Here is a 57,671-nt window from a genome sequence, read left to right as displayed (position 1 = left end):
TCGGCACGGAGAGCGGGCCGGCGACGTAGAGCAGACTCACGAAATTGAGCCCTTTCACATACCGCCCCAGGCTGTGGTCGTAATGCGTACAGAGCAGGGCGTTGGCACCGGTGTGGGCCTTTTCCAGAATCGAATCATCGACCACCAGCACGGCGAAATCAGCCGCTTCCAGCGCCTGCTCGGCCCGTCGAACGAGCGGTTTGGCGTGGGCCCAGACCTGGCGCGAATCCAGGTACACGCTGCTCAACCAGCGCGTCACCTGGTCGTGACTAAGCTGTCCGTCGAAGAGGCGCGAGAGGCCCGTGGCCGACGTTTGGCCCGTCGAACTGATGAGATAATCCGTGTACAAATCCAGCATGATAACCAGCAGAAACGTAAATTTAACCCGTAAACCTACCGCATAACATCAGTGATTAAGTGGTGAGAACAAGAACCAAGCGCTCAATATCAGAAGCACTATAAAAAATACAGGCGCCACTTTAGTGTTAAGCAACAGTGTATCAAAAGATTGAACACTAAAAAAAGCGCCATACAACAGAATACTTGTATACCGACCGGTCCAGTTATGATAAAGCCGTACGCATCCATCTACAAACCCATTTTCTCTAAAAGAAAACGTGTTATGAAAATCGTCATCAGTTGGATGATTGAAGTATGACAATAAAATAAATGGTGTAAGTGCTAAGCCCTAATTAAACGAACAATGAGACCGGCGTAATCAATTGGTTATGAATATAAAAGCTGACAGCTATTAGCTAAAATATAGTGGCTTGGCACTTAGCGCGAGCTTTCTATCGATTTTCATCACTTCTAAGATTTTTTCTGTTGTTCTACACGATTTTCAAACGTGTAGTATTGAATGACTGTGACCTTACTGGGCAAAACTGGGCAAATGAAACCGAGTCTTGTTGATGCTACGTTTTTCTAACCTACTTCGTACACTTCTTTCACTACGTAGAGTGGGCGCTGGCGGGCGGCATCCAGCCCGCGCCACACGTACTCGCCAATGACACCAAGTGCCACCATCTGAAAAGCTGATACAAAGAGCACCACCACCATGAGCGTAGTCCAGCCCTGCGGCTCGCTGGGACTGACGAAGCGGAGAGCAATGATGTAGAAACCGTAAATGAGCGCCACCAAACCCAGGGCCAAGCCCACCACCGATATAGCCCGCACCGGCACGAAAGAGAAGGCAAGGAGCGAATCGATGAGCAGCTTTATTTTCTTGCTCAGCGTCCAGCGCGATTTCCCGATTTCGCGCTTGCGCCGCACGTAAGGAATGTTAACGTAGGGAAATCCCAGCCACACCATCAGGTAAAACACGTTGGAGTTACGCTCCTGCATGGCCACCACCTGCTGGCTCACCTGCCGGTCGAAGAACACGAAATCGAAACCGCCGTCGGGGATGTTTTTCAGCGCCAGGTGCTTCATCAGCCAATGAAAAAGCTGGGCGAACCACCGGCTGGGGCCGGTTTCCTCGCGGTCTTGCCGATTGCCGATGACGAGCTTAAAACCTTTTTGCCAGTACGCGTACATTTGCACCATCAGCTCGGGCGGGTCCTGCATATCGGCCGTAATCACGGCCTGGCAATCGCCGGTGGCGTGGGCCATGCCGGCCACGATGGCGTTGTAGGAGCCTACATTAGCGGCCAAATCGACGATACGGATTTTACCGGGATAGGCGGCCTGCGCCCGTTGCAGCGCCCCGATGGTGTCGTCGCCGGAGCCGTCGTTCACCAGCACGTACTCGAAGCTGACGTCGGCGGGGAAATTGGCTTCGTTAGCCACCAACTCCTGCACCGTGACGGGGATATTGTCCTCGTTGAAATAGCAAGGGACGATGACGGAGAGCTTACTCATTTATCAAGATATAATTTACCAATTGTCGCCGCTAAACGCCCGGCAACTGGCGGCTCGCCCGGTGCCGATAAACGCTACTGTTTAATTGGCAAATGAGCGCAATGCGGCGGCCACGGCGGCCACGTGGTCCTCGGTCATGCCCGGCCACATGGGCAGGCTCAGGCAGGTAGCCGCTAGCTCTTCGGCGATGGGGAACGTACCGGCAGGCAGGCCAAGGGCCGCGTAGGCTTGCTGCCGATGGGCAGGCACGGGATAATGAATGAGGGTGCCAATGCCCTGACTGGCCAGGTGCTGCTGCACGGCCTCGCGCTGGGCGTGATGGACCACGTAGAGGTGGTACACGTGGGTAGCACCGGGAGCGGTGTGCGGCAGGCGCAGCCCGGCAATGCCGGCCAGGTGGCGGTCGTAGAGGGCCGCTACTTCGCGGCGTTGGGCCGTCCAGCCGGCCAAGTGGGTCAACTTGGTACGCAACACGGCGGCTTGCAGCTCATCGAGGCGGGAGTTGTAGCCCACCACTTCGTTGTAGTACTTCTGCTGTGAGCCGTAGTTGCGCAGCACGCGCACACGCTGGTCCAGGGCAGAATCGTTGGTGGTAATGGCCCCGGCATCGCCCAGGGCCCCCAGGTTTTTACCGGGGTAGAAGCTGGTACCGTTAAGAATACCGAAACTACCGGTGACGCGGCCATCAAAAGTCGCGCCCTGGGCCTGAGCATTATCTTCAACTACGTGCAGGTTATGGGCAGCGGCCAGGGCCATGATTTCCGTCATGCGACACGCTTGCCCGTACAAATGCACCGGCATGATGGCGCGGGTCCGAGGCGTGAGGGCGGCGGCAATCAGCGCCGGGTCGAGATTGCTCGTGGCGGGGTCGGGCTCCACCCCCACCGGCGTGGCCCCAACCTGCGTAACGGCCAACCAGGTAGCAATGTAGGTATTAGAAGGCACAATTACCTCATCGCCCGGCCCGATTTCCAAGGCCCGCAGCGCCAGCACCAACGCGTCCAGCCCGTTGGCCACGCCAATGGTGTGCTTCGCACCGCTGAAGGCTGAATAGTCAGCTTCGAACTGCTTTACTTCTTCGCCCAGCACGTACCAGTACGAGTCGTACACGCGGGCGACGGCGGCCAACACTTCTTCGCGGATGGGAACGTGCTGCGGCTGAAAAGAGAGAAAAGGGACTTGCATAACAACTCATTAAATTTGAAAGCTGACAAATACTCTCAGACCGACCAAACGCCTGCTAACTACCGGTGTGCATAACCTTTTAATTATCCACTGCACGCCAGTACGTGCGTCGTGCTGCCGAGCCGGAAGCCTAGCTTTTCGCAGGTGCGAAACACGGCTTTGTTGGTTGCCTGGGTGGTCATCAAAACGTAGGGCAAAGATAGGGCAGCGGCGCGGCGCACGGTTTCGCTTACCAACTTAAAGTGCCAGCCCCGATTGGCCGGGCCAACGGCAGTGAGCAATACCCGCGAGTGGCCACTGCCCGGCACCCCAGCCTCGACGGGCGCGTCGCCGATGGCCAGGAAGGCATCCACGGGCAAGTCCGGCTCGTCGGGCAGCAGCACGGCATCGGCGTAGGTGCCGGCCACGGCGGCCTCGGCGTAGCGGGCCAGAAAGGCATCGGCACGGGCCGGGCCAAACCACGGGTCGGCGTGGAAACGGTCGTAGTCATTGCGGGCGGCGGCGGCGATGCGGCCGATGGCGGCAGCTTCGTCGGGCCGGGCCAGGCGCACCGGGGCGGGCGGTGGCAGCGCGGCGGAGGCCACCGGGCAATAAAAATTCAGGCGGGTTTCAATCAATTGCCAGCCACCGCTGGTCAGGGCTTGCAGCAGCCGGGTGTCTTCGGCCGGCACCACACCGAAGGCATAGTACGGGCCGCGACTGGCCAATTCCTGTCGCAGCTCAACCGCCGCCTTTGCTACATCTAGTCGTTCATTATCAGCAAACAAACCAGTAAAAAGGCGGTAAGTGGGCGTTTCGAAATAATCGGAATCCCAGGCCAGATGCTGGAGCAGCCACTGCCCGGCTGCGCCCGGCATCGGCAGCACTTCCTCGCCGGGCTGACGGCCAAAGGCCAACGCAGCTCCGGTGCCGTAGCGTTGCTGTTGCAGGGCCTGGGGTAGCTCACGCAGAAAATGCGTCGGCGAGTGCAGTGCCAACATCTCAGCCCGCGCCGCTACCAGCGCGGCATCGACGGCTACGATTTGCCCTGCCATATGCGCCGAAAATCGTCGTAGCTGCGGATGTAATCGGCCTCGTTGTAAGGAGCCGAGGCTAGCACCAGTTGCACCGCCGAGTGCGAGTATTGCATGGTGTGCCACACGTGCGGCGGCACGTACAGCCCTACGTTAGGGTCTTCGAGCCGAAAGGTTTGAATGGTGCCGTCGGCGTGCTCGGTGGTGACGATGATGCGCCCGGCAGCGGCAATCAGCACCTGCTCGGTAGCATGATGGGCATGGCGGCCCCGCACGATGCTCTCAGGAGTGTAATAGGTCCAGAAGATTCGCTTCACTTCGAAGGGAACCTGCTGCTGCTGCTCCGTGACGGAAATGTAGCCAATCTCCGGCGCGCCGAGCTTGGGAAAGTTGATGAGGAAAGGATTATCCATATTGAGCGGAGTGCAGAGAAAAGGTATCGATGGGTAAGGTGTCTCGATGGTAAAGCAGGAAGTTACTATTCTTACATTTTTCAAACATAGCTTCACTTCGCCCACCCCTGCTGTATCCTTACAGCGTACTATTTGGCTGCGCCGTAGCTGCACCGTAGCCGGACCGTACCTGAAGCCAGTCTCGCCCGTACACGTAGCCTGAGCATCTTCCCCGCCTGCGTCTGGGTTTCCTCCTAAAACAAGCGAAGCGGCAGACCGACAGAATCTAAGATTATACCGGCCTGTCGCTTGTTCAGTCCTGCTCAGCCCGCGAATATACCGGCATTGCTACGCCACAAAGGTAGTAATACCTCCCTTGTAAAGCACAGCGCTGGCTTGGCAATCCACACCCCGTAGCAAGACCCTACTAAGCCCCCCTCTCCTAGGGCTTCGCGCATCAAGCGAACCGGGGCCGGGGATGAGGTTTCGCCCCCTACTTGACGTGCTCCATAAAGTACTCCAGCGTGCGGCGCAGGCCCTCGGCGCGGTCCACCTTGGGCTCCCAGCCCAGAATTTCTCTGGCCTTTGTGATATCCGGCTTGCGCTTCATCGGGTCGTTTTCGGGCAGGGCTTGGTAGGTCGGCTTGAACTCGACGCCGGTGAGGCGGGCAATTTCTTCGCCGAACTGCTTGATGGTGATTTCATCGGGGTTGCCGATGTTCACGGGTAGCGCATAGTCACTGAGCAGCAGGCGGTAGATGCCTTCCACGAGGTCGTCCACGTAGCAGAACGAGCGGGTTTGTGAACCGTCGCCAAATACGGTCAGGTTCTCGCCGCGCAGGGCCTGTGAGAGGAAGGCCGGCAGCACGCGGCCATCATCGAGGCGCATGCGCGGGCCGTAGGTGTTGAAGATACGAATGATGCGCGTTTCCAGGCCGTGGTGGTTGTGGTAGGCCATGGTGATGGCTTCCTGGAAGCGCTTGGCCTCGTCGTAGCAGCCACGGGGGCCGACGGGGTTCACATTGCCAAAGTACTCCTCCACCTGGGGGTGAATTTCCGGGTCACCATACACTTCTGACGTGCTGGCGATGAGCATGCGGGCTCCTTTTACCCGGGCCAGACCCAGCAGGTTGTGCGTGCCGAGCGAACCTACTTTCAGGGTCTGAATTGGAATTTTGAGGTAGTCGATAGGCGAGGCCGGCGAAGCGAAGTGCAGAATGTAATCCAGCTTGCCGGGCACGAATACGAACTTGCTCACATCCGCTTGGTGGAATTCAAAATCAGGCCGGCCAAACAGGTGTTCGATGTTCTGGAGGGAACCCGTAATCAGGTTATCCATCGCCACCACATGGTAGCCCTCTTTCAGGAATCGGTCGCAGAGGTGTGAGCCCAGGAAACCGGCCCCGCCGGTGATGAGGACGCGCTTTTTTTCTTCGGAAGTATTGGTCATAGTATCGTTGTTAGGCTAAAAGAACGGTCATGCTGAGCGGAGTCGAAGCATCTCTACCGCAATAGTAAATGAATGCTTTCGCAGTAGAGATACTTCGACTCCGCTCAGCATGACGGGCTATCTAGGTCCATTATCAAAAAATTAAGCAGCTGGCTCCTTATGGTCGGTTTTGATGCCGATGCAGTGGTACACGAAGCCCAGCTCTTTCATTTCGGCGGGCTCGTAGATGTTGCGGCCGTCGAAAATGACCTGCTGCTTCATCAGGCGCGACACTACTTTGAAGTTGGGCACCCGGAATTCGGGCCATTCCGTCACGATGAGCAGGGCGTCGGCATCAATCAGCGCATCGAACTCGTCCTTGGCGTAGGTGATGCTGTCACCAAGCGAGTGCTTGGCTTCGGGCATGGCCACGGGGTCGTAGGCCGTGACAGTGCAGCCGGCGGCCAGCAGTTTCTCAATGATAACCAGTGAGGGTGCTTCGCGCATGTCGTCGGTCTTGGGCTTGAAGGATAGACCCCAGATGGCAATTTTCAGGCCGCGCAGGTCGCCGCCGAAGTGCTTGCTGACCTTGTTGAAAAGCACCGATTTCTGGTCTTCATTCACGCTTTCCACGGCGCGGAGCACCTGCATGTCGTAGCCATTTTCCTGGGCGGTTTTGATGAGCGCCTTCACGTCCTTGGGGAAGCAGGAGCCGCCGTAGCCTATGCCGGGGTAGATGAACTTGGTGCCGATGCGGGCATCGGAGCCGATGCCGCGGCGCACCATGTTCACGTCGGCCCCCATGATTTCGCACAGGTTGGCAACGTCGTTCATGAAGCTTATTTTGGTGGCCAGCATGGAGTTGGCCGCGTATTTTGTCATTTCGGCCGACGGAATATCCATGAAGATAATCGGGTGGCCGTTGAGCAGAAAAGGTTTGTAGAGGCGGCTCATCACTTCCTCGGCACGCTCCGAAGCGATGCCAACCACAATGCGGTCGGGTTTCAGAAAGTCGTCGATGGCGGCACCTTCCTTCAGGAATTCGGGGTTGGAAGCGACGTCAAACTCAATGTCTGCGTTGCGGGCAGCCAGAGCTTTCGCGAGTTCGGCACGCACTTTGGCGGCTGTGCCCACAGGCACCGTGCTTTTCGTGACGATGACGCAATAGTTATTCATGTGCTCGCCAATGCCTTTGGCTACGGCCAGCACGTATTTCAGGTCGGCCGAGCCGTCTTCGCCGGGAGGAGTGCCCACGGCAATAAAGGCCACGTCGCAGTCCTTGATGGCTTCAGCCAGGTTGGTGGAGAAGTGCAACCGCCCTTTTTCCACGTTGCGGGTCACCATTTCTTCCAGGCCCGGCTCGTAAATCGGGAGAATGCCCTGGTGGAGATTGTCAATCTTTTTCTGGTCGATATCAATGCACGTTACCTCGATGCCTACTTCGGCAAAGCACGTACCCGTTACCAAACCGACGTAGCCGGTGCCTACAACTGCTATTTTCATAAGATGCGGAATGCGCAGAGATTAATAATTGATTGAGCAAATTTAGGCCTTTACGGCCCACGCCACCGAAACTCCCTGCCACCGCTTAGCCTCATGCCAAAGAATAAGCAGGATAATATTATCCTTAAACCACTGATTATAAGTCAATTATTACTTGTTATAATCTGAAAATCAACTTCGTAATTTTGCAGAATAGTCCGCTGCCGGGCGCTGTGGCCTTCAAATTGGTATGCCGGGTACTTCATAAAGTAAGGCACATCGGCCACAACTTTTCCGGGGCGCAGATGCGCGGGACGGTAACAGGTGACGGGATAGAGGTAAGCGAAATTCAGTAGTTGAAAAGCGGGCGTAGAGTCCTTTTGCGTTAGCTGGCTGCGGAGGCGCGGACCGAATAGCCGGTAGGCCATCAGGTCCTCGTCGCACACACTCACCAGGCTGGCGGCAATCTGCTGGTAATCAAAGATGCCCGCCCGGTACGCGACATCGCAGGGATAATCGACGGCCAGGTAGCCGACCAGGAAAACCCCGAAATGCCCTAAAGCAATGCTACAACTACCCCAATAGAGCCAGGCGCGGGACTGCACCATGCGGCCAGCGGAGCGCAACGCCACCAGCGCGCCCATGATGATGAAGGGCACAAAAAAGTGCAGCGTGCGGCCATAAAACACCAACTTATGACCCACCTGCACCACCAAGGCATAGCCCAGCCAGACCAGAAAAACGGCCGTGAGCAGGCGCGCCAGCCCTCGTTCAGCACCGGAAACATTGGCTGATGAATATAACCGCACACTAAGCCCCAACCCCACCCCGAACAACACCAGTAGGCTTATACCGAGCCAGCCTTCCACCTGCCGGAAGTAGCTGCCAATGAAGACAAACCCCTCATCAAAGCTGCCCTGCGTAACCGTAGTAGCGATGTAGCGGCTGCTGGCCCAGTACGAAGTATGGCCCAGCCGCGCCAAGCCTTCAAAAGCCAATAGCACCACCAGAAGGCCGGCCAGCTGCATAACAGCAAGTTTTATAGAACGCGGCCAATCATTGCTCTTACCCCCAAAACCAGCCAGCAACACCAGCGCCATTAAGAGTATAGGGCCCATGAAGTAGCCGGGATAAATGGCATAGCTGAGGCCACCCAGCAGCCCTATCAGCGCCTGAAGCCTGTAGCTGACGGCCGCTTTAGGCCGAAGCAGCACCAAAAGCGCCAGTAAAAAGAAGAGCAGCGAATGGTCGTAGGGCAGCAGGTGGCGCAGGTAGAGGTTGGTATTTACCAGGCTCGAATACAGCGCGAGGCCCAGCAGCGCTAGGCCAACACTAAAAAAGCGGCGGTAGATGCGGTATAGCAGCAGCGCATTCAGGCTCACGATGAGCACGTTGAACGCCTGCGGTACTTGCAGCGAGGGCGGGGCATTGGGGTTCAGGTCAAAGACCAGCAGCAGGATGGCCTGGCCCAGGCCCGGAATGGCTCGCCAGATGCCGTCGCCGGGCCGGGCCCCCATGGAGTTGATGTAGCGCAGAAACTCCTGCCCGTGGCCTTCGCCGAGGGCGCGCAGGCCCAGCATGGCGTTGACGTAGCGCGACTCATCTACAAAAGCCATGGTGCCCTTTCCAATCAGGCTGAGGCGCGCCAGCGTGACCAGCACGCCAACCAAAAGGGCCAGCCGTTGCGGCCGGCCCACCTGGTGCCACCAATGGCGCACGCGCCAGAGCATATTCGCCATCAGCGGATTAGGCCATGTACTGCTTCCACCATGTCTGGAACACGATGAGGCCCCAGATGCGGGCGTGCACATCGCCGGGGCTGCGCGAAAACAGCTGCGTTTTGAGGGCGCGGATGGCCTGCACGTCAAAAATGCCCTGGGCTTCGATGAAATCGTCGCGCAGCAGGTCGTCCTCAATCAGGCTGCGCAGCTCGCCGCGCATCCACTTCAGCAGGGGCACTTCGAAGCCGTGCTTGGGACGGTCGTAGAGTTCGACGGGCAGCTCGGCGCGGAAGGCATCCTGCACGATGCGCTTCTTCATCGTGGCGTCCACCTTGCTGGTGACGGGGATGGAGAAGGCGAAATCGACCACTTTGTAGTCGAGGAAGGGCGTGCGCACTTCCAGGGAGTTGGCCATGCTCATCAGGTCCACTTTCGTGAGCATGTCGTAAGGCAGCACCAGGTTCATGTCGGTGAGCAGCACCTCGTTGAGGTCGCCATCGGCGTGCAGGTGCTCCAGAATGTCCTTGCGGCGCTTGGCGGCGGCTTTTTTGCCCACTTTGCGGCGGCTGGCGGCGCTGAGCAGGGTGTTGGCATCGGTGGCCGAGGCGAAGCTGGCCCAGTCCCAGTACCGGTCTTTCACGCCGGCCGTCATGCCGCGCGAGAAGCGCTGGAGCTGCCGCACGCGGTTGCCAAAGAAGCTATTGCGCGACTTGGGCAGGGCGTCCCACACGAAGCCCAGGGCCGTGACGGCCTCGGCCTTCACGCCGCCCTGGCGCACCTTGAACTCGCCCATGTGCTTGTTGTAGCCGCCGAACATCTCGTCGGCTCCGTCGCCACTCAGGGCCACGGTGACGTGCTGGCGGGTGCGTTGGCTGAGGATGTACACGGCCAGAGCCGAGGAGTCGGCAAATGGCTCATCGAGGTAGTCCAACATGCTGTGGATGTGCTCGTAGAGGTCGTCGTTGGTGAGCGAGAAAACCGTGTGGTTGGTCTTGTGGCGGGCGGCCACGAGGTTGGCGTACTTGGTTTCGTCGAAGAAGGGCTCGTCTTTGAAGCCGATGCTGAACGTGTTGAGGTGCGGCGTGTGGCGGGCGGCCAGCGCGGTAATCACGCTAGAGTCGATGCCGCCGCTGAGGAAGGCGCCGAGGGGCACGTCGGCCACGAGGCGGCGCTGCACGGCCCCGTCCATCAGGTCGACCAGCTTGTGCTGCTGCTGCTCGTAGGTGAGCTTGTTTTTGGCGACTTTTTTGGGGTCGTAGGGGATTTTATACCACGCCTTGCCCACCACCTTGTTATTCTTGATATACAGGTAGTGGCCGGGCAGCATCTTCTTCACGCCCTTGAAAATGCTGGCGGGACCGGGAATGTAGTTGAGCTGCAAATACTGGCTCAGGGCCACGAAATCGAGCTTGCGCGGCACACCCAGGGCCATCATGGACTTCATCTCCGAAGCCAGAAACAGCTTGTCCTCGTCGCGGTAGATGAGTAGGGGCTTCACGCCGTACCGGTCGCGGGCGATGAGCAGCGAATTTTCCTCCTTATCGTAGATGGAGAAGGCAAAAAAGCCGTTCAGCTTTTTGATAAAGCTGCGGCCCTCGATGATGTAGAGCTGGAGAATAACCTCCGTATCGGTCTGGGAATGAAAGGTACAGCCGCGCTTAATCAGCTTTTCGCGTAGCTCGCGGTAGTTGAAAATCTCGCCGTTGAAGACAATGGTATAGCGCCCCGACGCGTCGGTCATCGGCTGGTTGCCGTCGGCCGAAAGGTCGAGGATGGCCAGCCGGCGGAAGCCCAGACCGCATTGGTCGTAGACGAAGTGGCCCTCCGAGTCAGGGCCGCGGCGAATGATGGCGTCGGTAGACGCTTGCAGGTTGGCCAGCGACTGACGACCTGTTTCCGTAAAGGCAAATACTCCAGTTATTCCACACATAGTCGCCCGCAAAAGTACGACCCCGCAACCTAAAGGCCAGCCTCGTGGTATTGAAGCTGTTTAGAAAGTCCCCGAACGGTCATGCTTCGCTGCGCTCTGCATGACCGTTCGGGGACTTTCTGTGACTTTCTAAACAACTCCATTGTCTGAACGGCGGATTTATTGGATTCAATGAATTTCGCGGATTTTGTGGGCGAACCTGCCTTTGATTCGACCTTTCTAAAAAACATTATTCCCCACCGCCAGGCGGACTACTCCTCCCCTTGCACCGATTAATCAACCATTCTTTCAGCCCTCCCCATGGACATCAACGAGCAATTTCAGGCCGCTACCCAGCAAGTAAACAACCTCCCCGGCGACGTGGCCGCCCAGCACATGACCGAGCTTTACGGCTTGTATAAGCAGGCCACCGAAGGCGACGTCAACATGAAAAGTGACGAAGTAGACGCCACCGCCGCCGACCAGGCCAATGGTCCCGCCGGCCTCTCGCAGGCCCAGTGGGACTCCTGGAACCAGTTTAAAGGTGTTTCGGAAGAAGAAGCCAAGCAGCACTACATCGCCAAAACGGCCGAAATAACCGGTGCCGCCAAAACGGCCACGGAAGCCAGCGAAGTACCCACCGACAGCCAGACCGGTGCCCCCAAAACCACCGACCACGGCGGACTGCGCGGCGATATCAAGGCCGGCACGCCTTATGGCGGCGAGGACAAGCTGAAAGACCAGCAGGCGAAATAAGCTGCTCTATTCAAAGGCTATTGCCCTCATTATATTGGTATAGCGAAAGCCAGTTCCTCACGGGACTGGCTTTTGTTTTGACCCGAAAACGCCCGGCCAGAAACTTGTTGGTACAGCGATAGTTGTCGGGCTCCCGGCGGGCAGTATTATTGCCACCCGGCGGCAGCTGGCCGCTACTCCCCTACTCTGTTTTTGCGCTTTATGGACCGTCGACTTTTCCTCAACCAAAGTACCCGCGTGGCCCTTACGGCTGCCCTCCTGCCCGCCGTGGCCTGTCAGACTACTCCCGACAAGCCCACCGCTGATGCGCCCGCCGGCGCTCCGGCGGCGGAAACACTAGCTGGTACCGGTGTGGCCGACAATTTCGAGCTGCAGGAACTGACTGTGGCCGATTTGCAGGACCGCATGGTCAAAGGCACCGAAACCGCCCGCAGCCTGAGCGAAAAATACCTGGCCCGCATCAAGGCCCTGAACGAGGCCGGACCGATGCTGCGCGCCGTCATCGAAACCAACCCCGATGCCCTGACCATTGCCGACGGCCTCGATAAGGAGCGCAAGGCCGGCAAGCTGCGCGGCCCGCTGCACGGCATTCCGGTCCTTATTAAGGACAACATTGATAGCGGCGACCAGATGATGACCACGGCCGGGGCGGCGGCACTCATTGGGCACAAAGCGAAGCAGGATGCTTTCATCGTACAGAAGCTACGGGCCGCCGGGGCCGTGCTGCTGGGCAAAACCAACCTGAGCGAATGGGCCAATTTCCGGTCCTCGCACTCGGTGAGCGGCTGGAGCAGCCGGGGTCGCCAAACACGTAACCCCTACGCGCTGGACCGCAGCACCAGCGGCAGCAGCTCGGGCTCAGGAGCCGCAGCATCGGCCAATTTGTGTGCCGTGGCCATTGGGACCGAGACGGATGGCTCGGTGGTATCGCCGGCGGCGGTGAATGGCCTGGTGGGCCTCAAACCCACGGTGGGCCTGTTGAGCCGCAGCGGCATCATCCCGATTTCGAGCACGCAGGATACGGCCGGCCCCATGGCCCGCACCGTGCGCGACGCGGCTATCCTGCTGGGCGCGCTGGCCGGCCCCGACCCCGCCGACCCGGCCCGGCTGCCCATTCCCCAGGGCAATCTGACCGACTACACGGCTTTTCTCAAGCCGGATGCGCTGAAAGGCCAGCGCCTGGGCGTGGAAAAATCCCACCTCAACGGCCCGCCCGCCGTGGCTGCCCTGCTGAAAGAAGCCGTGGCCGCGCTAAAGGCCCAGGGCGCCACCATTGTAGAAGTAGAGCTGAACAAGCTGGTGAACCCGCTGGGCGAGGCCGAATTTGATGTGCTGCTCTATGAATTCAAGGACGGTGTGAATAAATACCTGGCCAACGCTGGGGCCAGCATGAAAAATCTGGCCGATGTCATCGCCTACAACAAGGCCCACGCCGCCGAGGCCATGCCGTTCTTCCAGCAGGAAACCCTCATTCGGGCCGAAGCTACCGACGGGCTGAATAACCCCAAATACAAGGCTGCCGTGCAAAAAACCGTGACCGGAGCCCGCCAAGCCATCGACGGCCTGCTGAAAACCCAGCAGCTCAACGCCATTATCGGCGTGACCACCGGCCCGGCCTGGTGCATCGACTGGGTGAACGGCGATTACTCGACGGGCGTCGATTTTTCGTCGCCGGCGGCCATGGCGGGCTACCCGCACCTCACCGTGCCCATGGGGCAGGTACTGGGCCTGCCGGTGGGCCTGTCGTTTGTGGGGTCGGCTTATCAGGAAGGGCTGCTGTTGGCGCTGGGCTATGCCTATGAGCAGGCCACGCACAAGCGGGCAGCTCCAAAGCTTTTACCGACGGTGCAGGCGTAAAGCTCTTGTAATGAGAAGTAAACGCCTGTCATCCTTCGCTACGCTCAGGATGACAGGCGTTTACTATCAAGATGTTAAAAAATCTTTCCCGGGTTCAGAATCCCATTCGGGTCGAACACGCCTTTGATGCCGCGCATCAGGTTCAAATTAGCTTCCTTCAGGGCGATGCCGATGTAGCCTTTCTGCACCAGCCCGATGCCGTGCTCGCCGGAAATGGTGCCGCCGAGCTTTACGCAGAGCTCGAAAATTTCGGAGATGGGTTGGCGCAGGCCCACGTTCCACATCTCGTCGTCCAGCTCGCCGCGGATGATGTTGACGTGCAGGTTGCCGTCGCCGGCGTGGCCGTAGCACACGGTTTTGAAACCGTAGCGGGCTCCTATTTCCTTCACGCCTTTGAGCAGGGTGGGCAGCTCGGCGCGGGGCACCACGGTGTCCTCTTCCTTATACACGGAATTATAGCGCACCGAATTGCCGATGTTGCGGCGAATCTTCCACAGGTCGTCCTTCTGGCCAGCGGTGTCGGCGAGGAGGATTTCGCCCACATCGTAGTGCTCCAGCACACCGTACACCTGCTCGGCTTCCTTGTAAAGCTGGTCCAAGTCCTGGCCGTCGAGCTCGATGAGCAGGTGGGCCTGAATATCCTCGGGCAGAGTGAGCGGAATTTTCAAATAATCCGAAGACCAGGCAATGGCTTCGCGCTCCATAAACTCCATGCCCGAGGGGATGATGCCGGCCCGGAACACGGCCGAAACTGCCTCCGCCGCCTGCGCTACCTGCCGGAAGGGCACCAACATCAGAATATTCTGCTGCGGGAACGGCAGGAGCCGGAACACCACTTTGGTGATAATGCCCAGCGTACCCTCCGAACCCACCATAAGTTGAGTAAGGTTGTAGCCGGTGGAATTTTTGAGGGTATTGGCGGCCGTCCAGATGATTTCGCCGGTGGGCAGCACCACTTGCAAATTCAGCACGTAGTCGCGGGTGGTGCCGTATTTCACGGCTTTGGGGCCGCCGCTGCTGTGGGCCAGGTTGCCGCCCAGAAAGCAGCTGCCCTTGCTGGCCGGGTCGGGCGGATAAAACAGGCCCACTTCCTTCACGGCGTTCTGAAACGCCTCGTTCACCACGCCGGGCTCCACGGTGGCCTGCAGGTTGCGCTCGTCAATCTGAACTATTTTGTTGAGCCGCTCGGTGCTCAGCACCACGCCGTGGTGCAGCGGCAGCGCGCCGCCGCTCAGGCCCGTACCTGCCCCACGCGGCGTGACGGGGATGCGGTGCTCGTGGCACAGGCGCATAATCCGGCTTATTTCGTCGGCATCGGCCGGGCGCAGCACCACATCGGGCGCAAAATGAAGGTCTTCGGTGTGGTCGCGGCCGTAGTCGGCGTAGGCATCGGCGGTGGCGGTGGCATCGGCGCGCTGGGCGGTGAGAACGTGCGCCGGGCCGACGATAGCCTCGAAAGCAACAATTAATTCGGAGGTAAGAGCGTTAAAATTCATGAGCGGTAAAGCTAGAAAGGCCGTGTAAACTATCTTTGCGGCCAATGGGGAGGGTGACAACGAAGATACTACCGCTGCTGCTGATGACTTTGACCTTGTTAGCCAGCTGCCACCGCAAGCTTAACTATCGCGACGGCCAATACCGCTCGGCCCGCGAAATGGTGCGCCTGAAAAAGGGCGGCCGGGTAAGCCCGACCGGCAAATCTAAGGTCGTAAGGGCCACCCCCAACGGTGCCAAAACCAAAGTGGTAACCAAGCGCCCCGCCCGCGCGGGCAGCGCCACCGGCACCCTGGCCTCCGTGATTGAGGCCGCCCGCTCCTATCAGGGCACTCCTTATCTATACGGCGGCACCACGCGCCTGGGCCTCGACTGCTCGGGCCTGCTGCAATTATCTTTTGGCGAGGCCGGTGTCACTATTCCGCGCTCGTCTAATGAGCAGGCCGTGTGGGGCGACCCCGTGAAATCCACCGATTTACAGCCCGGCGATTTAGTATTTTTTGGGGGCTCGCCCGGCAGCCGCACTATTACCCACGTGGGAATGGTGACGGTAGCCGACGAAGAAGGTGTCGATTTTATTCACGCGTCGACTTCGCTGGGCGTTGTCGAAAACAGTCTGGAGTCTGATTATTACCTCAGCCGGTTCATTCGGGCCGTGCGGCCCCGGCTATGATGCATGCAGCCATTATCTTTGCCGGACAAACACCTGATTCCGGGGCTATTAATCAATGGTAAAATTTACGTAATATTGGCCTTTTCGGCACTGTCGTACCTTTGTCCCGCTTTTACAAAGCTCACTGTTTCCACCAACTTTTTTCAACATGAATAATTTACGTTTACGCCACTTGCTACTGCTGGCGCTGATGCTCCTGACGGCCCGACTGGGCTGGAGCCAAGGCGCGACCACAGCAGCTATGAGCGGAGTTATCTCCGATAAGACCGGCGCGGGCCTGCCCGGTGCCACCGTAATTGCCATTCATACGCCCACCAACACGAAGTACGTGGCGCCCACCAACTCCGATGGCCGCTTCAACATCCAGAACATGCGCGTGGGTGGCCCTTACACAGTTCGCGTAACGTTCGTAGGCTACAAGGACGTTACCCGTGAGGGCATTTCCCTGAGCCTGGGCCAGAACCAGCGTCTCGACGTGAAGCTGGACGACGCAACCACCGAGCTGACCGAAGTAACGGTGAGCGGCCGCCGCGACCCGGTGATGAACGCCGACCATACTGGGGCCAGCACCACGGTACAGCGCGAAACCATTGAGCGTCTGCCCACCCTGAACCGTTCGCTGAACGACTTTACCCGCCTCACGCCCCAGGCCAACGGCCAGAGCTTCGGCGGCCGTAGCAGCGGCTACAACAACATCACCATCGACGGTGCCATCTTCAACAATGCTTTCGGCTTGCAGTCGACGGTAGGTGGTCAGGCTGGTGCCCAGCCCATTTCGCTGGACGCTATCGACCAGATTCAGGTGAGCATTGCTCCTTTTGACGTGCGTCAGGGTTCGTTCACGGGTGCTGGTATCAACGTGGTGACCCGCTCGGGCTCGAACAAGGTTCAGGCTTCCGTTTACGACTTCTACCGCAACCAGAACCTGGTAGGTAGTAAGGTGGGCGATGTAACGTCGGACTACTCCAAATTCAACCTAAACAACATCGGCTTCCGCGTAGGTGGCCCGATTATCAAGGATAAGCTGTTCTTCTTCGTGAACGGCGAAAGCGAGCGTCGCAATGACCCGCCTTCCGGCAACTACGCCGCCAACAACAACCCTGGTGTTACCCCCCCGCTGGGCGGCACCGTATCAACGGCCAAAAGTGCTGACCTGGACTTCCTCAGCAACTTCCTGCAGTCGCAGTACGGCTACAACCCCGGCCCGTACCAAGGCTACCAGCTGAAGTCGAACAGCGACAAGGCTACGGTTAAGCTCGACTGGAACATCAACAACAACAACCGCTTCAACATTAAGTACAACTACCTGAAGTCGTACGCCGATATTCCGCCAAGCACTTCCGGTGCCATTGCCGGTCAGCGCTCGCAGTCGTACTACGGCCTGCCCTACCTGTCGTCATACTACCGCATCAACAACAACCTGAACTCGATTATTGCCGAGCTGAACAGCACGCTGGGCGGCGGTAAATACTCGAACAACCTGACGGCCGGCTACTCGGCATTCCGCGACTCCCGCGAAAGCTCGGGAGGTATCTTCCCGCTGGTTGACATTGGTACCTCCGAGGGCCGCAGCGGTACGGGTGGCATCTCGGCTACCAATTCGCTGACTTCTTTCGGCTACGAGCCTTTCTCGGCTTTCAACGTGCTGAACTCGGATGTATACCAGATTGGTGACAACTTCACGGCTTACCTCGGCAAGCATAACGTGACGGTAGGTACCTACAACGAATACTACAAGTTCCGTAACGGCTTTGCCCCGAACTACTACGGCAACTACTCCTTCAACTCGCTGGAGGACTTCTACGCCTCGGCAGGCTTCAACTACACCCGCGGCGACGCCACGAACGGCTACGCACCTTCTACCTCGCCCCTCACCGGCACGCGTCCCGGCCCGCAGCGCTACAACCTGCAGTATTCGGCCCTTTCGGACCGCTCGTTCCCCTTCGCCGACATCACGGCCGCTCAGCTCGGCTTGTATGTACAGGATGAATGGTCGCCCCGCAGCAACCTGAAAGTGACCTATGGTATCCGGGCCGACCTACCCTACCTGACCTCGGAACTGACGCAGAACACTGTAGCTGCCAACCTCACTTTCCGCGACGGTGTAAAGATTAACACGGGCTCTGTGCCCAAGAAAAACGTTCTGTTCTCGCCCCGCGCCGGCTTCAACTGGGATGTGAACGACGACCGCAAAACGCAGCTGCGTGGTGGTACGGGTATCTTCACCGGTCGTGTACCGTTTGTGTGGCTCTCGAACCAGGCCAGCAACAACGGCGTCCAGTTCGGCTCTTATAGCTACACTGGCTCCGGTACTTTGAACGCCGCTTCCGGCCAGGGTACGCCTTCATACTTCAACCCCAACGTAGAAACTTACCGTCCGCAGAGTGCGGCCGCTAACTCCTCGTACAACCTGGCGGTAACAGATGCAGACTTCAAATTCCCCCAGGTTTGGCGTACCAACCTGGCCGTTGACCAGGAATTGTTCGGTGGCGTAATTGGTACGTTGGAAGCCTTCTACACGAAGGACATCAACTCCGTTTACCACCAGAACGTGAACCTGCCCGGCACGGAGGCAAATCCTTTCAACCGTGCTAATGGCGCTGATAACCGTCCGATTTTCTATTCGTTCGGCGCAGTCACTAACGGTTTGGCAGCGCAAACTGCCAATTACCGCCTCTACAGCGGTGCGGGTGGCTTGTCAGCCACTAACCCCAACATCACGGATGCTATCCTGATGAAGAACACCAGCAAAGGCTACTCCTACGCCGTGACGGCCCAGGTGCAGAAGTCGTTCAGCAGTGGTTTCTACCTGAGCGCGGCTTACACGTACTCGGATTCGCGTTCGGTGAACGACGGGGGCTCGATTGCCACCTCCATCTTCCGCGACCGTTCGATTTCGGGTGACCCGAATGCCAACGTGCTGAGCTACTCCAACTTCCTGCAGCAGCACCGCGTTATTGCCTCGGCTTCGTACCGCAAAGAGTATGTAGGCCACCTGGCCACTACGCTCTCGCTGTTTTACCAGGCTGCTCCCGCCGGCCGTTACTCCTACGTGTACTCGGGCGACATGAACGGTGACAATCAGAACTCAAACGACCTGATGTACATCCCACGCAACGCCGGCGAAATCAACCTGCGTGATATTACCCTGTCGACGGCGCAGGGTGGCGGCATTTATACCGCATCTCAGCAGTTTGCCGACCTGGATGCCTTCATCAACCAAGACAGCTACCTGAGCAAGCACCGCGGCGAGTACGCCGAGCGTAACGGCGCTGTGCTGCCATGGTGGAACACGATGGACTTCCGTCTGCTGCAGGACATCTTCACCAACATCGGTGAAAACCGCAACACCCTGCAGATTAGCCTCGACGTCTTCAACGTGGGCAACCTGTTGAACAAGAACTGGGGCACCCTGAGGTCGCCCAATCGTACCAACCCGCTTAAGTTTGATGGCTACAATGCTGCCGGCCAGCCGGTATTTGAGCTACCTTATCTGACCAATCCGGTTAAAAACGCTGATAACACCGTAACGCCCGGTGTGAAACTGACCGATACTTTCCGTGACAACGTGACTGGCATCAGCTCGCGCTGGCAGGGCCAGGTGGGCGTTCGCTACATCTTTAACTAAGCTTTCCGGCTTAGCGTAGCCTCGAAGAGGGCAGGAAGAAATTCCTGCCCTCTTTTTTTGTGGCTGATTATTTGATGCTTGCGTCTTTTTAGCAAAAAAGATGCGCCCATGACTTGCCAAACCGATATTCGCCCGTACTTTTGTCGAACCAAAGCGCAAATGGCACGGCGGTAAAAGACCAATCAGGGGGATTAGCTCAGTTGGCTAGAGCGCTTGCATGGCATGCAAGAGGTCATCGGTTCGACTCCGATATTCTCCACTGAAGAAGTGAATAAAGAAAAAGCCCATTCAGTTTCCTGAATGGGCTTTTTCTTTATCTCAGGTTTGAGTCTATAAAAACGCCCCCGGATATCATTTCCGGGGGCGTTTTTTATGATGGCTACGTGGGGGCTACACAAACAGGCCTTCGACCGACAGGTACCGCTCGCCAGTGTCGTAGCAGAAGGTGAGCACGCGGCTGCCCTGGGGCATATCGGGCAGTTTTTTGGCGATGGCGGCCAGCGACGCGCCCGACGACACGCCCACAAAGATGCCTTCCTCGCGGGCGGCGCGGCGCGTCATCTCGTAGGCCTCGGCCTGCGACACCTGGATGGTACCGTCGAGGAGGTCGACGTGCAGGTTTTCGGGAATGAAGCCCGCGCCGATGCCCTGAATAGGATGCGGCCCCGGGGCGCCGCCGCTGATGACGGGCGAGGTCTCAGGCTCGACGGCGAAAGTTTTCATATTGGGGAAATGCGGCTTGAGCACTTCTGTAACGCCCGTGATGTGGCCGCCGGTGCCCACGCCGGTGATGTGAAAGTCGAAGCCGTCGGGCGCGTCGCGCAGGATTTCCTGGGCCGTAGTTTCGGCATGGATACGAGGGTTGGCGGGATTGGAGAATTGCATGGGCATCCAAGCTCCGGGCGTGTTGGCCACAATTTCCTGGGCTTTTTCGATGGCACCCTTCATACCTTTTTCGCGGGGCGTGAGCTCCAGGCTGGCCCCGTAGGCAACCATGAGGCGGCGGCGCTCGATGCTCATGCTTTCGGGCATTACGAGGGTGAGCTTGTAGCCTTTCACGGCGGCCACCAGAGCCAGGCCGACGCCGGTATTGCCGGAAGTGGGCTCCACAATCAGGCTGTCTTTGGTAATGATGCCGTCTTTCTCGGCCTGCTCAACCATGCTCAGGGCAATGCGGTCTTTGATGGACCCACCGGGGTTGGCGCGTTCCAGTTTCATCCACACCTCCACATCGGGGCGGGTGGCGGCAAAAAGGTGGTTGATGCGCACCAGTGGCGTATTGCCGATGGTATCGAGGATGGAATTGGCTTTCATGTGGTGAATTAGTGAGTTGTGAGATAATGAAATAATGAAATGCAAGAAGGTAAGGATGAATATAATGAAGCTGTTTAGAAAGGCACTCGAACGGTCATGCAGAGCTGCGCTCTGCATGACCGTTCGAGTGCCTTTTGTGACTTTCTAAACAACTCCAATAGCATGGATTGAAGGCCATCATTCACCTACTCACTTTCTCACAACTCACTGCTAGATGGAAAATACCAGCTCGGCGGCTGGGTCAACGTTGCGCGAAATCTGGATGTGGGCGCGGTGATACACCCGCGAATGCGAGGGTACGCTTTCGGTCAGCCATACGTTGCCGCCGATGATGCTATGCGCTCCTACCACGGTGCTACCGCCGAGAATGGTAGCGCCCGCGTAGATAACCACATGGTCTTCGATGGTGGGGTGGCGCTTGGTGCCCTGCAGGCCCTTGGTGACGCTGAGTGCGCCCAGCGTGACGCCCTGGTATATCTGCACGTTGGCCCCGATGATGGCCGTTTCGCCGATGACGAGACCCGTGCCATGGTCGATGCAAAAAGCCGGCCCGATGTGCGCGCCGGGGTGAATATCAATGCCGGTGCGCTGGTGGGCGTACTCGCTTAGCAGACGCGGCAGGCGCGGCAGGCCCCGCTGGTGCAGGGCGTGAGCCAGCCGATAGAGGGCCGTGGCATAGAAACCGGGATAAGAGCTGATGATTTCGGGCAGGCCCTGGGCGGCGGGGTCGCTGGCAAGGATGGCGCTGGCATCGCGCAGCAGGGCGGCCCGCAGGGCCGGCAGCTGGGCGGTGAACTCATCGGCCAGGGCGGCGGGTGAGGCGGGCAGGGCCGGTACGCCGGCCAGCAGGGCGGCCAGCTCGGCCCGGAAGTACTGCAATTCGGCCTCGACGGCATCGGCAGTGGGCAGGGGGCGTTCGGCACGCTGCGGGAAAAGTAGGGCGAGCAGACCGTCGGCGAGGGCGCAGAAGGCGGCTCCGGGCAGGGCGTCGGGGGCCACGGAGTGGGCGCGAGCCAACTCTTCGGCAAAGGAATGGGGAAGCACGGGAGCGGAAAACATAAGCGAAATGACCAGAAAAATTAACCAGCGCGGCAGGGGAAGGTTTTGGGCGGCGGCGCAACGGTGCGGCGGCCTTCGCCGTTTAGCCAGTACCCCGCCGGCTGCTACGGCCGCCGGGCCAAAAGATACTCTTGTTTTTTTCGTCCCTCATTTTCCATCATCATCATGGCAGCCGATACCTCCATCACCAAAGTCGATTCGCAGCACTCCCCTACCGGCCCCGACGGCGAAAAATACCTCGCCTCGGGCACGCACATCGCCATGCGCATGTGGGAAAACGAGCAGCCGGGTGAACCCAAAGCACCGGCCACGCGGCCATACGAAACCGTGGGCTACGTGCTCAGCGGCCGGGCCGAGCTGCACCTGGCCGGCCAGATGGTGGTGCTGGAGCCCGGCAACTCCTGGGTAGTGCCCAAGAATACGGAGCACACCTATAAAATTCTGGAAAGCTTTTCGGCCGTAGAGGCTACGTCGCCGCCCGCCCAGGTACACGGCCGCGAGGATAAATAAACAGCTGATAACCCTTATGAAAACCCGCGAACTGGGCCGCACCGGCCAACACGTTTCAGCCCTGGGCCTGGGCTGCATGTCGATGGCCTCGGACTATGCCTATGGCCCCAGCGACGAGCGCGAGGCCGTGGCTACGCTGCACCGGGCGCTGGAGCTGGACGTAACACTCTGGGACACGGCCGACATCTACGGCTTGGGGGCCAACGAGACGCTGCTGCGACAGGTGCTGGTGCCCAACCGGAACCGCGTTTTCCTGGCCACCAAGTTTGGCTTTGTAGCCGACGGGGCGGGCGGCTCGGCCGTGGATGTGCGTCCCGAACGCATAGCGGCCGCCTGCGACGCCAGCCTCCAACGCCTCGGCATCGACACCATCGACCTGTACTATGCCCACCGCATCGACCCGGCCGTACCGGTAGAGGAAATGGTGGGCGCGATGGCCGCCCTGGTACAAGCCGGAAAAGTGCGGTTTCTGGGCCTGTCGGAGGCTTCGGCGGCTTCGTTGCGGCGGGCGGCAGCTACGCACCCCATCGCGGCGCTGCAGTCAGAGTATTCGATGTTTACCCGCGATGTGGAGGCGGATATTCTGCCGGCGTGCCAGGAACTGGGCATTAGCCTGGTCCCGTTTTCGCCGCTCGGACGCGGGCTGCTCACCGCCGTGGGCCCCCAGCTGGCCGACCAGGACCTGCGCCGCAGCATGCCCCGCTTCGGGGCCGAGGTGGGCGATGCCAACGCGCCGCTGGTGGGCGGGCTGCGGCAGCTGGCCGAGGCGCGCGGCATCAGCACGGCACAGCTGGCGCTGGCGTGGCTGCTGGCGCAGGATGGCCACATCATCCCCATCCCGGGCACCAAGCGGCCGAAATATCTCGAAGAGAACGCCGCAGCGGCCGATGTGGCGCTTACCGCTGATGATTTGGACCAGCTGCGTGCTCTGCTGGCGGCCCACCCGGTGGTGGGCGCCCGCTACGGCGAGGGAGCCCTAAAACTGGTGAACCGCTAAGGGGGCATCACAGCCACAGCTATTAGCGCTGGGCCTGAACAATGAAACGACATGCTGCACTACGCGCAGCATGTCGTTGTTTTTTACCGGGCTCTATTAATCAAGCCCATTGGAACTCCGCTGAGCCGCCACGACCCAGTCGTACACCATTTTCAGGAGGGAGAATTCCTGAAAGGGCTTGGTCAGGTAGTCGTTCATACCAGCGGCCAGGCACTTGGCCCGCTCGCCGGTAATGGCGTTGGCAGTGAGGGCGATGATGGGCACGGCGAGGCCCAGCTCCTGCCGCAGGATACGGGTGGCCTCGTAGCCATTTTTGATGGGCATCTGCACGTCCATCAAAACCAGGTCGAAGGCCTGGATGCGGGCTAGTTCTACGGCGGCCTGGCCGTTGGGGGCCTCCGTCACGGTCATTCCGGCATTGGTGAGGAAACTGGTGGCCAGCATGCGGTTGAACAGGTTGTCCTCAACCAGCAGAATTTGCTTGCCCTGTAGCGCCTGTTGCATGCAGTCGAGGTCGCCGTGGTCTTTCGGCGAGAGGTGCCAGGCATTGCCCGCGGGCAGGCGCAGGGTGAACCGGCTGGTGGTGCCGTGGTTTTTCAGGCTTTCGATGTGCAGCTCGCCGCCCAGTAGGTGCACCAGCTTCTTGCTGATGCCCAGGCCCAGGCCGGTGCCGCCAAACCGCCGCGTCACGGTAGAATCTTCCTGGCTGAAATCATCAAAAATATGGTTCAGGTACTCGGCATCAATGCCAATGCCGCTATCCTGCACGGTGAATTCGACCAGCAATTCTTTCGTATCAGCGCCCTCCAGCAACCTACAGCCCAGGCATACCGTGCCCTGCTCGGTAAATTTCACGGAGTTGCCGGCCAGGTTCAGCAGCACCTGGGTGAGGCGGTAGGGGTCACCGAGGACTACTTCGGGCAGGGCTGGGTCGAGGGTGGTGATGAAGGTGAGGCCCTTTTCCTCCGCTTTGTATAGCAGGGTCTTTTCGACCTGGGCGCAGATGAGCCCGGGGCTGAACCCGATGTGCTCGATGGCCAGCTGGCCAGCCTCAATCTTCGACAGGTCGAGGATGTCGTTGATGATGACGAGCAGGTTTTCGGCCGAGGCCGTGATGGCGTGCAGGTAGCTGGCCTGCGGGGCAGCCAGCGGGGTCTTGGCCAGCAGCTGGCTCATGCCCAGAATGGCATTCATGGGCGTGCGGATTTCGTGGCTCATGTTGGCCAGGAAATCCTGCTTGGCCTGGGTACTGCTTTCAGCCTGCACCTTGGCTTCGCGCAGGCTGGCTTCGAGATTTTTCTGGGGCGTCACATCGAGGTAGATGCCAATGGAGCCGATAAGCCGCTGGTATTCGTCGTAGAGCGGGGCACCGCTCATCAGCAGCCACTTGCGCTCGCCGGTTTTGGTGGTTACCACCACTTCGTAAGAATCGGAGATGCCGTGCTCCCGGGTGAGCAGCTTGCTCTCCGCCAGCTCCAGGTCGGGGCCGCTGAGCAGCAGCGGCGACAGGGGCAGGCCGGTCAGCTCTTCGGTACAGTAACCAGTCATGTCGCAAAAGCTCTGGTTGGCGTAGAGCAGGTGGTCGTTCAAATCGACCTCTACCAGCCCGAGCGACATGTTTTCGATGATGCCCCGGTATTTTTCCTCGCGGCGCTTCAGGTCCTCTTCGGCTTTGATGCGGGCCGTGACGTCCTCGTACTTCCAGAGGTGGCCAATGTAGCGGTCACCGTCGAAGATGGGCGTGAAGGCCCGGGACAAGATACGGCCGTCGTGCAGCGGAATAATGTCGCCGGTAGTGGGCTGGCGGCGGCGCAGCAGCGCCGCAATGCGCGCCACGTACTGATGCGGCTTTTTGACATATTTGCGCGAGCTTTCGGTGAGCCAGCCCCCGTTGCGGCCGTGGAGCCGGGCAGGAACCAAGGGTATTTCCAGCAGCTGGCAAAATGCCTCGTTGGTGAACACAATGCGCCGGGTTTCATCTTCCAGCACCAAGCCGTCCTGGAAGTGCGCAATCACCGTGGCCAGCTGCTGGTTGGAGGTATCGAGCGCCTCCTCGGCATCCTTTCGGGCCGATATGTCACTCTGCAAACCACTTAAAATCAGTGCTTTGCCAGTATTATCCCAGGCTGTGATGGCGGCGCGGCTCAACACCCACTTATAGCTGCCGTCCTGGCAGCGCATCCGGTATTCGGTGATGGCCCTTTTGCCGCCGGTTTGCACGTAGGCCCCCGCTGTTTCCAGCACCTGCGCCAGGTCGCCGGGGTGTACGTGCCCGAGCCAGGTTTCGTATTCGTCGGAAAAGCCGTCCTCGGTATACCCCAGCATGGCTCTGTATTCCGAGGAAAAGGTAATTTGACGGGTATGCAGATTCATCTCCCAGGCCCCATCGCCGAAGCCCTGCATGGCCAGCTCCAGGCGCAGGCTGCTTTCGCGCAAGGCGCTTTCGGCTAGTTTCAGGGGCGTCACATCGAGCAAAATTCCGCTGTACGTTACCCAGTCGGGGCCGGAGCTGGTCAGAATCGAATTACCCCGCATCCAGCGGACAGGCTGGCCGGACACGACGATGCGGCCTTCGTATTCCCACGGAACCCGGTTGCGGGTGGCATGGTCGAGCGTCTGCAGAAACCCTTCCAGCTCGTCCGGATGGATATAATCGGTCATACGGCCGAGCTCGGACGGTACCACTCCGAACAGCTCCTGCACCTTGGGGCTCACATAATTAAAAAAGAATGAGCCATCGTCCTTTTTTTGCCACTCGTAGAGCACACCGGGTACGTTTTCGGCCAGGTTGCGGAAGCGCCGCTCGCTGTCTACCAGCCGCAGCTGGGCCAGTTTCCACTCCGTGATGTCTTCGAGAAGGCCCACGAAATGAACCACCCCATCGGCTGCCTCCGCCACCGACCGCACGCTCACGCGCAACCAACCATCAGCGCCCGGCCGCGGGTTAATTACCTCGTACTGAAACGGCTCGCGACGCATCTGGCTGTCCCAGATGTACGCCACCGTGGCCTCATCGCGCAGGCTGGGGCGCAGGAACGCGTCTGGCTTTTGGCCGGCCACCGCGCTCAGCTCCAGGCCGCACAGCTTCGTAAAGCCTTTGTTTACCCACTGCACATAGCCGGCGCTATTGGTCAGCACCAAAGCCGTGTGCTGCTCGTCGTAAGCCAGCAGGCTGGGCGGCACATAGGCCGCCTTAGAGGGCATGGTGGCTACCGCCAGCTGGGCGCGCAAGGCCGCATTCACAGTTTTCTGCTGGGCTAACGCCACTTCGAGCTCGGCACGGGTCATAAGAATGTGTCAGCTAAAAGCTCTTCGGTAATTGAATAAAAACGGCGTAAGCGACAATGCCGTTGCCTGGGCAAGTGGGGGCGCGGTACTGGCCGAGAAGGGGTTCAGCCGGGCAGTAGTCGGCCCGTTAGCCCCAGGCTAATAGATACGAGAATAACCACACTTGCGGACTTTAGCGTCCGATTTTTTCCTGGCACAGAAGCTTCTTCAATGACTGGAGGCCCGTAGCATTGCGACACCCGTTGTACCGGGCAGCCCACCCACTACCGAACCAGCGCCTGCTGCAGCTGCTCGATGAGGCGCGCCTGGGCCGGGCCACTGAAGCCGGCCGCCGTGTAGGCCCGGAAGGCTACCGATAGGCCGCCCGGCTTGAGGGCAGTGACGACGACCTGCGGGGCGGGCGTGGGCAGCACGTCAGCATCGGCCGCCATCAGCGGAATGGCCCAAGCGCGTAGCGCGGCCAGGTCGGTGGGGTTTTCGAGGTCGGCCACGATTTCGACCAGGGCCTTATTCTGGGCCGTTTTATTGATGATGACGTTGTTGGAAGTGGCCCCGTTGGGCAGGATGATGGTATCGCCGTGACCGGTGACGAGGATGGTATTGAAAATCTGGATTTCGCGCACCTCGCCCGATTTACCCTGCGACTCAATGGTATCGCCCACCACGTAGGGCTTGAAAATGAGGATGAGTACGCCGCCCGCGAAATTGGCCAGCGTGCCCTGCAACGCCAGCCCCACCGCCAGCCCCGCCGCCCCCAAAATTGCTACAAACGACGTGGTTTCGAAACCCACCATACCGGCCACAGATATCAGCAGCAGCACTTTGAGCACGATGTTAATCAGACTGGTCAGGAACGAGGCCAACGACACATCCAGGTGCCGGGAGGCTTTGGCCACAACGCGGCTGGCCCAGCCAATGAGCCACCAGCCCACCATCAGCGCCACCCCGGCCATGAACAGGCGGGGCAGGTAGAGCACAACGATATCCTGGAACTGCCGGGCGTAGCTAGTCAGTTGATTCATAATTAATTGAAAGAAAATAAAGAATGCTGATAATGAAGCTGTTTAGAAAGTCCCCGAACGGTCATGCTTCGCTGCGCGCTGCATGACCGTTCGGGGACCTTTTGTGACTTGCTAAACAACTCCAATGACAGCCGTTATCGAAATTGCTTATGGCATCGCCACCAGCTCCACGCCCAGAATCTGGTCGCCGATGTCGAGCTTGTGCACTACGTCCATGCCGCCCACTACCTGGGCAAAAATGGGGTAGCGGCCATCCAGGTGCGGCGTGGGCGTGTGGGTAATGAAGAACTGGCAGCTCTCGGTGTCTTTGCCGGCCGAGGCCAGGCCCACGCTGCCCTCCTCGTAGCGCAGGTCGCCAAACTCGGAGCGCAGATTGTAAGGCGCGCTGCCGTTGCCATCGCCGCGCGGGTCGCCACCCTGGGCCACAAAATTGGGCACCACACGGTGGAAATACAGGTTGTCGTAGAAATGCTGGCCGATGAGCGTGACGAAGCTGGCCACCGCGCCGGGCGCTTCCTCGGGCTTCAATTCCAATAAAATAATGCCCTTGCTGGTACGCAGCCGCACCTGCTGGCCCAGCGGCACGCCCTGCACCACGGCCCAGTCGATGGGGTGCTGCGCGGCCGTGACCAGCGGCGAGGACGTGGGTTTGGGCGATTTTTCCAGCTTATCGAGGGCCTGTTGGAGGCCCTGCCAGGCTTCGATTTCGCGGGGCAACTGTAGCTTAGCCTGGGCCTGGCGCAGGGCCGCGAGGTCGGCGGGCCGGGGCTGGGGGTAGAGTTTAGTGTCGGCCAGGGCCTCGGCGGCGGTGCCGAGCTGGGCCACGTCGCCGCTGGCCAGGGCCTGGCGCATGGCGGCGGCAAAATCGGCCTGGCGGCCGGCCGGAAAATCGGCACTGCGGCGCATGGTGAGCAGTGCGCCCAGCGCGTAGCCCGCTACCACCGGCGACTGCCCCGCCGCAAACGCCTCGGTCCGCACGAAGTCAAATGCGGCCGGGTCTTCACTCAGCGCTTCCAGCAAAAAGCCTTTTTCGTACACCGTGGGCGCGGCCGGGTAGCGCTTCGAAATGGTTTCGACCAAGCTAGGCCGGGCCGCCGGACTGGCGTGGCGCACGGCCGCCCGCAGCAAGGCCGCCCGCACCCGCACGGAGGCCTGCCGGTTGCCATCGGCCAGGGCCGCCAGCAACGCGCCCGATTCGCCCTTGGCATGGGCCAGCAGCCATTCGGCCGCCGTGAGGGCCACGGCGGGCTGGTCGCGGTTGAGGGCCGTGAACACGGCTTTGCGGCTGGCCGGGTAGTTTTCCGCATCAAAGGGCAAGACCCGAATGGCGCTGAGCCGCACCCGGTAGTCGGGGTCCTTGGTGGCGAGGCGGGTGAGCACGGCGGCTGCCTGGCGGGCCGCTGGGGGTGCCTTTACTGCTGGCGAAGGAGCCTGCGGGGCCATGTTAACTGGAGTGGACGGCACGGGCATCGAAGCCATGTCTGGCAGGTTGGCAATTTTGCCCAGCGTGCTGGCCGCTGCCGCTCGCACGGCATACGAACGGTCTTTCTGAACCACGCGCAACAGCGTGTTCTCGGCCAGTCTTTTCAACTCAGCATCGAGCCCCCGGGTGCGCGACAGGGCCACTACCGCCGCCAGCCGGCCGCGCCCAGGCAGCTTGGGCGAATTCAGGACCAGCACGGTGCGCCGGATGCTCTCGGGCGAAACCAGGCCGCGCAGGGAGGCGCGGCTCAGGCCCCAGGCAAGGGCGGCGGCGCGGGAAGTATCGTTCAGGATTTCGACGCGCCAGAGCTCGGGTAGGCTGTGGCGGGTGACGGTGCGGCCCAGGGCTTCGTGCACGTAGCGGCGCACCGTGCCGTCTTTTTCCAGCAGGACGCGCACGCGCAGGCTGTCCACGGCGGTGCTGTCGCCGGTCTGGCCCAGGGCGTAGGCGGCGGCGCGGCGCACGCCGGGGTCGGCATCGCGCAGCAGTGGGAGGAGGCCGGGCACGGCCGCCGGCGCCTGCACCGAGGCCAGCGCCAGGGCCGCTTCGCGCCGGTACGTAGGGTTGCCGTCGGTGAGGAAGGGCAGAATGGCGGCGGTGTTGCGCTCGTCCTGCGCCGTGCCGATTTGGCGAATGGTGGCGTCGTGGTACTTGTTGGCGAGGCCGGCGCTGGGGCGCGGCGTGCGGGCGCAGGCAGCCGCCAGCAATAGCAGCGGCCAGAAACGTAGGAGGCGAATGGGCATAGGGGAGTTGTAGCGTATGCTTTAGCTTGCGCTTACGGGGCAAAAGGAAATAATGGCTGGACCGGGGCGCAAGCTAACGCACGCGCTACTCGCCGCCCCAGGAATCTTCCTGCGGGGCAGCTTCAGTCGGCAAATAGTCCGTTCCGATGTCTTTCAGCAGCGCATCAAGCCCGGCAAACAGCCCGGCGTTGCCGTGCTGCTGGTAGCCGGCCAGGGCCGTTTCGAAATTGCGCAGGCCGTAGAGAAACGCCCGCAGGTTATCAGCCGTGATGGCCTCGAAATGCCGGCCGTAGCCCATCTGCTGCACTTCGGCGGCGTTCAGCCACTGCTCGAACTGGGCCGGAATGGGAATGGCGCAGATGGGCTTGTGCAGGAACACGGCCTCCGAAATCAGCGAAAAGCCGCCGTTGGTGACCACGGCGCGGGCGCTGGCCAGGTCGGCAATAAAGCCGGCTTCGGAAAAGGCACAGAGCTGCACGTTGCCGTGGATTTCCTGCTTGTTGAAGCCGTAAACGCGGAATTCCTGGTCGGGCAGCTGTTGCAGCAGCGGCACCAGGTTCTGCTGCGTAGTGGCCGATTGGTACACCAGTACGTGCCGGCCGTTGGTGGGCGCGGCGGCCAGAATTTCGGGCCGGATAATGGGCGGCACCAGCGTGGTGCGCTGCTTGGCCAGTTCCAGATTGAAGAACGTGGTGACGAAATAGTGGCGGCTGTGCGGCAGCTTGGCCCGCACAATGGCTTTGGCCAGCTGGTGGTTTTCGCGCTCGGCCTTCGGCACGGCCACATTCAGCTTGGCACGGCTGATAATCTGCATATTATCAATGCTGACAATGGGCAGCCGGCGCAGCTTCGCGAATAAATAGCTGAATGATTCAAAGTCCGAAACCACCACTTCCGGCTCGAAACCGCCCAGCAGCTCGCGGTAGCGGGCGAAGTTGACGCGCAAATCCTCGGGGGCGGTGCGCAGCGTGCGCACGGCCGTGCGCAGCTTGCTCACCGCCAACCCATTATACGCCAGATGGAAACCCCGGATTTCGTGCACCCGGCCCGGGAATGCGGCGGCCAGCATGGTGTAGGCGCGGCTACTGCTCACCACGCGCACTTCGTGGCCCTGCGCCAGCAGGTGGCCGATAACGACTTTGCTGCGGGTGGCGTGGCCCAGGCCCTCGCCGGGCACTCCGTATAATATCTTCATCGCTGATTGACGCTGATTGACCGTGATTTCGTTGATTGTGGACGGTGCGGCTAAGTGGATTAATCGGCAAATAACCGAAAAACCAGCGGGTGGCGGGGCAACCCATGAAAAAGCCCTGACTCGGCTGAGTCAAGGCTTTAACAATCACGAAATAACGGTTAATCAGCGTCAATCAGTGATTTATTCGGCCACCACCAGCTTCTCACTGCGGGTGCCTTCGCTCGACTCCAGCCGCACGATGTAGATGCCGGGCGCTACGCCAGCCAGCGGCAGGGGCAGCTGCTGCGGCCCGGCCGGATAGGCTTTCTGGCGCACCACGGCGCGCACCAGGCGGCCGGTGGCATCGAGCAGCGAAACCGTGACAGGGCCGGCCCGCTCCTGCTGGAAACTGATGCTGCCGCTGCCGTGCACGGGGTTGGGGTACAGGGCCATTTGCACAGTGCCGGGGGTGGTGGCCACGCCGGGCGCGGTGCTGAGCACGACGTTTTCGTCGCCGGCGCGGTAGGGCAGCAGGTCGAAATAGGTGAGCAGCATTTCGGCCGTCGTGCTCTCGCCCCATTGGGTGGTGACGGGTGGGCTGTTGGGATTGCGCGGGTTCTGAGCGGTGTTGTCGTAGGTGGCATCGGCCATGAGGCGCGAGCCGGCCGGGATTTTCAGCGGGGCGGTGAAGCGGAAGACACCCTGCCAGCGGAAGTCCCAATCATTGATTTTTATCAGCTTAATGGTATCGCCGTTGGGCTTTACCGCCCACACCTTCCAGCTTTTGCTGAGCAGGTGGGCGTGGGGCGCGGTGCTGAGAATGGTGACATCGACCGGCACGTTGAGCTGGGCGTGGAAGGTGCTCACCTGATTGGCCGGAATGATAAACGGGCCGTTGCTGAGCGTGACCGGCGAGATGGCCGGCACCGTCTGGATGTAGCGCGTGACGGGCTGGCGGGCAAAAAACACGTTCACCACCGATGAGTCTTTCTGCGTCACGTAGTTGGGGCCGTAGTGCACCTGCACCAGCAGCGCGGCTCGGCGGTAGAGCTTCTTGCCCATGCCCGAAGGATAAAAGCGCGACTGCATGCCCGGCACCCAGGCCGCGAAGTTGGTTTCGAGAGGGTTGAAGCCGAAACCGCCGAACTGCGTGTAGCCGTAGCCGGGCGCGGCCGCATCCAGGGCCTGGGCCTGCTGCGTGGTATCCATGCCGATGATGACGTGGTGCACGATGCCCTTATTGCCGGGCCGGAACTCGATGGCCGCGATGTCGCGGTCGGCGGGCATGTTCACGGGCAGCACGAAAATGCGGTACATATCCTGGCCATTGCCCAGGTGCGTGAAGGCCTGGGCCATCGGAATCACCAGGTCGGGCGTGCCCAGCTGCGAGCGGCTGGGGTACGTGGGCACGGCCGGCGTAAGGGCAGGGTTGCCCTGCGGCGTGCCGGCATCCACCCAATCCCGGATTTTGGCGATTTCTGCGTTGGTCAGCGTGTTTTCGTCGAGGTAGTGGCGGTAGTTGGGGTCGGGCTTCCACGGCGGCATGTAGCGCGTACCGGTCACGTACTTAATGGTCTGGGCGTGGCTCACCACTTCGGCGTAGGTGGTGAGCGGAAACGGCGCTACTTCGCCCGTGCGGTGGCAGCTGGTGCAGTGCTGGTACACCAGCGGCGCAATGTCCTGACTGAACGTGTACTGCGGGGCGGTCTGGGCCTGCGCCGGGGGCGCGGTCATCAGCAAAGCCAGCAGCAGGAGTAATGAGAAGAAGCGGTGTTTCATGAGGTTTGAAAAGAAAGAATCGTAGAACGTCATGCAGAGCGCAGCGAAGCATCTTGCCCGCCACCACTAATCCAGTCGATTGAATTGCGTTGAGCGGTAAAGATGCTTCGCTGCGCTCTGCATGACGTTCTATTTGTTAAAGTTAAGCCCCGAGACTCTTCTCAAATTTACTCAATAAAACAGCCCACCGGCTCAGTACGCGGCACGGCTACAGGCCGTCCTTCAGCCACGTCGGCCAGCGCATCGGCCAGCTCGTGGTGGCGCGTCACGGCGCGGTGCTGGCCCAGGCCGGCGTAGGCATCATCGAGGCGGCCCTGGTAGAGGATGGTGCGGCCGTCGGCGGCCACTACCACGGCTTCGGGCGTAACGCGGGCGTGCAGCTTGTTGGTGAGCTGGTGGCCGGCATCGGCTTGCAGCGGGAAAGCCACCTGATAGGTTTTAGCGAAGGCCGTCAGCCCGGCCAGCGTGGTTTCCCGGGCCGGAAACACTCCTACGAAGCGCACGCCCTGCGCCCCGTAGCGGCCGTGCAGCTCCCGCAACGGCAGCGTGGCCGCCTGGCTGATGGGGCAGGTTTCGGCCAGAAAAATATAAACCGTGATGCGTAACGCGGGTGCCGTACTCATTCCAAGAAAATGTAGCAGCAGGAGTAGCAAGAGCGGCATAAGCAGATTTTGAAAGGCTTTTTAAATAGAAAAGCTGTTTAGGAAGTCCCCGAACGGTCATGCTTCGCTGCGCTCTGCATGACCGTTCGGGGACTTTTTGTGACTTTCTAAACAACTCCAGAAATTTGTCATTCCGAAACAGGGAGAGCCGGAAAAAAGCTGTTCACTTACTTTTATCCGAATTCCTTTCTCCACTTGATGCGTGGAATGTCGGAATGACAAGCACTGCAACTACGCATTTACCAGACACCGGCCTGCCGGGCCGGGTTCCGACTTTTCGGCCCGGTTTTCGTTTATGCCGCCACAACCTCTTCTTAGCTTACCCATGAATATCGCTGTTTTACGCTCCAGATTCCGGTCCTGGGGCACTGCTTTGGCCGCTGGCTCCCTCCTGCTGGCCACCGCCTGCTCGGCTCCGCGTGCCATCATCGCCACCGGCAAAGTCACGCCCCAGGGCGAGTTTCGGGTGGGGTACAACCAAGGCTTCAACGTAGCCACGGCCCCCCTGGCCAAAGCCGGCAACGCGGTGAAGGAAGCCGCCAGTCAGGCCGCCAGTCAGCAAAAAGTAGACTACACCGACGCCACTACCCAGCTGCAGGCCGCCGCCCTGGCCTACATCCTCGACCCGGTGCAGCCCACCGCCGACCTCAGCATCCGCTATGGCATCGTGCCGCGCCTCGATGCTGGCTTTAAGTACGCCTTTGGCTCTTATGTATTTGATACGCAGTACCAGCTGTTGGGCCCCACCGGCACCCCCGAAAACCCCGGCCGGGGGGCGGTGAGTGGCACCACTTATGCCAGCATCGGCCTGCAGTTTGCCACCCAGCGGGCCAAGCTGCCCAGCCTGCCCTTCCTGTCCGACATCAACTCGGTGCTGAATTTCCGGGCCAACCGCAACGACCTGCTTATTCCGCTCACTTTCAGCCAGTCGTTTGGGCCGGAGGAGGAAATCGGGGCCATCAGCTACGGCCTGGTGTATGCCCACAGCTGGGTGAGCTACGGCTTCGCGCCCACCAAAATCTATAATGGCTCGGTGCAGGTACCCGAGCTGCCGCTGCAAAGCCGCAACTTCTCCTCGTTCGGCGGCTTTGTCAATCTGAAGCTGGGCTATCGGTATTTCTACGTCATCCCGGCCGTGTCGCTTTTCTACCAGAACTACGGCGATTACGCCCTCCTCAATGGCCAAAGCACCTCGCTGAGCGGCATTACAGTGGTGCCCTCGCTGGGCTTCCAGCTGCGCATTCCTAATTTCACGAAGTAGCCCGCGCAGGCTCCGGCTGCCCCGAAGCGGTGCCGCATCTTCCGGATGCGGCACCGCTTTTCTTTTGCCCACTGCCGTCTGGTAGCGGCACGGCGGGCTTCATCGGGGCCCCCACCGCAGAATGTGGCTTTCTATGGCTTTCTTTGTTGCCCGTTTTTCAAAACTTTACGTAGCAGCTGCCGCTCAACTTTTCCACCCCACCCATGGAAGCTCCCAACCCCGAATTCATGCGCGAAGCCATTCGCCTGTCTATCGACCAGATGAAGGCCGGCCACGGCGGCCCCTTCGGTGCAGTAGTGGTGAAGGACGGCCAAATCATTGCCCGCGGCTTCAACCAGGTCACCACCACCCACGACCCCACCTGCCACGCCGAGGTTGATGCTATCCGCAAAGCCTGCAAGGCGCTGGGCACCTTCCAGCTCGACGGCTGCGACCTATACACCAGCTGCGAACCCTGCCCCATGTGCCTGGGCGCCATCTATTGGGCCCGGCCGCGCCGGGTGTTCTACGGCAACACCAAGGCTGACGCCGCCGCCATCGGCTTCGACGACCAGTTCATCTACGAAGAGCTGGACCGCCCCATGGAAGGCCGTAAATTGCCCATGACGCAGCTGCTGCGCGATGAGGCTTTGGCTGGATTTAAGGCCTGGACGGAACTGGAAGGACGGACCGAGTATTAATAATTAGCTACCGTTCCGGAACGTCATGCCGAGCGTAGCCGAGGCATCTCGCCCGCTTCGTTGCAAAGACATTGATTACTACTGCACGCGAGATGTCTCGGCTACGCTCGACCTGACGTGCTTTCTGAATCGCATCAAGCTACTATGATTGAATTCTATCTCAACGACCAGCCCATCCGCACTGCCGAGGCGCCGGCCAGCGCCCTGCTCGATTTCGTGCGCTACCACGAGCAGCTGAAGGGCACCAAAATCGGCTGCCGCGAGGGCGACTGCGGCGCCTGCACCGTGCTGGTGGGCGAGCTGAGCGCCGACGGCCAGACCGTGAGCTACCAAAGCATGACCAGCTGCCTCGCGCCGCTGGGCAACGCCGCCGGCAAGCACATCGTCACCGTAGAGGGCATCAACGCGGCCGGCAGCCAGCTCACGCCCGTGCAGCAGGCCATCGTGGACGAGGGCGGCTCGCAGTGCGGCTTCTGCACGGTGGGCTTCGTGATGTCGCTCACCGGCCACAGCCTGAGCGGGCAGCCAGCTACGGAGAAGAACACCATCGCGGCCATCGACGGCAACATTTGCCGCTGCACCGGCTACAAGAGCCTGGAGCGCGCCGCCGCTACCCTAACCGCCGAGTTGGCCGGCCGCCCCGCCGAAAACGCCCTGGCCTGGCTCAGCGAGAAGCAGTTCGTGCCCCGCTATTTTGCCGAAATCCCGGCCAAGCTGGCTGGCCTGCGCCCCGCTGCCCCGCAGGCTGCTCAAGCCACTGCTGCTTCAGTAGCAGCGGCCACCACGCCCCACGCCAACGGCGGCAGCACGGTTTCAAGCTCGCCCAACGGCCACACCCAAAGCCAGAACGACCACTCACCATCTCACCACCTCACCACCTCACCACTCATTGGAGGAGGCACCGATTTGCTGGTGCAGCGCCTCGAAGAATTGCGCGAGCAGCCGGGCGTGCGGCTGATTTTCGACCAGCCCGGCCGGCGCGGCATTCGGCGCGAAACCACCGGCCGCGTGGTGCTGGGCGCCGCCACCACGGCCAGCCAACTGCTCGAATCGGAGCTGCTGCGCGGGCTGCTGCCCAACCTGCCGCAATACCTGAAGCTGGTGAGCAGCACGCCCATCCGCAACATGGGCACGGTGGCCGGCAACTTCATCAACGGCTCGCCCATCGGCGACCTCACCATCATGTTCCTGGCCCTGGGCGCGTCCGTCACGCTGCTCGACGCAGCTGGCAACACCCGTGAGCTGGCCCTGCCCGACCTCTACCTGGGCTACAAAAAGCTGGCGAAAGTGGCCGACGAGCAGGTCACCGAAATCAGCTTCCCCACCCCGCTGGCGGGCGACTTCTTCCACTTCGAAAAAGTATCCAAGCGCACCCACCTCGATATTGCCAGCGTGAATTCCGCCGCCTGGCTGCGGGTCGAAAATGGCATCATCCAGGCGGCCCGCGTATCGGCGGGCGGCGTGGGGCCAGTGCCGCTGCTACTGGCCCGCACCAGCGAGTTTCTGGTTGGCCGCGAGCTCACGGCCGAAACCCTGACCGCCGCCAACGCTGTGATGCAGGCGGAAATCAGCCCGATTTCCGACGTGCGCGGCACCGCCGACTACAAGCGCCTGCTGCTGCGCCAGCTGCTGTGGGCGCATTTCCTGGAGGCAGCGCCGGAATTGGCGGTGGATGAATTGATTTAAATTTAAGTAGCGCCTAACGTTCGCCTCACCCCCGGCCCCTCTCCGAAAAGGAGCGGGGAGCCTGACGATTTCCGTCCGTGCATAGCCGGTGCCCCCTCTCCTTTTCGGAGAGGGGGTCAGGGAGTGAGGCGCCCCGCCCGAACGAAACTCCAACCATGAACCACCTCGACCCCAACCGCCACGTGCGCGGCGAATCGCAGTACCTCGACGACGTGCCCGTGCAGCAGGGCACCCTGTACGCGGCCGTGTTTGAAAGCCCGCTGGCCCACGGCGTGCTCCGCCGCCTCGATTTCAGCGCCGCGCTGACCGCGCCCGGCGTGGCCCGCGTGCTCACGGCGGCCGACATTCCCGGCATCAACCAGATTGGCGGCATCGTGGCCGACGAGCCGCTGCTGGCCGAGGGGCACGTGCATTTCCGGGGGCAGCCGGTGGCGCTGGTGCTGGCCCGCACCGAGGCGCAGGCCCACGCCGCCCTCAAGCTGATTAAGGTCGAAATCGACCCGCTGCCCATCATCACCGACCCGCGGGTGGCGGCCGCTCAGGGCGAGCTGATTGTGCCGCCTCGCACCTTCAAAATCGGCGACTCGGCAGCGGCTTGGGCGGAGTGCGCGCACGTGTTTGAGGGCGTGGCCGAGAGCGGCGGGCAGGAGCATCTGTACATCGAAACGCAGGGCGCCTATGCCTTTCCCACCGAGATGGGCGGGGTACGGATGATTTCCTCGACGCAGGGGCCCACGGCCGTGCAGCGCCATACGGCCCACGTACTGGGCCTGGGTATGCACCAGGTAGAAGTGGATGTGACACGCCTCGGCGGCGGTTTCGGGGGCAAGGAAGACCAGGCCACGCCCTGGGCCGCCCTGGCCGCCCTGGGTGCGTTCCTCACCAAAAAGCCGGTGAAGCTGGTGCTCGACCGCATGGCCGACATGCGCATGACCGGCAAGCGCCACCCCTACTCGTCCGATTTCAAAATCGGCTTCGATGCCGACCTCAAAATCGCGGCCTACGAAGTCACTTTCTTCCAGAATGCCGGGGCTGCCGCCGACCTCTCGCCGGCCGTGCTGGAGCGCACGCTCTTCCACGCCACCAACGCCTATTTCGTACCCAACGTGACGGCCACGGCCTTTTCGTGCCGAACAAACTTACCGCCTAACACGGCCTTCCGGGGCTTCGGCGGGCCGCAGGGCATGTTTGTGATGGAGTCGGCCCTGGCCAAAGCGGCGGAAGAATTGGGCCTGCCCACCTTCGAGCTGCAGCGCAAAAACCTGCTGCGCGAGGGCGACCTCTTCTCGTACCGCCAGCCGGCCGAGATGTGCCACGCCGAGCAGGCCTGGGACACGGCCGCGCAGGAGTTCGATTTGGCGGGTATCCGAGCCGATGTTGAGCAGTTCAACCAGTCGAATAAGCTGAAAAAGAAGGGCTTTGCGGTGATGCCGATTTGCTTCGGCATCTCGTTCACCAAAACGCCCATGAACCAGACGCGGGCGCTGGTACACATCTACTCCGACGGCTCGGTGGGCATCAGCACGGGCGCGGTGGAAATGGGCCAGGGCGTGAACACGAAAATCGCGCAGGTGGCGGCCCGCACGCTGGGCATTTCGATTTCGCGCATCAAAATCGAAACCACCAACACCACCCGCGTGGCCAACACCTCGCCCAGCGCCGCCAGCGCCACCGCCGACCTCAACGGCAAGGCCACCGAAATGGCCTGCGCCGCCCTGCGCGAGCGGCTGCTGCGCCACGCCTGCCTCGAATACACGCTCAACTACGAGGGCCTCGAAATCCACGACGAGCAGGTGCTGGCCGCCGGCGTGCCCGCCGAAACCAACTGGGAGAAGCTGGTGTCGTCGGCCTTCTGGAAGCGCGTGGCCCTCACCGAAAACGCCCACTACGCCACTCCCGACCTGCATTTCGACGCTACCACCAACACCGGCCACCCCTTCGCCTACCACGTCTACGGCACGGCCCTGACCAGCGTGACGGTGGACTGCCTGCGCGGCACCTACACCGTGGATGCCCTGCAAATTGCCCACGATTTCGGCCAGAGCTTCAACCCCGTCATCGACCGGGGCCAGATTGAGGGCGGCGCGGTGCAGGGCATCGGCTGGATGACCATGGAAGAAGTGGCCTACAACGCCGAGGGCCGCCTGCTCAGCAACTCGCTCAACAGCTACAAAATCCCCGACATCTACGCCGCCCCCCGGGTGCTCGACGTGCATTTCCTCGACACGCCGGGCCACCCCAAGGCCATCCTGCGCTCCAAGGCCGTGGGCGAGCCCCCGCTCATGTACGGCATCGGCACCTACTTCGCCCTGCGCGACGCGGTGCGGGCCTTCCAGGGGCATACGGCGCTGCCATTTTCCTCCCCACTCACGCCGGAAAAGGTGCTGGTGAGCTTGTACCCGGAGTTTGCTAACGGACAAACCTCACCCCCAGCCCCTCTACAAAAAAGAGGGGAGCCTGTTCCGCAATAGTGGTTCTAATTACTAAAAGAGTGTTGATATCATGGCAGCAACTGTATCTTTTTTTGGACCAATAACTACTACCTTCGGTTTCTGGAGCGGATTTCAATATTCTATAGATGAGCAAGAATGATTAAAGTAGTCAACAGCTTTAGCTTTGAAAAGGAGAAAATATGCAATAGCAGCGCTCCTATGCTATTCACATGTGAAACCGATGTAGGATACGAACCATATTTCGTAAAATACATAATGCAACCCAATGAGTTCGATTGCCTTGTATATGAGATAATATGCACCAATTTGGCAAATCATTTTGGCGTCACAACACCCGAAATAGCACTTGTCAATATAATTGAGGACAGTTTTGATGCATCTCTATTAAAGAAAAATACTCAGTATTTTAAAGCCGGAGTCACTGCTTTCGGCTCTCTAAATGTTTCTCAGGAACATATAATGCTTAATAAACAGGAAACGATTGTTGATAAAACTGCGTTCAACCTTTACAAAAACCCTATCGACTTCGTCAAAATTGCTTTCTTTGACCTACATGTAGATAATAGAGACAGAAATGAAGAGAATTTTAATATAATTATAACAAAAACTAGGCCCACCGAATTATTTGCAATAGACCATTTTGATTGCTTTTCGTCAAGAGGAAAAGTCGGAACATTTAGTTCAAGCATTCCTTTCAATATAAATGAGACAATTATCAGAAGTCCTATTTGCGTAAAAGCAATAGAATTTCTGGAGTTCGACCTGATAAAGCAGACTCTGGACGAATATCTTTATCTTTGCAACCCTGAATTGCTTTGTGGCATTGTTGACGAGGTTTTTGCCTGCCTGCCACAAGATTGGAATCTGACAAAAAATTTAAATAATAGAATAAAATCTTTCATTTGCGACTCAAATCGTTTGGATGACATATATCAGCAGTTGCTTCAAACTGTGCAGCGTTTTAAATCTAAGACAAAATGAAAAGCTTCATTTCGCTAATTTACATAAAAACCAACCCCGTTTCGGACGAAAAAATCTGTATTGGTATTTTTGTGGGCGGGGAAGAAAGAAACATATTTGCTTGGTCTGACAGCAAACTCAAAATATGCACCAAACTGGTATCTGGAGACATATATCCGTCTTTAAGCAAAACTTTTATCAACATCAGCAAAGATGCCAAGGAGTCAGACTCTGCAGAAAACGGATTAAAAAAGCTCTTTATTGATAATTACAAATATTCGCACAGCTATTTTGAATATTTGAACAGATACAATGACGGCATTATTGAGTTTAAGGAGCCTAAAATACTACCTAAACAGATATCCGATGATGACTTCAAGAAGTTATTCAAACTTTATGTTGGCGAGAGCATAATTACTCCGAAAGATAAACACGAAACTTTTTACAAGAAAGTAAAAAGTCATCTACTAAACCCAGTTTTTGCTCAAAAAACGAACTTAAACTACAAAATTCCTGAAGAAGTAATTGGGACAATTTACCGACCACAATTAGTCGACTTTATCAGTTGTAACGGAAATATTTTAGCAGGAAATGCTATAGACTTTTCTGCAACACCTTCTAATATCGAAAGCAAGCTCTATGAATTTCGTGCTCTAGTGCAAGGTCTAAAGCAATTTGCTCGAAATAAAAATTTCAGAGGGCGTGGCAAGTACACTGTCTATTTTGATAGTCCAACAGGAGTTGAGCAGAGCAAAATACTGAACAACGCATACAAGGATGATACAAAGGACTTCGACATGAAACCTATCGAAGATATTGATGATGTCGTCACAACTTTAGAATCTCACGACTACAAGAAATTCTCTGAAATAATTACCCTTTAAATTAATTACGAGTTTTTTTCACTTATAGTCAACCGCAAAAAGGGATTCTTTCTACTTACCAAATTTAGTAAGTAGAAAGAATCCCTTTCTGTTTTATCGAATGAATACTAAATTCTATTAAATATTTCCCTCCCCACTATGATGTAGAAGAACGAGCAGGTTCTATGCTGAAGCTCTTGTAGCTTCAGCCTCTTTTCGTTTCTGCCGCAGCTCAGGGCTTTGGGAAAGGAGTTGGGCGGGCGCGGGCCGGTGGCGGCAGCGCCGAAGGAAGGGGTAACCGGTGCGGGCTTTGCAACGCCACCCGCCGGTTTCTTTCGTCGCCCCTATGACGCCGGAAATGGTTTTCATACTTTTGCACCCCGATTTTACGCCCCCCCCCCCTACTTGCAACTTACCCGCTCTATCCCACTTGGTACCCACGTCCAGGGCTTCCTGATTTATGCCGCCGGCGATACTGCCGCCGCGCTGCTGCTGCATCAGTTTAGCTTGCTGCGACTGCTGGGCATGGCCCTGGTGGGCGGCTTGCTCTACTCCATGGAGGTACCGGCTTTTTTCCGCTGGCTCGACGCGCGGGTACCGGCTCGACCCGACGGCAGCCAGCTACGCAAAACCAGCCGCGCCGCCCTCACCCTGCTCTACTTCAACCCGCTCTGGATTGCCCGGCACTACGTGTTTCTGGCCATATTTGGGGGCGCCACCGAAACGATTTCGCTGGCCCTGCTGCCCGTCGCCGGCCGCTCCTTCCTGCTGAACGCCCCGGTTTCGCTGGCGGCCAACTACTACATTCAGAACTGCGTAGCCACCGAGCGGCGCTTCATGGCCAGCGCCATCTTCTCGGGGTTCATGGCCGTGTCTTACGCCCTGAGCGCCGCCTGGCTGTAGGGCTGGCGGGGGGCGTTCTGGCGTGCGCCTCATCCCCTAGCCCCTTCTCCGAAAAGGAGAAGGGGAACTAGATTTTAGTTTTATAACCTGGGTCTTTAGAGCTAGAATTACGGCTAGCCCCCTTCTCCTTTTCGGAGAAGGGGCTGGAGGATGAGGCGCACGCCAGAACGCCCCGCCTCAACCTACGCCTTCGCCCGCCGCCCCTCCAGAATGCGGTAGAACGAGCGGGTCTGCACCTCTTCCAGCGTCAAGCCCGTTGCCAGAATCTCCTCTTCCGAAATCGCGCCGCAGTTCAGGGCTTTAAGGAAGAAGTTGAGCAGGCCCTGGCCGGTGGCGGCATCGTCGAAGATGTCGCCGGTGAGGGTGGAGATGGCGGCGCGCTCGACGAAGGTGCGCAGGCGGAACACCGCGTCGTCGTAGCTGCTCAGGAAGAAGTTGTAGGTGGCAGCGTAGCGCATGGGCAGCTGCGCGGGGTTCAGGTCCCAGCCCTGGTAGAAGCCGTTGATGAGCGAGTGCGTGCTGTGGTGGTAGGCCTGGCGCCAGGCATTATGCACCGACTCGCGGTTTTCGCGCAGCTGGGCGAAGCTCAGGTTCTCGCCGCGGTGCGGGCCGATGGGCATCACGTTGGTCGCGCCATCCGAGAGGAAGATGCCGGTGCCGCCGAGGGCCACTTTGGTCATGTGGTGGGCGAAGTCGTTCACGGGGTGGCCCATGGTCTGATACTTGGCCGTGATGCCGCAGCTGGCGGTGTAGTCGTAGGTGCCGAAGTGGGCCGCGATGCAGCGCCCATCGCTGGCCCGGATGATGCGCATGAGCGGGTTGCGTCCCTCCTCGTCCATGATAATCTGGGTGGCCTCCACCATCGTCTCCATTTTGAGGGTGCCGGGGGCCAGGCCGTTGGCCTTTTCCAACAGCTCGAACAAGCGCACCATCGTAGTCATCTGCTCGGGGATGGTGACCTTGGGCAGCATCACCACGAAATTGGCGGGCAGCTTGCCACCGGTTTCGGCCAGCAGGGTGGTCAGGAAGATATCGAGCGTGCGCACGCCGCGCTGCTTGAGGTCTTCGGTGAAGGGCTTGATGCGAATGCCGATAAACGGCGAGAGCGTGCCTTGCTCCATGCCCTTAGCTACTTCCTTAGCGGCGCGCACGGCGGTTTCGTCCTCCTCGGCATCGGGCCGGTTGCCGAAGCCATCTTCGAAGTCGATGCGGAAGTCTTCCACGGCTTCGCGCTTCAGCTTCGCCACAATCTTGTTGTACACCGAGTAGGCCAGCCAGGCGGGCTCCTGCTTGCGGTCCTCGGGGCTCATCGCATCGATTTTGGCGGTTAGGGTGGCCACGTCGGCTTCGAGGTGCGGCAGGTGCTCGTGGTTTTTCAGCTCGAGCACGCGGGCCAGCTCCACGAAGTTGGGCGCGTAGGTGAGCAGATTATTGAGGGCGATATCGCCGATTTTCATGCAGGTATCGGCCTTGAAGAGGTTGGCGCCGCCGTACACGGTGTGCACGGGCTGGCGGTCGGGCCGGTCGCCGGGGTAAATGCGCTGGAAGGCCAGGTTGGCCGTGCCCAGCTCGTCGAGCAGGGCGGCTTTGTCGGATTCGGGTAAGCTGAGTTTCATGGTGGGAATTTGGTTGTCAGTTGTCAGTTTTCGGTTGTCAGGCGCGCCTAACCTGAACGTCATACCGAGCGCAGCCGAGGCATCTCGCGTGCAGCAGTAAATCAATGGCATTGCAACGAAGCGAGCGAGATGCCTCGGCTGCGCTCGGCATGACGGGCTCACGACCCGCGGTAAGTGGAATACCCAAACGGGTTCAGCAGCAGCGGCACGTGGTAGTGCTCATTGCCGGTCACGTTAAAAACGATTTCTACGAAGGGATAAAAATTCGCGGTACCGTCCTGCGCGAAATATTCCTGCGTATCGAATTTCATTTTATAAACGCCGGGCTCCAACTGCTTTTCCTTCGGCAATAAATCGGGAATCCGACCATCGGAGTTGGTCATCCCGCCCGCAATTTCCTGCCAATAATCGCCGACCTGCTGCCACAGGGCAATTGCCACGCCCACAGCGGGTTTTCCTTTCGTCGTATCGAGAATATGGGTTGTTATCTGACTCATGCGGCAAGGATTTTTTCGAGGCGAATACGGGTAATTTTATCCTGTTCGCCGGCGGCAATTAAAATTTCATCTTCCGGCTTATTGGCCAGTCGGGCTTGCAGCAACGCCAGCATTTCTTCGGCCGATTTGCCGGTGGCGCACACAATAAATATGTAGCCGAATTTATTTTCGTATTCGGTATTGCCCGCCGCCAATGCTTCCAGCGTTTCCTGCGAAGCCTGTTTCACCGAGGCCTGCTCGCCCTCGGCCCAGGTGCTGGTGCTGGCGAACTTGGCGCGCAGGACCTCCACATCTCCGCCGATTTTGGGGTGGTGGGTGAAGGCTTCGCGCCAGTCGGCTTCGGCCAGGCTGTTCCACTGGGTTTTAGCTTCGTCCATCAGCGTTTCCACATCGGAAACGGGGAAGCGGACGACCATGTTTTCGACCCACGCGGTGGAGCCACAGCAGGTTTGCAGGGCGGCGGCGAGGGCAGTTTTGGAGAGCTTATTTAATTCGGCTAGGGTCATTCGTTAATTCTTTTTCGCACAATTCTGGGTGAGCTATGGTACGTGACATAAATTCAATAGTGCCTTTGTTACGCCGTGTTTTTTCAGCGAAAGCACCTCCAGCAACTAAACCCGTTATTGCAACAGCTGCACGCAACGCCCAAGACGCCTCGCCAGGAAAGCCAGATAAGCGTGCCAGTAATTGCACCAATAATAGCCGGCGAAACAAGGATTTGCAGCCACGCCAGCGCAGAAAGCAACCGTTCAATAAATTTCATTCGGCAGAAATTACTTGTGCGGCAGAGATGCTTCGGCTACGCTCAGCATGACGTTCCTGAAATTACCGCACCGTCGGAAACCGGTTCACGTTCTTGTAATAGATGTACACCGACGGCTCCTGCCCCATCGCCGTGGCCCATTGCTGGCAATACGGGGCCATCCAGATGGAATCGCCCTTTTTCACCGGGTACCAGCAGTGGTCAAGCATGTAGATGGCCTGGCCCTCCAGATACATCAGACCGTGCTCCATGATGTGGGTTTCCACCATGGGCAAGTTGCCGCCGATGCCGTAGGTGAAGATGTTCACGGCCATGTCGAAGCCCAGCTCATTGGGCAGCAGCTCCTGGATGCGCAGAGCCTCGTCGTTCATGTACACGGGCGCTTTGCTCAAATCCCGCTCGCCCCAATGAATAGCGGGCGTGGCCTGGTCTGCCAGCGGCTCATATACCTTGTGGAACGTCAGAATCTTCGTATCGGGCGCGGCATTGGCGAATCCATACGCCTGGCCTACTGGCACATACACGTAATGGCCCGCCGTCAGAATCCGGGTTTCGCTGCCCACGGCTGCCTGGCATTCACCCTCCACCACGTAGAAAAATATCTGCGAAGCCTCGGTTTTGCCCAGCAGCTGGCCGGCGGCGGTGAGGGTAACGAGCGTCTGGCACAGGCAGGCGCCCATCTGCTCGTTGATGATGACGTTGACGGTGCAGCCGGTCCAGCCGGGCACGTTGCTGTTGATGTAACCGTCGGGGGCAATGATGGCGTGGTTGCGCTTTGTGACCGAGCGCGTCAGGGCAGACATTTCCATGAATGGAATTAAAAATTAAAAATGAAGAATTAGAAATTGCTTTAGAAGGATTCTGAGCATTGGAGTTGTTTAGAAAGTCACAAAAGGTACTCAAACGGTCATGCTTCGCTGCGCGCTGCATGACCGTTCGGGGACTTTCTAAACAGCTTCTTTATCAGCTCATTTTCAATTCTTCATTTTTAATTTTTAATTCAGAAACAAAGCGGTCGGCCACGGCGATGGCGGCAGCCAAATCGAGCAGCTCCACATCTTCCAGCGGGTTGTGGCTGATGCCTTTGTAGCAGCGAATAAACAGCATCGTGGCCGGGGCCACGAACGAGACGGGCACGGCATCATGGCCGGCACCGCTTACTAAGGCAATGGTTTCGTAGCCGGTTTCGGCAATGGCCCGGGCCAGCAGGCTATTCAGCGCGGAGTCGCAGGCCACGGGCGCAGTGTGCTGAATGAGCTGCCAGCTCAGCTTCACGTTGCGCTGCAGGGCCAAGGCCTCAGCGTGGCTGCGCAGGAAGTCGTAGGCCTGGGTGAGGGCCTGCTCGTCGGGGCTGCGTAGGTCGAGGCTACAGGTTACCGCGCCGGGAATTACGTTGCTGGCCGCGTGGCTGATGGCCAGCTTGCCCACCGTGGCCACCAGACCCCGGCCGTGCACCTGCGCAAACTGCTCGGCGATGAGCACAAACTCGGCGGCGGCGCAGAGGGCATCCTGGCGCATGGCCATGGGCACGGTGCCGGCGTGGCCGGCCATGCCGGTAAACGTCAGCTCGACGCGCTGCTGGCCGGCAATGGCCGTCACCAGCGCTACCGGCACGTTGCGTTCCCACAGTACCGGGCCCTGCTCGATGTGCAGCTCGAAATAGCCCAGCCACTCGGCGGCCGGAATGGCATCCAGCGAGAGCTGCGAGGTATTGCCGCCCATGGCTTCCAGCGCCTGGCTGAGGGAGATGCCCGCCTCGTCGCACCGGGCCAGCAGGGCGTGGTCGAAGGCCCCGGCCACCACCTGGCTGCCCAGGTAGGTGGTGTGGAAGCGCACGCCTTCCTCGTCGCTGAAGGCAATGAGCTCGATATGAAACGGCAGCTCGGCTTTCTGCGCAATCAGGTTTTCCAGCAAATCGAGGCCCATGAGCACGCCCAGCGGGCCATCGAATTTACCGGCGTTCACCACCGTATCAATGTGCGAGGCCAGCACGAAGGTTTTGGCGTCGCGGTTCGGGCTTTCCAGTCGGGCGCGCAGGTTGCCGATGCCGTCGACGCGGGTGGGCAGGCCGGCGGCTTCAAACCAGCTTTGCACCAGGGCGCGGCCCTCCAGAAAGGCGGGCGTGCCAAAGGTGCGCGTCACGCTATCGGCGTCTTCGCTGATGGCCGCCAGCTCCTGGATGCGCCGCATAATCTGCTCGGCGCGGGCTGTGTATTCGTGCTGCATTCCGCTACCGGGTTAAAAACTGGCCGTGGTTGAGATGAGTGAAATCGGGACGCTGAAAAACCTGCTCGCCCATGAGAAAAGTTAATTCCACCACGCCCGCCAATTCCTGGCAAATGTAAGGCGACACTTTGTGTTTGTGCTGAAGCAGCTCCTCGCTCACCACAAAGGTCATTTCGGGGTCAAAAACGATTAAATCGGCGTCGAAGCCGGGCGCAATCCGACCCTTTTTCTCGCTTTGGCCCGCCAGCTTCGCCGGGTTTGCGCTCAGCCAACGGGCCATATCGCTCAGGGTGGCTCCGCGCGGGCGGGCGGCCGTCCAGAGCACCGGCAGGGCCAGCTGCAGCGAGGCAATGCCGCCCCAGGCCGTGGTGAAGTCGCCGCTTTCGAGCTGCTTCAAGTCGGGCGGCGCGGGCGAGTGGTCGGTGGCTACGAAGTCGATGATGCCGGCCTGCAAGGCGGCCCAGAGTTGCTCGTTGTTGGCCCGCTCGCGGATGGGCGGGGCGCACTTAAACTGCGTTTGGCCGTCGGCAATATCTTCGGCGTTGAAATAGAGGTAGTGCTGGCCGGTTTCCACCGTTAGCGGCAAGCCCCGGACCTTGGCGGCGGCAATGGGCGCAATGGAGTTGGCCGACGACAAATGCACGATGTGCACCGGGCAGTTGAATTCTTCGCACAGGCGAATCATCATATTCACGGCATCATCCTCCCACTTTTTGGGGCGCGAGGCCAGGTAGTTGGGGTACGAGCGGTGGTCGTTTTTCTTCCAGTCGTCGTTGTCTTCGGATAGTTCGCAGTGCACCAGCAGCGGCAGCCGGTGCCGGGCCAGAATCGGCATCACGCGCCGCAAACCCTCCTCCGTGGCATTGGGAAAATCGTCAATCCCAGAGTGCGTGAGAAAGGCCTTAAAGCCGAGCACGCCGGCCGCAATCAGCGGTTCAATCTCGGCCGCATTGCCCGGCACCACGCCCCCCCAGAAGCCCACGTTGCAGTGTAGCTGGCCCTGGGTAGCGGCTTTTTTCAATTCAAGATTCGCCACCGAAGTTGTGACCGGGGCCGAGTTCAGGGGCATATCGACCAGCGAGGTGAGGCCGCCGGCCAGCGCGGCCCGAGTGGCCGTATCGAAGCCCTCCCAGTCGGTGCGGCCCGGCTCGTTGATGTGAACGTGCGGGTCAATTATGCCGGGCAGCACGGCGCGGCGGCCCACGTCGAGCACCGAATCGGCCGCGATTTCGGCCTCGTAGGGCAGCAGGGCGGTGATGCGGCCGTTTTCGATGAGGATGGTAGCGGCGCGCTCGCCCTCGGGTGTGACCACGCGCTGGCTGCGCAAAGCAAGAGTTGACATAGTAGCGGAATTTGGCGCTAAATTGGGAGCTTTTTCCCGGTTTAATTAATTAGCGGGATTATGATTAACAAAGTAGAAAGAACGTCATACTGAATGATTTACCGCCTACCTCCCCTTCTACCCCAAAACTCCTCATTACCCACCTACATACATGATTCAATACGTTACCCTGTTTGCCCTGCTGCTCACGTTTTTGCTACTGCTGGGCGTCATTTTCGCCTTACAGCGTGCGGCCAAAACCCGGCCCGATGGCGGCGTGGTGGGCGAGAATGGCTCGACGCTGGCGGGCTACTCCTACCTGCTGATGCTGCTGGCGGTGCTGGCCGCCGTGGGCACGGCCTGGGTGCTGGCCCGCGACACGCCCTGGGCCGGCCACATTCTGGAGTGGCTCAATATCGTGGTGCGCCTCATGCACATCACCTTCGGCATTGCCTGGATTGGCGCCTCGTTCTACTTCGTGTTCCTCGAAAACGCCCTCAACCGCACCGAGAACGTGCGCGACGAGCTGGCCGGCAACCTCTGGGCCGTGCACGGCGGCGGCTTCTATTACCTCGAAAAGTATAAGTCGGCCCCCAAAGTCATTCCCAAAAGCCTGCACTGGTTTAAGTACGAGGCCTATTTCACCTGGCTCTCGGGCTTCAGCCTGCTGTTTGTGGTGTACTACTTCAACGCCAGCTCAATGCTGATTGACCCGCGCGTGCTGGATATTTCGCCGCTGGCGGGCGTGGGCCTCGGGGTGGGTTCGTTTGTGGTGGCCTGGCTGATTTATGATGGACTGAGCCGCACGGCGCTTGTGCGCAGCAAGTGGTTCATGGTCGTTGGGTTTATTGTTGCCACGGCGTTTGCGTTTTTCTATGCGCAGGTGTTCAGCGCCCGAGCGGCCTACCTGCACTTTGGGGCCATGCTGGGCACGCTGATGGTGGGCAACGTGTACTTCACCATTATTCCGGCCCAAAAAGCCATGGTGAAAGCTGCCACCGAAGGCACGCCCCTCGACCCGCAGCTGGGCAAAAATGCCTTGGCCCGCTCGCTGCACAACAATTACTTCACGCTGCCCGTGCTGTTTGTGATGGTGAGCAACCACTTTCCCAGCACCTTCGGGCACGCGTATCCGTGGGCCATTCTGGCGGCCATCACGCTGGGTACGGCCGGCGTGAAGCACTGGCTGAACCTGCGCGAAAAGCACCAGACCGACTCGGCCGTATGGGTACTGCCCGCCGCCGTGGCCCTGCTGCTGGCGGTGGTGTTCGTGACGGCCCCGCCCGTGCAATCGGGCAGCGCGGCCGGCGGCAGCGCCTGCACCCAGCAGGTAACCATGAGCCAGGTGAACATGATTGTGCAGAAGCGCTGCATCCAGTGCCACTCGGCGCACCCGACGGATGACGTGTTCAAGTCGCCGCCCAACGGCGTGGTATATGACACGCCGGAGGATATTATTCGACTGAAAGACAAAATCATGCAGCGCGTAGTAGTGACGAAAACGATGCCCCAGAACAACAAAACCCAGATTACCCAGGAGGAGCGCGACCTCATTGCGTGCTGGATTAATCAGGGGGCGCAGAACAAGTAGCAGCAATGGACGCCAGATGAGCATGACGATTCTTTTTACCTACCCAATGCCCTCCCCCCCCCGCGACCTGCCCGTCTGGACTCTTGCTGCTGCCTGCCTGCGGGCCGGCACGCCCGTGGCCCTGCTGGCCGTGCTGCGTAGCGAGGGCAGCAGCCCCGGCCGCCAGGGCTTCAAGATGGCCGTGACGGCCGACACCGTGGCCGGCTCCATTGGCGGGGGCATCATGGAGCACAAATGGGTGGAGCTGGCCCGCCAGCGCCTGCAATCCGGCGATGCGATGCCCCTGCTGCGGCCCCAGGTGCACCGCCGGGAGGCGCCCGCCGACCGCTCCGGGATGATGTGCTCGGGCGAGCAGGACGTACTGCTCTGGCCACTGCGGCCCACTGATTTAGCCGCCGTAACGGCCATCGAAAGCGCTTTGCAGACGCTCAGCGGCGGCTTTCTGGAATGGAGCGCGGCAAACGGGCTCCGATTTCTGCCGCCCGCAACAGCCGCGACTGATGGAGCAACTGCTGCGGCGGCAACCGACTTGGCCGGCTTCTGTGACTACCAGGCGGGGGCGGCGTGGGGCTACCGCGAGCGGCTAGGCTTTCGCGACCAGCTTACCATTGTGGGCGGCGGCCACGTCAGCCTGGCGCTTTCCAACGTGGCGGCCGCGCTGGATTTTGAGCTGACCGTGCTCGACGACCGCCCCAACCTGCCCACGCTCGACAGCAACCAGGCGGCGCACCATCGGCGCGTTATCGACTACGAAAACATAGCGGCCGAAATCCCCGCCGGCCCGCACCGCTACGTGGTGGTGATGACCGTGGGCTATCGCACCGATGCCGTGGTGCTGCGCCACCTGCTGCACCGCGCCCGGCAGGGTCGTACCCGGCAGGGCCACCCCTACCGCTACCTAGGCGTGATGGGCAGCACCGTGAAGGTAGCCGAGCTGCGCTGGGGCCTGCGGGAAGCCGGGTTTTCAGAAACTGAGATTGCGCGGCTGCGCGGCCCCATCGGCCTGCCCATCCAGAGCCAGACCCCCGAGGAAATTGCCATTAGCATCGCCGCCGAGCTGATTCAGGCACGGCGTAGCGCGGACTTTTAGTCCGCGGGTCACATCATGCGTGGCGTTTTGCTTACTCGCGGACTAAAAGTCCGCGCTACTACGGGCTACTGCTCCGTGTCGCTGGCGCCGTTACCGCCCAGGTTGCCGTTGGCAAACCCCTCGGTGAAAATGCGGTAGCGGTCCAGGATGGAGCGCACGGAGCGCCGGAGCACGACTTCGCCCATGGGGCCTTCGGGCACGGTCACGCCTGAGGCGTAGCCGTTCCAGACGGCGCGGTTGGTTTTCACGTCGATGAGGGTAACCAGGAGGGTGCCTTCGGCCAGCAGCAGGCGAATGGGCTCGTAGCCCTGGCGGTCTTCCCGGGGGGTGTCGTCGGTTTCCTCGATGTTGCGCTTAATCCACTGGCTGAGGTCTTCCTGCTGGAAGCCGTGGAATTTCATATCGCCCTGGTACAGCCGGAAGTTCACCAGCATATCGGGGCGGCGCTTGACCCGGCGGTAGCCCTGGGCCAGGAAGCGCTGCTGAATGGCTTCGCGCACAGATTCGCCCAGACTGCTGGTGTCGGAGGTGAGGCCGGTGCCGGTCATGAAATCGTAGGTGCGGTAGTGGCGAAAATTGCCCCTGTAGCTATAATCCGAATCTACCCGGGCTTCGCGGGTGGTCATGCAGCCCGTCAGGGCCAGCAAAACGAGCATCAATAAGGTAATAGTAGGTTTCATACGTAAGGGAATTCTCGGTGGACGATGGAACTACCAATTTACGAAACCTTAAGCACTTAGGGGTTTAAAACAGGCGAAAAAATTATGATTATTTACCTCACGACCTGCCAGCCGCGATTATCGCCCGCCGGTAGCTTCCGGCAGGCACCCCCCGGCGCGCCCCCACCCTCGGCCGACCCTGATTCGGCCGAGCTACTTCCTCAAACGGCCAGCTGCCAACCCCAAAACCGGGCTTCCGCGCCAAACGAGGGCCGCAGGATTTTGGAATACCCCAGGGCGGCCGGCACTTCCACCAGAGGCAGCGCGTCAGGTACCCTGGCCCGGGCAAATGGCCGAGGGGTGAATGTGCTGCCTGGACCGGCTCAGCACGGGGCGCTTGGCCTTGCCCTTGGCCCCGCCGCCGCTGAAGCTGATGGTCCAGATGCTGTCGAAATCGGTATCGGGCCAGTCCGACACGTCTTCGAGGCCCAAATCCTGCGCAATCTCCACGATGCTGTTGTGCTCCCACACCACCAGCACGGTGCCCCGGAGCTGGCGTAGCTGCCGGGCAAAGGCCTTGGTGTTGGCCACCATAAAGTCGCTATTGATGGTGAGGTTGTGCTGCACGGCGTAGGGCATCACGGTTTGCAGCATTCGCACGCGGGTGGTGTCCTCGTCGTTGGTGCCGATGACGGGCACGAAGGTGAGGTTGGGCGGCGAGGGCATCAGCTGGTTGAGCACGGCGGGCAGGGCCAGCGCCCGGTTGAGGCCGGCGCAGGAAAGGTTGTCGCCCTCGGCAGGCTTCTCGCCGTGCCGGATAATAGACGATGCGCAGCACAGGCGCAGGCGCGGTGCTAGCGGCCGCTTTCGGAGCCAGTGGGCTGAGCAGGTACAGTAACTAAAGCTTGGCCTGGTCGATTTCGGTGAGTTTGGGCATGATGGAGAGAACGTAAAAAAGCCGATGCGGTGGGCCGCAAGGTAGCGGCGGGGTGGGGCAGTACACAATTATCCTCCGCAGGGCCACGGCGGGGTATATTTGGTTTCTATGGGACAGCCCGAACCACAAACGCGCCGCTACACGGCCGATGAATACTTCGCCTTGGAAAGGACAAGGAGAAACCCGCCACGAGTTTTTCGAGGGCGAGGCATTTGCAATGACGGGCGAGAGCATCGCCCACAATACCATTGCACAGAACTTTGTATTGGCGTTGCGCCCGGTCCTGCGCGGCAAACGCTGCCAGGTGATAATGAAAACCGTGCAGCTGGCCGTTGAAGCCAACCGCCACTACACCTACCCCGACATTGTAGTGAGCTGCGACCCGCAGGACCAGCAGGAGAGCCGGCGGCTGCACCACCCGCTACTCATCGTGGAGGTGCTCTCGCCCTCTACCGAAGCCTACGACCGGGGCCTGAAATTCAATCAGTACAAGAAGCGGCCCTCGCTACGGCACTACCTGCTGGTATCGCAAAAAACCTGACTGGTGGAGTGGTACCAGCTGAGCGAGCATGGCGTGTAGGGCCACACCGCCCTGGCCGAAGCCGCCGATGCCGTTGTTATCCCGAAGTTGAATCTGATAATGACGCTGGTGCAGATTTATGAGGAAGCGGGCGTAGCGCCGATTCCAGCAGGCTTTTTGGGGGAACAGGAATAAGATTTATGGAAACCCAGTAGGGTGCGGGGGCAAGCCCTACCGGGTACGACCCCGCACCCTACTGGGTTCCCTCCATTCCTACCGGTACCCGGCCGCCTGTAGCTGAAACAGCTCGGCGTAGCGCCCGCCTTTGGCCAGCAGCTCCTCATGGCTGCCAATCTCCACAAATTGGCCGTTTTCGATGACCAGAATGCGGTCGGCCATGCGGACGGTGCTGAAGCGGTGGCTGATGAGGACGGCGGTTTTGCCCTGCGTCAGCTCCTTGAAGCGCTGGAAAACCTCGTACTCGGCGCGGGCGTCGAGGGCGGCCGTGGGCTCGTCAAGGATAAGAAGCTGGGCATCGCGCATGTAGGCACGGCCGAGGGCGATTTTCTGCCACTCGCCGCCGCTCAGGTCCACGCCACCGTTGAAACGCCGGCCAATCATCTGGTCGTAGCCGCCGGGCAGCTTGGCAATCACGGTATCGGCGAGGCTCTGGTGGGCGGCGGTTTCGATGCGGGGCCGATTGTCGCGCTCCTCGATGCGACCCACGGCCAGGTTCTGGCCGGCCGGCAGTTGGAAGCGCACAAAATCCTGGAAAATGACGCCGATTTCCTGGCGCAGCTCGGCGGGGTCGTACTCGCGCAGGTCGTGGCCGTCGAGCAGGATGCGGCCCTCGCTGGGGTCATAGAGGCGGGCCAAGAGCTTGACGAGGGTGGTTTTGCCCGCGCCATTTTCGCCCACCAGCGCCAGCTTTTCGCCGGCCTGCAGCTTAAAGCTCAGGTTGCGGATGGCCCATTTTGTGCCATTTTTATACTGGAACCCGACGTTTTCAAACTCAAAACCCTGCTGAATGGGCCGGGGGAAGGGTATCGGTCTTTCGCCCGTAAGTTCCTGCCGCACAATGCGCGGCCGCAGGGCAAAGAAATCGAAGAAATCCTGCAGATACAAGGCCCCATCGGCCACGGAGCTGAAGCGGCTGAGGATGCCTTCGAGCAGCGAGCGCAGCCGGGCAAAGGAGCCGGCCAGAAAGGTGAGCTGGCCCAGCGAAATCTGCCCGGCCACGGTGCGGGCAATGATGTAGACGTAGGCCCCGTAGTAGCCCGCCGCGCCGATGCCGGCGAACAGCGCCCCCCAGCCGGCGCGGCGCAGCACGAGGGATTTGTTCTGGCGGTAAAAGTCGTCGGACAGTGCGCGGAAGCGGTCGATGAGGAAATGAGAGAGGCCGAAAATCTTCACTTCCTTGGCCGTTTCGTCGCTGGCCCCGGTCTGGCGCAGGTAGTCGAGTTCGCGGCGCTCGGGCGTCCAGGAGTGGCTCAGGGAGTAGCTGCGCTCGTTGAAGTGCGACTCGCCGAGGAAGGCCGGCACCACGGCCAGCAGCAGCAGCCCCAGCAGCCAGGGCTGGAAGGCCACCAGCCCGCCGGCCAGCAGCACGAGCGTCACGGCATCCTGGCCCTGGGCCAGCACCTGGCTCATGAGCACGGTGCGCGAGAGGGTTTGGCGGCGGGCACGCTCCAGCTTGTCGTAGAAAGTGCTGTCTTCGAACTGGTCGAGGTCGAGCTCGGCCGCGTGCTCCATGAGGCGGATGGAAGACTGGTTGGCGAACAGGTCGCCGAGCAGCGAATCGAGCAGGGCTACGCCGCGCCCTAGGGCATCGGCCAGCAGCACCAAGCCAAACTCCAGCGCCACCAGCGTGAGCACAGGCGTGAGCAGCCGCTCGGGCGCGGGCAACCGGGTGAGCTGCACCACGGCATCAATAATCAGCTTGCCCACATAAAGCGTGGCCAGCGGCAGAAACGCCCGCACAAGGCGCAGGGCAATATTGGCCAACGCCAGCGCGGGGCTCGTGTGCCAGATGAGCTTCAGAAACGCCGGCAAATGGCGCAACGCCGATACCCGCTCGCGCACGCTCACGGTGGGCTTTTCGGGGCCGCGCGAGGCGTTGGGGTTCTTGGCGGAAATGGATTTCAGGAATTCAAACATTGCCGGGGTCCGGGCAAGGTTGGGGCCGGGTTTGGGGAGGCGGCCGTTTTGGCAGCCTGTAGCGCGGACTTTGTAGTCCGCGCTACAGCCATTCGCCTACTTATGCGCGCCAAAAAGTCTCCAGCACACGGACGTTTTTTGGAGACACTGTCGTTTACGAAACTCATGTCTCCATGACGTTTCGTAAACGTTGATTCGTAGACGAGTTTCTTAAACTTTTGAAGCATTACAGCAGCTTGTTGGCCACTCGGTTTTTAGGCCCTGCTAGTAGTTTACCAAAAGGAGCGTAACATTATGCCCACCCAAGAATATTTATTGAATGCGTACTCATTGGCTGTTCGTCCTGCTACTTTGGAGCCGGGTTTTTTCCAGCGCCGGTCAAGCTTATGCGCCGGCCTCGTTCCGCGAAATGCCCCCACCCGCGATTTGGAGTGCGGCCTGGTCGAAGTTGAACTACGCGCCGGGGTATGCCGTGAAAAACGTCGACGGGAAGCTGGTGGTCGGGAAAAGCAGCAAGCAAGAGTCCCCCCAGCTATTAACACCCGACGGAACATTCCTCGGCCAGGACCACGGCGAATGGGGCGGGAAGTTGCTGTTTCAATCGGCCGCGAATCCAACTACCCCAGTGCGCATTAAAGAGGGGAACATCCGCCTGATTTTCCAAGCCAATGGCGGCGTGTATTTCATTGAGGGATTGGCTCATGGGAGCCTGAATGCTGGGGCGCTCTATCAAATCACCGGAAAGGCCCCGGCGTTTGCATGGGTCAAACTAGCAGATTTCGATGACGCACCGGAGGCATTCGCCGTGGTGGGCAGCGATGTGTACATTGCTCAATTTCATGGCTTTACGGTCCTGCGTAATTTACAAAAAGAAGTCATTCTGAAGAAGACGTTTTGGAGTAGTCTCTATCCGAATTCAGTGGCCGTTTTCAACAACAACGAGGTCTGCATTGGCCTGCGTGGAGGCTACGTTCGACTGAATACTAGAACCAAGGCATTTCAGTTTTTTCAGTACATGCCCTAAGTATTTGCTTCAACTGTTCAGCAAAACGGTAGTTTTTCTGAAAAACAAAGGCGTTCAAATTATCCCCCGAAAAAAAGCTCCCGCTGGCGCGCGTCTGCGAGGAGGCATCATTCATCCAGTGGGGTATCCTCCCGAAGCCCCAGCCCCTCTAACGGCTGAGGCTCCTTAGTGTCACAGCCCGCCGAAAGCTATTACTAGCCCCAACCTTGCACGAATGATTCCACCGATGCGGGCGCTGCTATAGGCTCAGTTCCCCGCAGACAGCCGGTTGACGCGGCTAAAACGGTACCTGGAAATAGGGCCACGCGAAATAGAGCACCGCCCCTTGCAGCAGCGTCAGCGCCAGGGTAACGCCCCAGAAAGCGACTTTGCGGTTTTTATGATGCAGTATAAAGATTGCGGCCCACGCACCGGGGGCCGCGCCCGGCAGCGTGGCGAGGTGCAGCGTTTTTTCGGCAATGCGCCGCTGGCCCCGTTGGGCTTTGCGTTTATCCAGGGCGAAGAGTAGGAAACACAGCAGATTGAAAAACAACAGGCAGTTCAGGAGGATGGTCATGGGGCGGGCGGCGGGCCTTGCGGCTTAGGCTGGGCGGAGCGGAGCGGGGTTTGGACCGGGTTAGTCGCGGCATAGGTCTGCACCAGTTGGGCGGGTGCCAGAAGGGACGAGGAAGACGGAATGCCAGCGGCTCGGCCGGCGAAAATGGCACCGGCGGGGCCGCAAGTTAGGGTGCTGCGTTCGAGGAAAAGGCGGAGTATCTTCCCGAAGAAGCCCCACCTCCCTATCTGGCGCGAGTTTAGCGCCGCGTAACTCGTGGCCAATCATGACGGGGAGGCTGCGCCTCCCCTGCCGCGCCAGCGACAAGCCGGGGCCGCACCGTTCTACCGGACCGTTCTGATGCGAGGCACAGCCTCGCCCGAAATCTGGTCACGAGTTAGACGGCGCTAAACTCGCGCCAGCCATGCCAGCTACCGCCAGCATCCCCCGCGCAATGCCGACCTTTGCGGCACCCATGCCCGTTCCTGCTGCTTCCCGC

The 57,671-nt window shown here is 59.8% G+C and carries 46 protein-coding genes and 1 tRNA gene (2 of these 47 cut by a window edge); 19 read left to right on the top strand and 28 right to left on the bottom strand.

Annotation, left to right across the window (positions count from 1 at the left end):
- The 9 genes from KQ659_RS05280 to asnB all read right to left on the bottom strand — a co-directional run.
- Positions 1-358 carry the 5' end (the start) of an IS701 family transposase gene (locus KQ659_RS05280; RefSeq protein ID WP_216689971.1) on the bottom strand. It extends 710 nt beyond the left edge of the window, so the window shows 358 of its 1,068 coding nt (coding positions 1-358); its start codon is at positions 356-358; its stop codon lies beyond the left edge, outside the window.
- 566 nt (positions 359-924) lie between these two features.
- Entirely contained in the window at positions 925-1,860 is a 936-nt protein-coding gene (locus KQ659_RS05275; RefSeq protein WP_216689972.1) for a glycosyltransferase family 2 protein, read from the bottom strand.
- Positions 1,861-1,941: 81 nt separating this feature from the next.
- On the bottom strand, positions 1,942-3,045 hold the full coding sequence (locus KQ659_RS05270) for a DegT/DnrJ/EryC1/StrS family aminotransferase (protein WP_216689973.1): 1,104 nt from the start codon (positions 3,043-3,045) through the stop codon (positions 1,942-1,944).
- An 83-nt stretch (positions 3,046-3,128) separates the two neighbouring features.
- On the bottom strand, positions 3,129-4,079 hold the full coding sequence (locus KQ659_RS05265; RefSeq protein WP_216689974.1) for a GNAT family protein: 951 nt from the start codon (positions 4,077-4,079) through the stop codon (positions 3,129-3,131).
- A complete protein-coding gene (locus KQ659_RS05260; protein ID WP_216689975.1) occupies positions 4,061-4,471 on the bottom strand; it encodes a sugar 3,4-ketoisomerase in 411 nt (136 codons plus the stop codon). Before KQ659_RS05260 ends, KQ659_RS05265 begins: the two co-directional genes overlap by 19 nt.
- A 472-nt stretch (positions 4,472-4,943) precedes the next feature.
- Positions 4,944-5,900, bottom strand: coding sequence for a UDP-glucuronic acid decarboxylase family protein (locus KQ659_RS05255; RefSeq protein ID WP_216689976.1), 957 nt, complete (start codon positions 5,898-5,900; stop codon positions 4,944-4,946).
- 141 nt (positions 5,901-6,041) lie between these two features.
- Positions 6,042-7,382: a UDP-glucose dehydrogenase family protein gene (locus KQ659_RS05250; RefSeq protein ID WP_216689977.1), complete on the bottom strand. Its 1,341-nt coding sequence runs from the start codon at positions 7,380-7,382 to the stop codon at positions 6,042-6,044.
- A 143-nt stretch (positions 7,383-7,525) separates the two neighbouring features.
- Positions 7,526-9,100: a hypothetical protein gene (locus KQ659_RS05245; protein ID WP_216689978.1), complete on the bottom strand. Its 1,575-nt coding sequence runs from the start codon at positions 9,098-9,100 to the stop codon at positions 7,526-7,528.
- 7 nt (positions 9,101-9,107) lie between these two features.
- The gene (gene asnB, locus KQ659_RS05240; RefSeq protein ID WP_216689979.1) at positions 9,108-11,012 is read right to left on the bottom strand and encodes an asparagine synthase (glutamine-hydrolyzing); all 1,905 of its coding nucleotides are present in this window, start codon (positions 11,010-11,012) and stop codon (positions 9,108-9,110) included.
- Positions 11,013-11,312: 300 nt separating this feature from the next.
- On the opposite strand from asnB, the gene KQ659_RS05235 reads away from it, so the two are divergent.
- Together KQ659_RS05235 and KQ659_RS05230 are read left to right on the top strand one after the other, a co-directional pair.
- The gene (locus tag KQ659_RS05235; RefSeq protein WP_216689980.1) at positions 11,313-11,747 is read left to right on the top strand and encodes an acyl-CoA-binding protein; all 435 of its coding nucleotides are present in this window, start codon (positions 11,313-11,315) and stop codon (positions 11,745-11,747) included.
- A gap of 201 nt (positions 11,748-11,948) precedes the next feature.
- On the top strand, positions 11,949-13,604 hold the full coding sequence (locus tag KQ659_RS05230) for an amidase (protein WP_216689981.1): 1,656 nt from the start codon (positions 11,949-11,951) through the stop codon (positions 13,602-13,604).
- A 74-nt stretch (positions 13,605-13,678) separates the two neighbouring features.
- Here the strand turns inward: KQ659_RS05230 and KQ659_RS05225 are convergent, their stop codons facing one another.
- The gene (locus KQ659_RS05225) at positions 13,679-15,100 is read right to left on the bottom strand and encodes an FAD-binding oxidoreductase (protein WP_216689982.1); all 1,422 of its coding nucleotides are present in this window, start codon (positions 15,098-15,100) and stop codon (positions 13,679-13,681) included.
- Between the two features lie 83 nt (positions 15,101-15,183).
- Here KQ659_RS05225 and KQ659_RS05220 point away from each other — a divergent pair, with 83 nt between their 5' ends.
- The 3 genes from KQ659_RS05220 to KQ659_RS05210 all read left to right on the top strand — a co-directional run bounded on the left by KQ659_RS05220 (position 15,184) and on the right by KQ659_RS05210 (position 19,658).
- The gene (locus tag KQ659_RS05220) at positions 15,184-15,771 is read left to right on the top strand and encodes a C40 family peptidase (RefSeq protein WP_216689983.1); all 588 of its coding nucleotides are present in this window, start codon (positions 15,184-15,186) and stop codon (positions 15,769-15,771) included.
- Between the two features lie 148 nt (positions 15,772-15,919).
- Positions 15,920-19,399 carry a TonB-dependent receptor gene (locus KQ659_RS05215; RefSeq protein ID WP_216689984.1) on the top strand — a complete coding sequence of 1,160 codons (3,480 nt, stop codon included), beginning with the start codon at positions 15,920-15,922 and terminating at the stop codon, positions 19,397-19,399.
- Between the two features lie 185 nt (positions 19,400-19,584).
- Positions 19,585-19,658: transfer RNA gene (locus KQ659_RS05210), tRNA-Ala, on the top strand.
- Positions 19,659-19,789: 131 nt separating this feature from the next.
- Here KQ659_RS05210 and cysK read toward each other — a convergent pair.
- Both cysK and KQ659_RS05200 read right to left on the bottom strand, forming a co-directional pair.
- Positions 19,790-20,713 (bottom strand): cysteine synthase A, encoded by a 924-nt coding sequence (gene cysK / locus KQ659_RS05205; protein ID WP_216689985.1) that lies wholly within the window; start codon positions 20,711-20,713, stop codon positions 19,790-19,792.
- Between the two features lie 210 nt (positions 20,714-20,923).
- Complete coding sequence (locus KQ659_RS05200) at positions 20,924-21,757, bottom strand: serine O-acetyltransferase (RefSeq protein WP_226915643.1); 834 nt, start codon at positions 21,755-21,757, stop codon at positions 20,924-20,926.
- Between the two features lie 180 nt (positions 21,758-21,937).
- On the opposite strand from KQ659_RS05200, the gene KQ659_RS05195 reads away from it, so the two are divergent.
- Together KQ659_RS05195 and KQ659_RS05190 are read left to right on the top strand one after the other, a co-directional pair.
- Complete coding sequence (locus KQ659_RS05195) at positions 21,938-22,282, top strand: cupin domain-containing protein (protein ID WP_216689987.1); 345 nt, start codon at positions 21,938-21,940, stop codon at positions 22,280-22,282.
- A 16-nt stretch (positions 22,283-22,298) separates the two neighbouring features.
- Complete coding sequence (locus KQ659_RS05190) at positions 22,299-23,279, top strand: aldo/keto reductase (RefSeq protein ID WP_216689988.1); 981 nt, start codon at positions 22,299-22,301, stop codon at positions 23,277-23,279.
- Between the two features lie 96 nt (positions 23,280-23,375).
- On the opposite strand, the gene KQ659_RS05185 is transcribed toward KQ659_RS05190, so the two are convergent.
- The 6 genes from KQ659_RS05185 to KQ659_RS05160 form a co-directional block, all read right to left on the bottom strand.
- Positions 23,376-26,567: a PAS domain S-box protein gene (locus tag KQ659_RS05185; protein ID WP_216689989.1), complete on the bottom strand. Its 3,192-nt coding sequence runs from the start codon at positions 26,565-26,567 to the stop codon at positions 23,376-23,378.
- Between the two features lie 263 nt (positions 26,568-26,830).
- The gene (locus KQ659_RS05180) at positions 26,831-27,589 is read right to left on the bottom strand and encodes a mechanosensitive ion channel family protein (RefSeq protein WP_216689990.1); all 759 of its coding nucleotides are present in this window, start codon (positions 27,587-27,589) and stop codon (positions 26,831-26,833) included.
- Positions 27,590-27,736: 147 nt separating this feature from the next.
- A complete protein-coding gene (locus KQ659_RS05175; RefSeq protein ID WP_216689991.1) occupies positions 27,737-29,815 on the bottom strand; it encodes a peptidylprolyl isomerase in 2,079 nt (692 codons plus the stop codon).
- A gap of 85 nt (positions 29,816-29,900) precedes the next feature.
- Positions 29,901-31,010, bottom strand: coding sequence for a glycosyltransferase family protein (locus KQ659_RS05170; protein WP_216689992.1), 1,110 nt, complete (start codon positions 31,008-31,010; stop codon positions 29,901-29,903).
- Positions 31,011-31,190: 180 nt separating this feature from the next.
- On the bottom strand, positions 31,191-32,768 hold the full coding sequence (locus tag KQ659_RS05165) for a T9SS type A sorting domain-containing protein (protein WP_216689993.1): 1,578 nt from the start codon (positions 32,766-32,768) through the stop codon (positions 31,191-31,193).
- 167 nt (positions 32,769-32,935) lie between these two features.
- Positions 32,936-33,391 (bottom strand): redoxin domain-containing protein, encoded by a 456-nt coding sequence (locus KQ659_RS05160; protein WP_216689994.1) that lies wholly within the window; start codon positions 33,389-33,391, stop codon positions 32,936-32,938.
- A 364-nt stretch (positions 33,392-33,755) separates the two neighbouring features.
- On the opposite strand from KQ659_RS05160, the gene KQ659_RS05155 reads away from it, so the two are divergent.
- The 7 genes from KQ659_RS05155 to KQ659_RS05125 all read left to right on the top strand — a co-directional run bounded on the left by KQ659_RS05155 (position 33,756) and on the right by KQ659_RS05125 (position 42,236).
- A complete protein-coding gene (locus KQ659_RS05155) occupies positions 33,756-34,691 on the top strand; it encodes a hypothetical protein (protein WP_216689995.1) in 936 nt (311 codons plus the stop codon).
- Between the two features lie 203 nt (positions 34,692-34,894).
- Positions 34,895-35,371, top strand: a complete 477-nt coding sequence (locus KQ659_RS05150; protein ID WP_216689996.1) for a nucleoside deaminase — start codon at positions 34,895-34,897, stop codon at positions 35,369-35,371.
- Positions 35,372-35,515: 144 nt separating this feature from the next.
- Positions 35,516-37,057 (top strand): FAD binding domain-containing protein, encoded by a 1,542-nt coding sequence (locus tag KQ659_RS05145; protein ID WP_216689997.1) that lies wholly within the window; start codon positions 35,516-35,518, stop codon positions 37,055-37,057.
- A 155-nt stretch (positions 37,058-37,212) separates the two neighbouring features.
- On the top strand, positions 37,213-39,528 hold the full coding sequence (locus KQ659_RS05140) for a xanthine dehydrogenase molybdopterin binding subunit (protein ID WP_216689998.1): 2,316 nt from the start codon (positions 37,213-37,215) through the stop codon (positions 39,526-39,528).
- 117 nt (positions 39,529-39,645) lie between these two features.
- A complete protein-coding gene (locus KQ659_RS05135) occupies positions 39,646-40,491 on the top strand; it encodes a HipA family kinase (protein WP_216689999.1) in 846 nt (281 codons plus the stop codon).
- Positions 40,488-41,354 (top strand): hypothetical protein, encoded by an 867-nt coding sequence (locus tag KQ659_RS05130; RefSeq protein ID WP_216690000.1) that lies wholly within the window; start codon positions 40,488-40,490, stop codon positions 41,352-41,354. Before KQ659_RS05135 ends, KQ659_RS05130 begins: the two co-directional genes overlap by 4 nt.
- Positions 41,355-41,738: 384 nt before the next feature.
- The gene (locus KQ659_RS05125; protein WP_216690001.1) at positions 41,739-42,236 is read left to right on the top strand and encodes a hypothetical protein; all 498 of its coding nucleotides are present in this window, start codon (positions 41,739-41,741) and stop codon (positions 42,234-42,236) included.
- Between the two features lie 182 nt (positions 42,237-42,418).
- Here KQ659_RS05125 and KQ659_RS05120 read toward each other — a convergent pair whose 3' ends face one another.
- The 6 genes from KQ659_RS05120 to allB form a co-directional block, all read right to left on the bottom strand.
- Positions 42,419-43,852 carry a DUF6986 family protein gene (locus KQ659_RS05120; protein WP_216690002.1) on the bottom strand — a complete coding sequence of 478 codons (1,434 nt, stop codon included), beginning with the start codon at positions 43,850-43,852 and terminating at the stop codon, positions 42,419-42,421.
- Positions 43,853-44,010: 158 nt separating this feature from the next.
- Positions 44,011-44,349, bottom strand: coding sequence for a hydroxyisourate hydrolase (uraH, locus tag KQ659_RS05115; protein ID WP_216690003.1), 339 nt, complete (start codon positions 44,347-44,349; stop codon positions 44,011-44,013).
- Positions 44,346-44,855 (bottom strand): 2-oxo-4-hydroxy-4-carboxy-5-ureidoimidazoline decarboxylase, encoded by a 510-nt coding sequence (uraD, locus tag KQ659_RS05110; protein ID WP_216690004.1) that lies wholly within the window; start codon positions 44,853-44,855, stop codon positions 44,346-44,348. Before uraD ends, uraH begins: the two co-directional genes overlap by 4 nt.
- Positions 44,856-45,174: 319 nt before the next feature.
- Positions 45,175-45,921 (bottom strand): (S)-ureidoglycine aminohydrolase, encoded by a 747-nt coding sequence (gene allE, locus KQ659_RS05105; RefSeq protein ID WP_216690005.1) that lies wholly within the window; start codon positions 45,919-45,921, stop codon positions 45,175-45,177.
- Between the two features lie 154 nt (positions 45,922-46,075).
- Positions 46,076-47,338, bottom strand: a complete 1,263-nt coding sequence (locus KQ659_RS05100; protein ID WP_216690006.1) for an allantoate amidohydrolase — start codon at positions 47,336-47,338, stop codon at positions 46,076-46,078.
- A 4-nt stretch (positions 47,339-47,342) separates the two neighbouring features.
- On the bottom strand, positions 47,343-48,680 hold the full coding sequence (gene allB / locus KQ659_RS05095; protein WP_216690007.1) for an allantoinase AllB: 1,338 nt from the start codon (positions 48,678-48,680) through the stop codon (positions 47,343-47,345).
- A 151-nt stretch (positions 48,681-48,831) separates the two neighbouring features.
- Here allB and KQ659_RS05090 point away from each other — a divergent pair, with 151 nt between their 5' ends.
- Together KQ659_RS05090 and KQ659_RS05085 are read left to right on the top strand one after the other, a co-directional pair.
- Positions 48,832-50,250 (top strand): urate hydroxylase PuuD, encoded by a 1,419-nt coding sequence (locus KQ659_RS05090; protein ID WP_216690008.1) that lies wholly within the window; start codon positions 48,832-48,834, stop codon positions 50,248-50,250.
- 46 nt (positions 50,251-50,296) lie between these two features.
- Positions 50,297-51,340, top strand: a complete 1,044-nt coding sequence (locus KQ659_RS05085; RefSeq protein WP_216690009.1) for an XdhC family protein — start codon at positions 50,297-50,299, stop codon at positions 51,338-51,340.
- 65 nt (positions 51,341-51,405) lie between these two features.
- On the opposite strand, the gene KQ659_RS05080 is transcribed toward KQ659_RS05085, so the two are convergent.
- Together KQ659_RS05080 and KQ659_RS05075 are read right to left on the bottom strand one after the other, a co-directional pair.
- The gene (locus tag KQ659_RS05080) at positions 51,406-52,020 is read right to left on the bottom strand and encodes a DUF4136 domain-containing protein (RefSeq protein WP_216690010.1); all 615 of its coding nucleotides are present in this window, start codon (positions 52,018-52,020) and stop codon (positions 51,406-51,408) included.
- 306 nt (positions 52,021-52,326) lie between these two features.
- On the bottom strand, positions 52,327-52,740 hold the full coding sequence (locus KQ659_RS05075; protein WP_216690011.1) for a histidine phosphatase family protein: 414 nt from the start codon (positions 52,738-52,740) through the stop codon (positions 52,327-52,329).
- 344 nt (positions 52,741-53,084) lie between these two features.
- Between KQ659_RS05075 and KQ659_RS05070 the strand changes: the two genes are divergently transcribed.
- Positions 53,085-53,477 carry a Uma2 family endonuclease gene (locus tag KQ659_RS05070; RefSeq protein WP_216690012.1) on the top strand — a complete coding sequence of 131 codons (393 nt, stop codon included), beginning with the start codon at positions 53,085-53,087 and terminating at the stop codon, positions 53,475-53,477.
- A gap of 252 nt (positions 53,478-53,729) precedes the next feature.
- Here the strand turns inward: KQ659_RS05070 and KQ659_RS05065 are convergent, their stop codons facing one another.
- Positions 53,730-55,613: an ABC transporter ATP-binding protein gene (locus KQ659_RS05065; protein WP_216690013.1), complete on the bottom strand. Its 1,884-nt coding sequence runs from the start codon at positions 55,611-55,613 to the stop codon at positions 53,730-53,732.
- 319 nt (positions 55,614-55,932) lie between these two features.
- On the opposite strand from KQ659_RS05065, the gene KQ659_RS05060 reads away from it, so the two are divergent.
- Positions 55,933-56,637 carry a hypothetical protein gene (locus tag KQ659_RS05060; RefSeq protein WP_216690014.1) on the top strand — a complete coding sequence of 235 codons (705 nt, stop codon included), beginning with the start codon at positions 55,933-55,935 and terminating at the stop codon, positions 56,635-56,637.
- A gap of 277 nt (positions 56,638-56,914) precedes the next feature.
- Here KQ659_RS05060 and KQ659_RS05055 read toward each other — a convergent pair whose 3' ends face one another.
- Positions 56,915-57,193, bottom strand: coding sequence for a DUF1294 domain-containing protein (locus KQ659_RS05055; RefSeq protein ID WP_216690015.1), 279 nt, complete (start codon positions 57,191-57,193; stop codon positions 56,915-56,917).
- 454 nt (positions 57,194-57,647) lie between these two features.
- Here KQ659_RS05055 and KQ659_RS05050 point away from each other — a divergent pair, with 454 nt between their 5' ends.
- Positions 57,648-57,671, top strand: the start of a protein-coding gene (locus tag KQ659_RS05050) for an MFS transporter (RefSeq protein ID WP_216690016.1). It continues 1,215 nt past the right edge of the window; only the first 24 of its 1,239 coding nucleotides appear in the window; the start codon lies at positions 57,648-57,650; its stop codon lies off the right edge, out of view.

The organism is Hymenobacter siberiensis (assembly GCF_018967865.2).
Taxonomy (GTDB): Bacteria; Bacteroidota; Bacteroidia; order Cytophagales; family Hymenobacteraceae; genus Hymenobacter; species Hymenobacter siberiensis.
The sequence above is the reverse complement of the archived record's forward strand: the minus strand, read 5'-3'. Positions and strand labels throughout refer to the sequence as shown.

What these genes read in the sequence shown, in the direction of transcription:
- asnB (WP_216689979.1), bottom strand. Translation starts at nt 11,012, where the DNA reads ATGTGTGGAATAACTGGAGTATTTGCCTTTACGGAAACAGGTCGTCAG.
- KQ659_RS05080 (WP_216690010.1), bottom strand. Translation starts at nt 52,020, where the DNA reads ATGAAACCTACTATTACCTTATTGATGCTCGTTTTGCTGGCCCTGACG.
- KQ659_RS05195 (WP_216689987.1), top strand. Translation starts at nt 21,938, where the DNA reads ATGGCAGCCGATACCTCCATCACCAAAGTCGATTCGCAGCACTCCCCT.
- KQ659_RS05230 (WP_216689981.1), top strand. Translation starts at nt 11,949, where the DNA reads ATGGACCGTCGACTTTTCCTCAACCAAAGTACCCGCGTGGCCCTTACG.
- KQ659_RS05275 (WP_216689972.1), bottom strand. Translation starts at nt 1,860, where the DNA reads ATGAGTAAGCTCTCCGTCATCGTCCCTTGCTATTTCAACGAGGACAAT.
- KQ659_RS05165 (WP_216689993.1), bottom strand. Translation starts at nt 32,768, where the DNA reads ATGAAACACCGCTTCTTCTCATTACTCCTGCTGCTGGCTTTGCTGATG.
- KQ659_RS05175 (WP_216689991.1), bottom strand. Translation starts at nt 29,815, where the DNA reads ATGCCCATTCGCCTCCTACGTTTCTGGCCGCTGCTATTGCTGGCGGCT.
- uraD (WP_216690004.1), bottom strand. Translation starts at nt 44,855, where the DNA reads ATGACCCTAGCCGAATTAAATAAGCTCTCCAAAACTGCCCTCGCCGCC.
- KQ659_RS05070 (WP_216690012.1), top strand. Translation starts at nt 53,085, where the DNA reads ATGAATACTTCGCCTTGGAAAGGACAAGGAGAAACCCGCCACGAGTTT.
- KQ659_RS05250 (WP_216689977.1), bottom strand. Translation starts at nt 7,382, where the DNA reads ATGAAAATAGCAGTTGTAGGCACCGGCTACGTCGGTTTGGTAACGGGT.
- KQ659_RS05055 (WP_216690015.1), bottom strand. Translation starts at nt 57,193, where the DNA reads ATGACCATCCTCCTGAACTGCCTGTTGTTTTTCAATCTGCTGTGTTTC.
- cysK (WP_216689985.1), bottom strand. Translation starts at nt 20,713, where the DNA reads ATGAAAGCCAATTCCATCCTCGATACCATCGGCAATACGCCACTGGTG.
- KQ659_RS05170 (WP_216689992.1), bottom strand. Translation starts at nt 31,010, where the DNA reads ATGAAGATATTATACGGAGTGCCCGGCGAGGGCCTGGGCCACGCCACC.
- KQ659_RS05155 (WP_216689995.1), top strand. Translation starts at nt 33,756, where the DNA reads ATGAATATCGCTGTTTTACGCTCCAGATTCCGGTCCTGGGGCACTGCT.
- KQ659_RS05060 (WP_216690014.1), top strand. Translation starts at nt 55,933, where the DNA reads ATGCGTACTCATTGGCTGTTCGTCCTGCTACTTTGGAGCCGGGTTTTT.
- KQ659_RS05130 (WP_216690000.1), top strand. Translation starts at nt 40,488, where the DNA reads ATGAAAAGCTTCATTTCGCTAATTTACATAAAAACCAACCCCGTTTCG.
- KQ659_RS05255 (WP_216689976.1), bottom strand. Translation starts at nt 5,900, where the DNA reads ATGACCAATACTTCCGAAGAAAAAAAGCGCGTCCTCATCACCGGCGGG.
- KQ659_RS05245 (WP_216689978.1), bottom strand. Translation starts at nt 9,100, where the DNA reads ATGGCGAATATGCTCTGGCGCGTGCGCCATTGGTGGCACCAGGTGGGC.
- KQ659_RS05235 (WP_216689980.1), top strand. Translation starts at nt 11,313, where the DNA reads ATGGACATCAACGAGCAATTTCAGGCCGCTACCCAGCAAGTAAACAAC.
- KQ659_RS05260 (WP_216689975.1), bottom strand. Translation starts at nt 4,471, where the DNA reads ATGGATAATCCTTTCCTCATCAACTTTCCCAAGCTCGGCGCGCCGGAG.
- KQ659_RS05270 (WP_216689973.1), bottom strand. Translation starts at nt 3,045, where the DNA reads ATGCAAGTCCCTTTTCTCTCTTTTCAGCCGCAGCACGTTCCCATCCGC.
- KQ659_RS05065 (WP_216690013.1), bottom strand. Translation starts at nt 55,613, where the DNA reads ATGTTTGAATTCCTGAAATCCATTTCCGCCAAGAACCCCAACGCCTCG.
- KQ659_RS05160 (WP_216689994.1), bottom strand. Translation starts at nt 33,391, where the DNA reads ATGAGTACGGCACCCGCGTTACGCATCACGGTTTATATTTTTCTGGCC.
- allB (WP_216690007.1), bottom strand. Translation starts at nt 48,680, where the DNA reads ATGTCAACTCTTGCTTTGCGCAGCCAGCGCGTGGTCACACCCGAGGGC.
- KQ659_RS05265 (WP_216689974.1), bottom strand. Translation starts at nt 4,079, where the DNA reads ATGGCAGGGCAAATCGTAGCCGTCGATGCCGCGCTGGTAGCGGCGCGG.
- KQ659_RS05140 (WP_216689998.1), top strand. Translation starts at nt 37,213, where the DNA reads ATGAACCACCTCGACCCCAACCGCCACGTGCGCGGCGAATCGCAGTAC.
- KQ659_RS05215 (WP_216689984.1), top strand. Translation starts at nt 15,920, where the DNA reads ATGAATAATTTACGTTTACGCCACTTGCTACTGCTGGCGCTGATGCTC.
- KQ659_RS05150 (WP_216689996.1), top strand. Translation starts at nt 34,895, where the DNA reads ATGGAAGCTCCCAACCCCGAATTCATGCGCGAAGCCATTCGCCTGTCT.
- KQ659_RS05090 (WP_216690008.1), top strand. Translation starts at nt 48,832, where the DNA reads ATGATTCAATACGTTACCCTGTTTGCCCTGCTGCTCACGTTTTTGCTA.
- KQ659_RS05220 (WP_216689983.1), top strand. Translation starts at nt 15,184, where the DNA reads ATGACTTTGACCTTGTTAGCCAGCTGCCACCGCAAGCTTAACTATCGC.
- KQ659_RS05185 (WP_216689989.1), bottom strand. Translation starts at nt 26,567, where the DNA reads ATGACCCGTGCCGAGCTCGAAGTGGCGTTAGCCCAGCAGAAAACTGTG.
- uraH (WP_216690003.1), bottom strand. Translation starts at nt 44,349, where the DNA reads ATGAGTCAGATAACAACCCATATTCTCGATACGACGAAAGGAAAACCC.
- KQ659_RS05145 (WP_216689997.1), top strand. Translation starts at nt 35,516, where the DNA reads ATGATTGAATTCTATCTCAACGACCAGCCCATCCGCACTGCCGAGGCG.
- KQ659_RS05120 (WP_216690002.1), bottom strand. Translation starts at nt 43,852, where the DNA reads ATGAAACTCAGCTTACCCGAATCCGACAAAGCCGCCCTGCTCGACGAG.
- KQ659_RS05100 (WP_216690006.1), bottom strand. Translation starts at nt 47,338, where the DNA reads ATGCAGCACGAATACACAGCCCGCGCCGAGCAGATTATGCGGCGCATC.
- allE (WP_216690005.1), bottom strand. Translation starts at nt 45,921, where the DNA reads ATGGAAATGTCTGCCCTGACGCGCTCGGTCACAAAGCGCAACCACGCC.
- KQ659_RS05085 (WP_216690009.1), top strand. Translation starts at nt 50,297, where the DNA reads ATGCCCTCCCCCCCCCGCGACCTGCCCGTCTGGACTCTTGCTGCTGCC.
- KQ659_RS05190 (WP_216689988.1), top strand. Translation starts at nt 22,299, where the DNA reads ATGAAAACCCGCGAACTGGGCCGCACCGGCCAACACGTTTCAGCCCTG.
- KQ659_RS05225 (WP_216689982.1), bottom strand. Translation starts at nt 15,100, where the DNA reads ATGAATTTTAACGCTCTTACCTCCGAATTAATTGTTGCTTTCGAGGCT.
- KQ659_RS05180 (WP_216689990.1), bottom strand. Translation starts at nt 27,589, where the DNA reads ATGAATCAACTGACTAGCTACGCCCGGCAGTTCCAGGATATCGTTGTG.
- KQ659_RS05135 (WP_216689999.1), top strand. Translation starts at nt 39,646, where the DNA reads ATGATTAAAGTAGTCAACAGCTTTAGCTTTGAAAAGGAGAAAATATGC.